This window comes from Flavobacterium sp., assembly GCF_024642105.1.
Lineage (GTDB): Bacteria > Bacteroidota > Bacteroidia > Flavobacteriales > Flavobacteriaceae > Flavobacterium.
In genome coordinates this window covers 1-57,671 of record NZ_JAHEBT010000005.1, presented here as the reverse complement: position 1 = coordinate 57,671, position 57,671 = coordinate 1, and the positions used below count along the sequence as shown (strand labels likewise).

Here is a 57,671-nt window from a genome sequence, read left to right as displayed (position 1 = left end):
TCAGTGGTGTTGACCAACGGTACTTTTTTGAATGGATTAATTCATATTGGAGAAAAACAATTTGGTGGCGGTAGAGCAGGAGAGAGTGCAGCGTACGGAATTACAGAAGATTTAGTTAATGCGGGTTTTCAAGCGGGAAGAATGAAAACAGGAACGCCTCCACGAGTGGACGGACGCTCATTGGATTATTCTAAAATGAACGAAGAAAAAGGGGATGCTAAACCCGATAAGTTTTCATATTCTGATGTAACGTCTTCATTGATTCATCAAAGATCGTGTCATATGACTTATACTTCATTAGAAGTTCACGATATTTTAAGAGAAGGTTTTGATCGTTCTCCAATGTTTAATGGCCGAATTAAAAGTTTGGGGCCAAGATATTGCCCTTCAATTGAAGATAAAATCAATCGTTTTGCGGATAAAGAAAGACATCAATTATTTGTGGAGCCTGAAGGTTGGAAAACTTGTGAAGTGTATGTAAATGGCTTCTCTACTTCTTTGCCAGAAGACATTCAATTTAAAGCATTGAGTTCGGTAGCGGGATTTGAAAAAGTGAAATTTTTGCGACCTGGATATGCTATTGAATACGATTATTTTCCGCCTACACAATTGAAACATACCTTAGAAACCAAGTTGGTTGAAGGCTTGTATTTTGCGGGTCAAATTAACGGAACAACAGGATATGAAGAAGCTGCTTCTCAAGGATTAATGGCGGGAATTAATGCCCACTTAAAAGTACATGAAAAAGCGCCGTTAATTTTAAAAAGAGACGAAGCCTATATAGGTGTTTTAATTGATGATTTGATTACCAAAGGAACGGAAGAGCCGTACCGAATGTTTACTTCTCGTGCTGAATATAGAACCTTGTTGCGTCAAGATAATGCCGATTTTAGATTGACGCCTATGTCGTATGAAATTGGTTTGGCTTCTGAAGCACGTTTGCGCCGAATGGAATTTAAGTTAAACGAATCAGAGAAAATGGTGAATTTTTTCAAAGAAACAAGCGTTTCTGTGGCAGAAACGAACCCGATTTTAGAAGCAAAAGAAACAGCACCAATTTCGCAAGGCGATAAGATGTTTAAAATATTTTCGCGTCCTCAAATTGATTTAGAAGACATGTTGCAATTTGAAAAAGTTAAGACGTATATTGAAGAAAACAATCTAGATCAAGAGATTTTGGAACAAGCCGAAATTCAAGTAAAGTATTCGGGTTATATTGAAAAGGAAAGAAACAACGCAGATAAATTAACGCGTTTGGAAGAGGTTAAAATTCCGGAGGATTTTGATTATAACAAAATCAAATCAATGTCAATTGAGGCGAAACAAAAGTTAAGTAAAATTAAACCGGCTACAATAGCACAAGCTTCTAGAATAAGCGGTGTGTCACCGAGCGATGTTTCGGTTTTACTGATTTATATGGGAAGATAAATTGTTCCACGTGAAACTACGTCGTGAAGGCTTGTTTTTAAAAGGATTTAAATAAAAGAATATAATTTACAATGAATATTTCAAACAAAAAACATTTTCTTACTGTTACTGATTATTCTGTTTCCAAAGAAGTTTTTGACCTATATCAAGACGAAGAGTTGGACATGTTGATTACGCATCCACAACCTAGTTTAGATGTGCTTGGAAAGTATTATGAAAGTGCCGATTATATTTCGCACACAGACAGCAAACGTTCCTTGTTTGAAAAAGCCTATCATTTTGTAAAATCGATTGCTTTAAAAAATAAACTGAATTTAATCAATTCGTTGCAACCCAATAAAGGACGAATTCTTGATATTGGAGCAGGTACAGGAGAGTTTCTTTCGGTAGCTCAACAAGATGGTTGGCAAACCACCGGTGTAGAACCTAGCGACAAAGCAAAACAAATTGCCATTAACAAAGGCGTTTCTTTTGTAGAAGCGATTGCTCAATTAGAAGATCGTTCGTTTGATGTGATTACAATGTGGCACGTATTAGAACACGTTCCCGATTTGGATCACCAAATAAAAGAATTGAAGCGATTGTTAAAACCAACTGGCTCTTTAATTATTGCAGTTCCTAATTTCAAATCTTTCGATGCACAACATTATGGAAAATTTTGGGCGGCTTATGATGTGCCGATTCACTTTTGGCATTTTTCTAAAATAGCGATCCAAAAATTATTTCAGAAAGAGCAAATGGAATTAGTCAAAATTCTTCCGATGAAGTTCGATTCGTTTTATGTGAGCTTATTATCCGAAAAATACAAAACAGGAAGAATGAATTTTATAAAAGCATTTTTCATCGGATTATGGTCTAACATCAAAGCACACTCTGATTTGGAGTATTCCTCACACATTTATGTGCTTAAAAACTGGTAAAATCTATTTAAAGCGCTTTTAAGGCGCTTTTTTTATTAAAAAGAGGTTTGCATTATCTTTTTTAAGAACGTTTTTTAAAACGATTAATACGAATCCAATTTTAATAGCTTTGACTTATGACAAGAATGATTGGTATAATAAAAATTGATGTACCAAATAATACAGCATTTTTCTAAGTTTTTGTTGAGGCTATCTATTTTTTTATATTTTTGTCTGATACACTTAAAATTTACAAATTCACAAAATGAAAAAAGTATTAGTAATTATTGCACTTTCAATTTCAGTTATTGCTTGTGACAAAAAAGCAGAAGTTAAAGAAGTTAAAACCGCTTATGTTGACACTTCAGAATTAATGAAAGAATACACCGAGGCAAAAGACCTTGAAGCAAAATACAAAGCACAAGCAGAGGAAAAAGGAAGATTGTTAGAAGCTGAAATAAATCGTTTCAAACAAGAAGCTGGAAACTTTCAAGCGCAAGCACAAGCTAACGGTCAGGCTTGGGCACAACAAAAAGGGGCTGAATTACAAAAAAGAGAGCAACAATTGGGTTATGCACAACAACAATTGTCTCAACAATTGCAACAAGAAAGCGGAAAAGAAATGGATTCTTTGGTTTCTGGTGTGAAAAAATTCATCAAAGCCTACGGAAAAGAAAAAGGATACTCATATATCTTTGGAACGGGTGATGTAGCATCTGTTTTATATGCCGAAGATCAATATGATATCACTAAAGATTTAATCAAAGCATTAAACGAAAAATACAAAGCAGGTGGAGCTAAAGAAGAAAAAGCGCCAGCTAAAAAATAAATGCAATTTACTTCTCAAAAATGCCTTCATCTTGAATTAGATTGAAGGCATTTTTTTTTGCATCAAACTTCTCAGGCAATCTTTATTTTCAATATTTTAGCATTCTCAAATCTATCCGCCCTATGCAAACCATTTCCGAAGCCGCCGCTTACACCTTACGATTTATCAATCAGACGCAACGGTCTGTTTTTCTTACCGGTAAAGCCGGGACCGGAAAAACTACACTTCTTCGCGAAATTATTGAAACGACTCATAAAAACACGGTTGTAGTCGCGCCTACAGGAATTGCGGCTTTGAACGCAGGCGGAGTTACTATTCATTCCCTATTTCAACTGCCTTTCGGCGGATTTCTTCCGGATAATTCTGCACCTGATTTTTCAGAAAGCACCAAGTTTGAGACCAAAGCTACTTTACGTCGCCACTTTAAAATGAGCGGTTTGAAAAAATCGGTAATTCGAAATATGGAATTGTTGATTATTGACGAAGTAAGTATGTTGCGTGCTGACTTACTAGATGCTATGGATTTTATGATGCAAACGGTACGCAAAAAAAACAGTCCGTTTGGTGGCGTTCAGGTTTTGTTTATTGGTGACTTATTGCAATTGCCTCCTGTAATTCGAGATGACGAATGGCGCACCTTGAAAAACTATTACAAAGGAAAATTCTTTTTTCATTCGCAGGTGGTGCAACAAAATCCGCCCTTATATATTGAGTTGGATAAAATCTTCCGCCAAACGGATGATGCGTTTATTTCGGTTTTGAATAACCTGCGCAACAATCAAATTTCGAAAGAAGATATTGCCACTTTAAATCAATATGTTCAGCCTAATTTTGATTTGAAGGCCAATAAAGGGTATATTACTTTGACGACTCACAATGCCAAAGCAGATACGATGAACACTGAAGCTTTGGAGGCTTTAGAGGGCAAAGAATGGTTGTATTCTCCAGAAATAACGGGTGATTTCCCAGACAAAATTTATCCGGTAGATGAAGTATTGCGTTTGAAAGAAGGGGCGCAAATTATGTTTGTTAAAAATGATTTGTCTTTCGACAAAAAATATTTCAACGGAAAAATGGGCGTGATTAAATCCCTTTCTACCAAAGAAATTCTAGTGCATTTTCCCGAAGAAAACAAAACGATTGAAGTTGAAAAATACGAATGGCAGAACATCCGCTACAAAGTAAACGATACGACCAAGGAAATCGAAGAAGAAGTCTTAGGCACGTTTGTGCATTACCCCATCAAACTAGCGTGGGCAATTACGGTCCATAAAAGTCAAGGACTAACGTTTGATAAAGCAGCACTCGATGTATCGCAAGTTTTTCTACCCGGACAAGCGTATGTGGCTTTATCGCGTTTGCGTTCGTTAAAAGGGCTTATTTTGCTTTCTCCACTGCAAATGAATGGCATTTCTAACGATCAGGACGTAATGGATTATTCGTTGAACAAAGCTTCGGAAACGCATTTAGAAAACGCATTGCACTTTGAAACGAAGAATTTTATCCATCAGTATTTGGTTCAAACCTTTGAATGGGCTGATTTAGCTCAAGAATGGCGCAACCATCAATATAGTTATAACGATAAATCGGAGGTGTCTTCTAAGGCCAAATATTCCTATTGGGCCAAGGAACAAACCGAAAGAATAGACAAAGTGGTTGAGCCCGCTAAAAAATTCATTCAGCAATTGAATGTGCTTTTTAGACAAGAAACGGTTGATTTGAATCACATTTCGGAACGAATCCAGGCGGCCTATACCTATTTTATGGATCCTATGGATGAGTTGGTTTTTGAGATTTTGTGGAAACTAGAAGAAGTGAAGCGACTTAAAAAAGCCAAGGCGTATTTTGACGAATTGGTGCTTTTAGAAGAGCTTCAAACCAAAGCTGTTTTGAGATTAATGAAGGCCAAACTTTTGATAGAAACTGTTGTGTCGGGCGAAACTATTTCGAAAGAAAAGTTGACTTCGCCTGAAATAAAAATGTATGTCAGTCGAAAAGTAGCCGCCATTCAAGCTACCTTTAAAAAGGTAAATACCAACTTGATTGAAGACGACTTAGACGAAGAACGCTATCTTCCTAAAAAGAAAACAAAATCGTCCACCAAGAAAACCACGGTGGAAGAAACATTTGATTTGTGGAAACAAAATAATTCAATTGCTGAAATCGCCTCAATTAGAATGTTGACTAAACAAACGATTTACGGTCATTTCGTTCGTTTGATACAAACTGAGATGGTGGCCATTGAAGACCTTATTCCTTCGGATAAATTAGATCAACTTGCTGCTGCATTTGAAGGTTATAAAGAAGAATCCTTGAATGCCTTAATGGAAAAATACGGTGATACATTCAGTTGGGAAGAAGCCCGAATGTTCAAAGCTAGTTTGAATATATAATAAATAAAAAAACCGCCTTTTGAGGCGGTTTGTGTTTTTATAACGATTCAATTAAAATCCAAGCTTCAGGATTTTCTTTTGCTCTGATTTCATTTTTCAATTTTTCAGCTTCAGTATAAGTAGAAAAACTTCCGTAAAGTACGGGATATAAACCGTGTTTGTTACGCTCAATTCGTTTGGCTTTGTATCCTTTTTCACTTAAATCCTCAAAAATGCGTTGTGCATTGGCTTCGTCTCTAAACGCTCCCGCCATAATGTGATACGGCAACTTACCTTCTTTAACAGTAAGCGTTACGGCAGGAATAGGACTTTCGATAAAAAAAGTAGCCTCTTGTATTTTGTTTTGAACCTGTCTTTGAACGGCAGTTTCTACAATAATTTTTTGAGTTTCTATTTCATTTTGATAAATAGGGTAACCCACCGTAGCAGTTAAACCCAATCCTAGAACAAAAATCGCAGCATACTTCAAGAAAGTAGAGTTGTTTTTGTGTTCTGGAACCAATTGAATTGCTTCCGTTTCTTCTAATGCTTCTAATTGTTGTTCGAAAATTTCTCTTTTTACCAACGGAGAAACAAACGGACTTAAACCAAAAGAACTGCTTAAATAATTGGTTTGATCGTGCGGAGTGAAAATTAAATTTCTATCGGCATTCAGGCAAAAGTCACCTACGTTTTTGATAGAAAAAACCCCAGTTTCTTGCAAGGTTTTTTTCCAATTGAACACTTCGTATTGAATAGCGCTAACCGCATATTCATAAGAGGTTTTTTCAGTCTGTGCAATATGATTTGCCAATAACCCATCGTTATTTTTTAGATAGGCATTGAAAGAAATAAGTTTCTTTGGAGGAAAAAACGAGTGGGAACTTTCCACTAATTGAGCGGATTGGATTTCGGTTAAAAAGGCTCCAAAACCAGGCACTGTTACACATTGATAACGGTACAAAAGTTGCGCGATGTAATTTTCGATTTTCATAGTAACAAAGTTATGCAACGAAAATAGTTATCAAAATTTTATTCACAATTTTTATTAACAATCGGAATTATTTTTACAGCTATTTCTTTTTCAGGGAGTTAATTAATAACAGCTATTTTTAAAAAGAGCGTAAAACCAATTTCTTGTACTAATTTTTAGTAAAAAAGAAATGCTTTTCAGACTTTATAACTACATTTAGGCTCCAAATTGACCCCCAATGAATGACCAAGAATTATTTTATTTACTTGCCTTACAACGCGTAGAAGGCGTAGGCGATATTATCGCAAAAAAATTGCTCACGCATTTTGGCTCTGCCGAAGCGGTATTCAAAGCCAAATCGTCGCAATTAGCTTCCATTGACGGAATAGGAACTATTCTGTTGAAGAATTTCAAAGATCAATCTGTTTTTGCGAAAGCAGAACGTGAATTACATTTCATCGCTTCTAATCAAATAAACGTAACTACTTTTCAAGATATCGATTATCCAGAACGGTTGAAACATTGTTTTGACAGTCCGCTCGTGTTGTTTAGTTCCGGCAATATCGACTTGAAAAATAATAAAACGATTAGCATTGTGGGTACGCGTCAAATTACTTCGTATGGTTTAGAGTTTTGTCGCAAATTTATCGAAGAGCTAGTACCTTTGAATCCCGTTATTGTTAGTGGATTTGCTTATGGAGTGGATATTGTGGCACATCAATTAGCTATGGAAAATAACCTTCAAACAGTTGGAGTAGTAGCGCATGGGTTGAACCAAATTTATCCCAAAGCCCATAAAAAATATGTAGCCAAAATGGAAGAAAATGGGGGTTTTATGACCGAGTTTTGGAGTTCGTCCAATCCAGATAAAGAGAATTTTGTGAGAAGAAACCGGATTGTGGCAGGAATGACCGAAGCAACGATTGTCATCGAATCGGCAGAGCGTGGCGGTTCTTTGATTACGGCTAATATGGCGAATGAGTACAACCGAGATGTATTTGCTGTTCCGGGGCGAGTGACTGATAAGTACAGTCAGGGATGCAATACGTTGATTAAAACTCAAAAAGCCAATGTCCTTACCAGTGCTGCTGACTTGATTTATATGCTGAATTGGGACTTAGAAAAAGACGTTAAATCGGTTCAAAAACAACTCTTTGTAGCTTTGGACGAAGACGAACAAAAAATCTATGATTATCTTTTAAAAACAGGCAAAGAATTGCTTGATGTTATTGCGCTGCACTGTGATTTCCCTATTTATAAAATATCGGGAATCTTGTTAAATATGGAGTTGAAAGGCGTGATTAGGCCTTTGCCAGGTAAGCTTTTTGAAGCAATTTAATTTACGATTTACGATATTGGATTTACGAGGTGGAACACAGATATGAAAAATTCGGGAAATCAAGAAATTTAACCACATAGAAACATAGATTGAAAATGCAACTAAAAAGAAGGGATAGAAATAACTCTATTTTTCACAAAGCTATGTAAAAGTAAAACGTCTATCTCATTACTTTAATAAGTATCCTTTCTATGTATCTAAATGGTGAAAAAGATTTAACCTTCGTCGGGATGATAACGGATTAATCAACTTAATTTCTTAATGGTTCAAATAATTTAGCGCCCTAGTGTCTTCGTGGCAAAAATTAATTTTCGAAGCCCAGTTTCTCTCTCACTTTTGCTAAAACGCCATTGGCTACATTACTCGCTTTTTGAGCGCCTTTTCGAAGTAATTCATCGACCTCAGTTAAGTTGCTCATGTAGTAATTGTATTGCGATCTTTCGTTTTTGAATTTTTCCATAATTAGATCAAACAAAGCTTGTTTGGCGTGACCGTAACCATAATTTCCGCCTAAATAATTGGCTTTCATAGTTTCGATTTCACTTTCAGAAGCTAGAAGTTTGTAAATAGCAAATGCATTGCAACTGTCTGGATTTTTTGGATCTTCTAATGGTGTACTATCCGTTTCTATGCTCATAATTTGCTTGCGCAACGCTTTGTCGTCTAAGAAAATATTGATAACATTATTAGCGGATTTACTCATTTTTCCACCATTGGTACCCGGAATAAGCATACTATCTTCTTGTATTTTGGCTTCAGGAATAACAAAGGTTTCGCCCATTTGGTGGTTGAAACGAGAGGCTACATCGCGAGTAATTTCAAGGTGTTGCAATTGGTCTTTTCCCACAGGAACAAACTCAGCGTTATACAACAAAATATCCGCTGCCATCAACATAGGATAGGAAAATAATCCTGCATTCACATCGTCTAAACGATCCGATTTATCTTTGAAAGAGTGTGCCAAAGTCAATCGTTGGAACGGGAAAAAACAACTCAAATACCAAGACAATTCAGCGGTTTGAGGCACATCCGATTGTCTATAAAACACTACTTTTTCTACATTTAATCCACAGGCTAACCATGCTGCTGCCGTGCTGTACGTATTAGCGCGTAAGGTTTCGCCGTTTTTTATTTGGGTAACCGAATGCAAATCAGCAATGAAAAGAAACGATTCGTTTGCTGGATTGTTGGACAATTCAATTGCAGGGATGATTGCACCTAATAAGTTTCCTAAATGGGGAGTTCCTGTACTTTGAACCCCTGTAAGTATTTTTGCCATTGTTGTTTTTTCTTGCGCGCAAAGTTCGCAAAGTTTGCTTCATTTTCGCAAGCTTTCGACGGATTTTTTAAACCTACACCAATTTTGGTTACTGAAAAGTAGTCTGAAGCACTTTTAGCATGGTAGGAGTGGACCAAGTTCCCGCTATAGTTTTTCTTCGAACGGTGAATTCAGGATGCGTTTTGTCTTTTGCTGAAGAAAGGATAAAAGCGAGTTTGAAATGTTCGGCTCTGAGTTTTGAAATGGCATTTTGGTTCCATAATCCAAAAGGGTATGAAAAATAATCAACGGGTTGACCAATCAGGTTTTCCAGTTGTTTTCGAGGACGAATTAATTGAGTATTCCAGTCATTTTCGGTATAATGAGTGACTGCCGTGTGGTCCCAAGTATGTAAGCCAATAGTGTGTCCTGTTTGAGATAAAATTTTGATTTGATTTTTAGTCATATAGCCCGGTTTTCCTATTGAAACGGTCATAATAAAAAACACGCCTTTGAAGTGGTATTTGTTCATTTCGGCTACAGCCAAGGTAAATTGTTCGGCACGAGTATCGTCAAAAGTAATGAGAATGGGTTTTGGTGGCAATGGTACGTTGTGAATTAAATAGCGGTACAATTCGTCAGGAGAAATGGTTTGGTAGCCGTTTTGGTATAGGGCTTTCATTTGTTCTGCAAATCGTTTGGGAGTAGTGGTGTAGGCTTTGACATCGGGACTTGCCTTGGCACTAAAATTTTTAATATTGTGGTAGCACAAAATGGGTACTTCTTTTTTGTTATTGGGTTTTGTGTAGCAAGACCAGCTAATGGTCAAAAAGGAAAAAATAACACCTAAAATAAGACTCTTTTTCATAATTATTGGTATTGAATGTAAATGGGTTTAGGCTTGAATCGGAGCAGTTCTTCGGGAGAGTACAAACCAGCGCTATTCCCTTTAGTGTCGTTTTTATAGAATAATTTGAAACCTGTAAATTGAACGGGTTCTTTAAAAATATAATCGTGGTAGGTTGATTTTTTTAAGGTTTTGTTGCCAAAACCATCCATATTCATCACGACCTGAACTTCGGGAAGTGGTTTGATTTTTTTATAATCAGTGACCATTTTTTGGGTAAACCGATGTACAATTAGCACTTTTGGAGGCAGTTTATTTTCACGGACAATTTGAGCTAAAAACCGAATGGCATAATTGATATCTTCTGCCGAGTAGGTTCCGATTTTGGTTCCTGGAGGAGCTTCATTTTTCATTGAAAATTCAGGGTCAATGCCCAAATGAACAAACGGTAGTTGTAGGTATTTGACCAAGGTGGGTAATTCATCTTGCAAGGTACTATGCCCCACTTGTACATCTAAAAAAACAAGTCCGTTAATTTCGTTTGCCCAAGATAGTACAATATCAATTTGGTGGTGCGGCATTCGCAATCGATGGGTGTTGCTTTTTCCGGGGGCGTTTTGTGCGGTAATAGCGATGTAATGTAGTGCAGGAATGGTGGTTACAGAAGGATCGGCTTTGTGCCATCGGTTGACTTCGTAATTTAGTTTTTGGAGCATTTGTTGTTTCGGTAATTCGCCTAAAACGCCCATTCGTTTGGAATACAAATTGCCGTAAAATGCCACGATGCGATGGTAAGGCAAAATAGCCCCAGCTAAGGGACAAGCCGTTTTTACTGGCCATCGTCCTGAAGCGTCTTGGTTGCTCAAAGCCCAAAGCCGTTGGTTGTAATCAACAGTGTCAATTGTGGTAGTAATAGACTCTTTTACAATCGAATCCTTTACAATTGTTGTGGTTTTTTTTCCTTTTGAAATGATCGCAGGTGCCGTGCGTCCTTTTTCGCAACTGATTACTACTAGTAAAACAGCCAAAAACAACAGCAAAAGCAGCACCTGTTTCATTAGTTTAATTTCCTTTTGATTAAAGATACTATGAGTTTTTAATTGCTAAATTTATTTAAGACCAACAGCTTTTTTTCTCGTTTAAATGCATAAAAAAAAGACCTAAATACTTAGGCCTTTTTTTATTGATGTTACGTTTTTTGACTGATGTATCTAATTCTTGTTCTCGATTAATTTGTGGTAGTAAATATAAGAAACAGCTAAAACCCCTAGAACTACCAACGGGAAAAAGGTTTGTCCATTGATACCATCAACAGCACCGTGACTGATTGATGCAAATAGAAAGTCAAAAGCAAAACCCGCATACGCCCATTCTTTTACTCGTTGAGGAACTTGAGGGATAATTAAAGTAAGCACTCCTAAAACTTTAAAAACGACCAAGGCATTTCCAAAATACTCAGGATAACCTAAATGCCTAATTCCTTCTTTTGCTAGTTCTGTTTGTGAGGTCAAGGCAGGTAGTAGCCCTTCAAATAAAGCAATTAGAGTGGTTGCTGTCCAAAAAATAATTTTTTCTTTTTTCATTTTACTGGATATTATTTCGCTAAATAACTATTGTTTTCCAATTTCACATCCGCCATTAAACCGCTTGGGTCAAGGGTGATTTTTTTGATGCTTGCTTTGGGTTTCGCAATGCTAAATTCAAAAGTAGGATAGGCCCAAGCCCAGTCGTTTAAAACCGTTCTTTTAATGGCAGGAGTTGGGTTTTCTTTTTCAAAACTCATCAAACGCAACGGGATATAGAAACTTTCTGAAGTACCATCTGCATATTCTACTAGTACATCGATAGGCATTGGCATTCTTCCTATTCGCTCTAGCGTTACCGTAGTGTTTGCAGCATTGTCTTTTACCTCTTTAATGCCGTAATCAATAGTGTTAGTCGTTTCTGTCCAGTCTAATAAGTACCAATCCAAATTAGCGCCTGTAACACGTTCTGCAGAACGTTTGATATCGTTGGGTGCAGGGTGTTTGAATTTAAAATCAGTATAGTATCGGTGCAATGTTTCTTTTAATTCTTCTTCTCCAATCAAGTAACCCAATTGCGATAAAAAGATACTTCCTTTTACATAAGACGAAATGCTGTACGAGCGGTTTTCATCGTAGCGATCGCCATGGGTGCTTTGCGGTTGTTCTTTGCCAGATTCCACTAATTTGGCGTAGGCCATATAACTTCCTTTGAACGGATTGGCAACTTTCTTTTCGGAAAATTCGTTAAGTGCTAAATCTTCAATAAACGAAGTAAAACCTTCGTCCATCCAAGGGTGTTTGGACTCGTTAGAAGCTAGAATATGTTGGAACCAAGAATGTGCTAACTCGTGTGCCGCTGTTCCCGAAATACCCTCAAAACTTCCGTTTCCTAGCATCAAGGTACACATGGCATATTCCATTCCGCCATCGCCTCCTTGGATAAAAGAATATTGTTTGTATGGGTAGTTCCCTACGGTGGTATTGTAAAAGCCCATCACTTTAACCATTAGTGGTTGTAGTTTCTTCCAATTTTCAATAATCGCAGGATTGTTTTTGTACAAAAAGTGAATCGCCACACCGTTTGGTCCTTGAACTACATCGTGAAGGTAGTTTTTATCAGCTGCCCAAGTAAAATCATGAACCATTGGCGCTACAAAATGCCAAGTTAGGGTTTTTGTTTTCTTGGTTTGCGCTACGGTAATTCCTGCATCTTGGTAACCATAGCCAATTTCGTTCTTGTTTTGTAAATACCCAGAACCACCTAAAATATAATTAGAATCAATAGTAATATTCACATCAAAATTTCCCCAAACACCATGAAATTCTCTGGCGATATAAGGATCGGCGTGCCAACCTTCAAAATCGAATTCGGCTAATTTTGGGTACCATTGTGCCATAGATAACTCCACACCTTCGGCATTATTTCTTCCCGAACGACGAATTTGAACCGGCACTTGGCCATCAAAATCCAAACTGAAAGTAGTTTTTGAATGAGGGAGTATTGGTTTTGCCAAAGTCACTTCTAAGATAGTTCCCACTTCTTTTGCCACAGCAGTTTGTCCGTCTTGTTTGAAATTAGCAACGTGCAAATATCCAATTTCATTGGGTTGCAACGTTTTGATTCGGCTTTCTTTAATTTCGGTTTCGCCCACTTTTATTTTGCGAACCATTCTGGCGTCTGGATCTTTGATGCTTTGGATTCTGGCGTCCATTTCGCTTCCCGGTTGAAAAGCATTGTTGTACAAATGGTAATACACTTTTCGCAAAGTATCTGGTGAATTATTGGTGTACACCAATTCTTGTTTTCCTTTGTATTGATAGGTTTTTACATCCATTTTCACGTCCATTTTATAATCGACATGTTGTTGCCAATAGGATGTGTTTTGTGCTATTCCGGTTATTCCAAAAGAAAAAGCAGCGATTAGAAGGAGGTTCTTCATGGTATAAAATAAAAAGAAGGTGTCTAAAAAGTCTAATTCCTGTCAAACTGAACTTGATTGCTTCGCCTGTTCGCTAGCGCTCGGGTCAGTTTCTTTAAATTATAGATTCCGAAATAAATTCGGAATGACAAAATTCATCTTTTTCAGACACCCTCGAGTTAATGTTAATTTTGAATTATTTTTTTGACATTTTTGCAGCCATTTGCAAAGCGTTGTAGGCATTTACAATTTTTCCTGATTTAGAAAGTGCCGAAAACGGACGTGTATCTGCTGGTTTTCCACCTACAATTACATCGCTTTCAATTGCTACTCCAGAATCCATCAAAATATGTTTCACTTGTTTAGCCGATAATTTTGGGTAGTACGAACGAATCAAAGCGGCTACTCCAGCTACGTTTGGCGATGCCATTGAGGTTCCTTGTAAAAAGCTGTATGTGTTTTTTGGAGTAGTTGCATAAATTTTTACACCAGGCGCAAAAACGTCTACATTTATTTTTCCAATGTTAGAAAAACGAGCCACTACTTTGTTTCCGTATTCGTAGTTTAAGGCTCCAACCGTGATTACATTGTCAGCAAACTCAGTTACTTTATCATCAGAATCATTAGGAAAATTGTCGTTGTAATCAATGTCTTTAGCATCATTTCCAGCGGCGTGAACTATTAAAACGTCTTTCTTTTCAGCATATTTAATAGCGTCGTACACCCATTGTTTTTGGGGAGAAAATGGTTTTCCAAAACTTCCGTTGATTACTTTAGCTCCGTTATCTACTGCATAGCGAATCCCTAATGCAATGTCTTTGTCGTATTCGTCTCCATCAGGCACGGCACGCACCGTTAAAATCTGAACGTTATTAGCAATTCCGTCTCCTCCAAGATTGTTGTTTCTTCCTTGAGCTACAATTCCAGCCACGTGGGTTCCGTGACGCGCTTCTTCTTTATCTGGGCCAATAACATTATTGTTTCCGTATTTAGTATTGGTGATGTCGTTAGGATTGTCTCCCAACACTTTACGGTAATCGGTTTTAAGATTATCTCCATTTAGCAAAGTAACGAATCCGTCTAATTGTTTCTGAATGGCTTCTTTCAATTCAGCAATTGGCATTCCAAAAGACAACATTTTTTGCATATCAGCTTTGCTTTTTTGGATTGCCGGTACTTCAGAGTTAATTGCGTTTACTTCCTCAGTAGTGTAGGTGGTTTTTCCTAAATGTTTGCTCAAGGCAGCATCGCCTTCGGTAAGAGTTACCAACATTTGTTCCAAACGCGCCTTCCCTTGAGTGGCTTCGGCTACTTTTTTATCGTTCATCGCTTTAGCAGCCAAATAGGTTTTTTCGTCAACCAATGATTTGTCTTTGATGATGCGCTCGTATTCTACATTTTCTTTAGTGATGTCGCCCAAAAAGTTCCATCCGTGAATATCATCGATGTATCCGTTTTTATCATCGTCAATTCCGTTTCCAGGAATCTCTTTTTTATTGGTCCAAACTACTGATTTTAAATCTTCGTGCTCAATATCCACACCCGAATCTACAATCCCCACAACAACAGGAACGCCTTTTTTGCCTTTTAATAATTCCGCATACGCCTTATCTACGCTCATTCCCGGAATCGTGTCTTTGGCTAAATCCAAATGACTCCATCGGTTCAATTCAGTTTCTGTTAGTTTCGCTTTTTTAGTAACAGTTTGCGCAGTTGCCGAAAACGACAAACCAGCCATCACAACAAGTGATAAAAGGGATAAGTTTATTTTTTTCATCGGGTTGGTTTTTAATGATTATTCAAAAATACTTTTATTTCTGTAAATTAATCGCAACGATTAACTTTATTTTAATATTTCGTCCGCAGAAAACACATCTTTTAGTCGAACACCTCTTTCTGTTTTTTCCACCGTAATAATTTCGTTATGTGCGTCGTGTTGCAAGAACAAATAGTACTTATTTTCGGCTGCGGCATTCATAAATTTTGTTTTTTCAGGCATAGTCAATAGCGGTCGTGTGTCATAACCCATCACATACGGAATAGGAATGTGTCCGGCTGTCGCCAATAAATCAGCACAAAAAACAATGGTTTTGTCTTGGTATTGCAAGTGCGGAATCATTTGCTTTTCGGTGTGACCGTCTACAAATAAAATTCCAAAACCCAATTCGGATTTCACTAAAAAATCTTCTTCAGGTCTTTGAATAAAACGCAATTGCCCGCTTTCTTGCATGGGTAAAATATTCTCTTTTAAGAAAGATGCTTTTTCTCTCACGTTGGGTTGGGTTGCCCATTGCCAATGGTTTTCATTGCTCCAAAAGATAGCATTTTTAAAAGCGGGTTCGTAGCCAGTTCGGTCTTTGTTCCATTGAATACTTCCGCCACAATGGTCAAAATGCAAATGCGTCATAAACACATCCGTAATATCATCGCGCTGAAAACCGTATTTTGCCAAGGATTTATCCAAAGAATGGCTTCCCCAAAGGGAATAATAGCCAAAAAATTTATCCGATTGTTTGTTGCCCATTCCGGTATCAATCAAAATCAACCGATTTCCGTCTTCAATCAGCAAACAACGCGCTGCAATATCAATCAAATTGTTGTCGTCTGCAGGATTGGTTTTGTTCCAAATGGTTTTTGGCACCACGCCAAACATAGCGCCACCATCGAGTTTAAAATTTCCAGTTTCTATAGGGTATAGTTTCATCACTTTTTCAATTAAAACTGTTGCAAATTACTAAATAGTTTCGTTCCAATTCTGGAAATCAATTTTTTCTATGCTAACATTAGTTATAAAAATCCTATTGCGTATGGCAATTCCTTTAAAAGGTATTATCTTTGTCCTTTATTTAGAAAAAATAAAAATAACAATATTCAGCACATGATAAAAGTTTCAGATACTGCCAGCAAAAGGATCATCGATATGATGCGAGAAGACGGTTTTGATGCTACCCAAGATTACGTTCGAGTGGGCGTGAAAAGTGGTGGTTGTTCGGGCTTGTCTTATGAATTGAAATTCGACAAAGAACTCACCGAAAACGACAAAGTTTTTGAAGATAATAACGTGAAAATTGCCGTAGAGAAAAAATCATTTTTGTATTTAGCAGGAACGGTTTTGGAATTTTCAGGAGGATTAAACGGAAAAGGATTTGTGTTCAACAATCCCAACGCAAGTAGAACTTGTGGGTGTGGGGAGTCTTTTTCTCTATAAGATTAAATAATTTAATTATTTGAACCATTAAGAGATTAAGATAAATTAAGACTTAATGAATCGTAATCTCTTAACGGTTTTAAAAAAAATACAATGTCAAAATATACTGAAGACGATTTAAAAATTGAACTCGAAAACAAGGAGTACGAGTACGGATTTTATACTGAACTTGATTCGGAGACCTTTCCTATTGGGTTAAATGAAGATATTGTACGCGCTATTTCTAAGAAAAAAGAAGAGCCGCAATGGATGACCGATTGGCGTATTGAGGCGTTTCGTGCTTGGGAACAAATGGAGGAACCAGAATGGGCCAATGTTCATTATGAAAAACCCGATTTTCAAGCTATTTCGTATTATTCGGCACCCAAAAAAGTCGATCCAAACAAAACGCTAGGCGATGTAGATCCGGAACTTTTAGCGATGTACAAAAAGTTAGGAATTTCTGTCGATGAGCAAAAAATGATGAATAATGTGGCGATGGATATTGTTGTGGATTCGGTTTCAGTAGCTACAACTTTCAAGAAAACATTGGCCGAAAAAGGCATTATTTTTATGAGTATTTCCGAAGCTATTCGCGAATATCCAGAGTTAGTTCAAAAATATTTGGGTACCATAGTGCCGCAAAAAGATAATTTTTATGCCGCTTTAAACTCGGCGGTATTTTCAGATGGTTCGTTCTGTTACATTCCAAAAGGAGTCAAATGCCCAATGGAATTATCGACTTATTTCCGAATCAATCAAGCAGGAACAGGACAATTTGAACGCACGCTTTTAATTGCTGACGAAGGTAGTTATGTGAGTTATTTGGAAGGTTGTACAGCACCAAGTCGTGACGAAAACCAATTGCACGCTGCGGTGGTAGAATTAATTGCGATGGAAGATGCCGAAATCAAATATTCTACGGTTCAAAACTGGTATCCTGGAAATAAGGAAGGAAAAGGTGGGGTTTTTAATTTTGTAACCAAAAGAGGTTTGTGCGAGAAAAACGCCAAAATTTCGTGGACACAAGTAGAAACGGGTTCGGCTGTAACTTGGAAATACCCTTCAGTAGTATTGAAAGGAGATAATGCAGTGGGCGAATTTTATTCGATTGCCGTAACCAATAATTTCCAACAAGCAGACACAGGAACGAAGATGATTCATTTGGGTAAAAACACCAAATCGACCATTATTTCCAAAGGAATTTCAGCAGGAAAATCACAAAACAGTTACCGCGGACTGGTTCAAATTAGTGCTAGAGCCGATAACGCTCGTAACTTTTCTCAATGCGATTCGTTGTTGATGGGAAATAGTTGTGGAGCCCATACGTTTCCGTATATCGAAAGCAAAAATCCAACAGCTAAAATAGAACACGAAGCCACAACGAGTAAAATTGGCGAAGACCAAGTATTTTATTGCAATCAGCGTGGTATTCCAACCGAGAAAGCCATTGCCTTAATCGTAAACGGATTTAGTAAAGACGTTTTGAACAAGTTGCCAATGGAATTTGCTGTTGAAGCACAAAAACTACTAGAAATTTCGCTTGAAGGAAGCGTCGGCTAATTTGAAAATGGAAGTTAAAGAAAACGTAATTATTAAACTAACTTTTCAGTTTGCATTAGATATAATAAAATATTCTGAAGGGCTACAGGAAGGTAAAAAGTTTGTAATTGCAAATCAACTTCTAAAATCAGGCACGTCGATTGGAGCCAATATTAGAGAAGCTCAAAATGCAGAAAGTAAAGCTGATTTTATACATAAATTTAAAATTGCAGCGAAAGAAATAGAAGAAACAATTTACTGGTTAGAACTCTGTAAATTTTCAAATAATTATCCCAATGTGGACGATTTAATAGAACAAGTTAATAATATATCAAGAATAGTAAATAAAATAATAATTACGTCTAAACAAAAGTAATTTAGGAATTTCCAAATTTCCAAATTAACTAATTTCCAAATTAATTATGTTACAAATAAAAAACTTACACGCTTCAATTGGCGATAAAGAAATATTAAAAGGAATCAATCTTGAAGTAAAAGCAGGAGAAGTACACGCTATCATGGGGCCAAACGGTGCCGGAAAAAGTACGTTGTCTTCGATTATTGCTGGAAACGAAAATTATGAAGTGACCGAAGGAGAAATCTTTTTGGATGGCGAAGACTTAGCAGACTTAGCTCCTGAAGAAAGAGCGCACAAAGGTGTGTTTTTGTCGTTTCAATATCCAGTGGAAATTCCGGGAGTTTCGGTGACTAATTTCATCAAAACGGCTATTAACGAAAAGCGTAAAGCCAACGCTCAAGAGGAAATGCCGGCGAATGAAATGTTGAAATTGATTCGTGAAAAATCCGAATTATTAGAAATGGACAGAAAGTTTTTGTCACGTTCTTTAAACGAAGGTTTTTCGGGAGGAGAAAAGAAACGTAACGAGATTTTTCAAATGGCAATGTTGGAACCTAAAATCGCTATTTTGGATGAAACCGACTCAGGTCTAGACATCGATGCGTTACGAATTGTAGCTAACGGTGTAAACAAATTGAAAAACGAAAACAATGCGGTTTTAGTAATTACGCACTACCAACGTCTGTTAGACTATATTGTTCCTGATTTTGTTCACGTTTTGATGGACGGAAAAATCGTAAAATCAGGTACCGCAGCATTGGCTTTGGAACTAGAAGAAAAAGGATACGACTGGATTAAGGAAGAGTTGGTTTAAAATGTTCTCAGTTTTCTGTTTTCCGTTTTTGTACGGACAACCAACAGCTGACAACCGATAACTTTAAAAAATGGAATTAAAAGAAAAATTATTATCGTCTTTTATGGCTTTTGAAGAGCGCGTGGATGTTCAAACTGAACTTCATGATGTGCGTACTTTGGCCATAAAAAACTTTGAAGATAAAGGCTTCCCGACCAAGAATGACGAAGCGTGGAAATACACTTCTTTGAATGCAATTCTAAAAAAGGATTTTAGCGTATTCCCAAAAAACGAAGTCACTATTGAGTTCAAGGACGTGAAAAAATACTTTTTGCACGAAATTGACACTTATAAAGTGGTGTTTATTGACGGTGTTTTTAGTTCGCATTTGTCTTCTACCACACACGACGGAATCGATGTTTGTTTGATGTCTTCGGCATTGACCAAACCAAAATACAAAATGGTGATTGACACATATTTCAACCAAATTGCAAGCAAAGACGAATCGTTGACTTCTTTGAATACGGCTTTTGCCAATGAAGGTGCGTACATCAACATTCCGAAAAGCAAAGTGGCTGATAAACCAATTGAAATCATGTATTTTTCTACCGGTTCAGAAGCAGCGCTTTTGGTACAGCCAAGAAACTTGGTCATTGTGGGTGAGAATTCACATGTGCAAATCATCGAAAGACACCAATGTTTGAATGAAAATGCGGTGTTGACTAATTCGGTTACCGAGATTTTTGCCCAAAAAAGAGCCATTGTGGATTACTATAAAATCCAAAATGACGAGTTGGAAGCCAACTTGATTGACAACACCTATGTGTCTCAAAAACAAGAAAGCCACGTTTCGGTACAAACTTTCTCTTTTGGAGGAAATTTGACGAGAAACAACTTGAATTTTTATCATTTTGGCGAACGTTTGACAAGTACTTTAAACGGAATCACTATTATTGGCGATAAGCAACACGTGGATCATTATACGTTGGTACATCATGCACAACCGAATTGCGAAAGTTTTCAAGATTACAAAGGCATCTTTTCAGACCGTTCAACAGGAGTGTTCAATGGGAAAGTGTATGTGGAAAAAGAAGCGCAAAAAACGAATGCTTTCCAAAAAAGCAATAATATTTTGTTGAGCGATAAAGCGACGATTAATGCGAAGCCACAATTGGAGATTTTTGCTGATGATGTGAAATGTTCTCACGGATGCACGGTAGGGCAATTAGACGAAACGGCTTTGTTTTACATGCAACAACGTGGTATTCCAAAGAAAGAAGCCAAAGCCTTATTGATGTATGCGTTTTCTAATGCTGTGATTGAAAACATTAAAATCCCCGAATTGAAAAACCGAATCACCGCTATTATTGCCAATAAATTAGGCGTAAAATTAGGGTTTGATTTATAGTCATTGCAAGGAATGACCCACCTCATAATTATGTAAAGACGGTATCTAAAAATGTATTCTTGTCAAACTGAACTTGTTTCAGTTTCTATAAAGTATTGATATACAAAATTTATAGATTCCGAAATAAATTCGGAATGACAAAACATTACTTTTTAGATACCGTATTTTGTTTACTTTTTTATACTTCGTACAATTCCGCCGAGTAGCCCATTAAAATTAAATTCGGGGTCTTCTTTCAATCCCATACGCACTACAACTAAGTCGTGACTTGGAAAAATGGCAACCATCTGTCCTTGAAAACCACTGGCAAAATACAAATCTTTAGGCGCATCAGGAAAACGCGCGCCTGCATTCAGCCAAAATTGTCCTCCATATTGCCCGTTTGAAGTGTTGGTAGGTGTGGCCACATATTTTGCCCAATTGGGTTTAAAAAGTTGTTCTCCGTTCCAATTTCCTTGATGCAAATACAACAATCCAAACTTCGCCCAATCACGCATGGTAGCCCATCCATAAGACGAACCCACATAATTGCCCATCATATCAGTTTCAACTATCATGGAGTGCATTCCTATTTTATCAATCAATGCCGAATACCAAAAATCGAGATATTCTTGATGGGTTCTAAACTGTTTTCTCAAAATCCCAGACAGCAAATTAGTAGTTCCTGAAGAATAGTACCAATGGGTATTGGGCTGGAAAGCCAATGGTTTTTCGAGTTGCGAACGTGTCATGTCTTCGGCTTGAAAAAGCATTTTAGTCACATCGGATATGACGCCGTAATTTTCTTCCCATTCTAAACCGGAGTTCATATGAAGCAAATCGTTGGTGGTAATTTTTTTGCGCGCATCGTTTGCCCATTCGGGGATAGGAGCGGGTTGGTAAATGTTGAATTTCCCTTGTTTTTCTAGAATTCCAAATAAGGTAGCAGTGATGCTTTTCGTCATGGACCATCCCAATAGTTTACTGTTTTTGTCAAAACCTGTGTCGTATTTCTCGGCAATAATCTTGTCTTTGTAAATCACAATTACAGAGCGGGTGCGTTTGTTTTTCTGTCCTTTTTTGTCAAAGGCGTTTTCCACCGTTCGGTTCAATTGGTCGTAATCAATGTTGGAGAACACTGTGTCTTGTTGCTCCGCATCTCCATACGGATAAACTAAATGAGCCTTTGACGAAGTTCTTTTGGGAACCAAATACGGTTTTGTAGTATCAAAGTTATCGTTGATTAGGGTGGCGCCCAAACCTTCGCGATAAATCGCTTTGCGTTCTTTTACGCCATTGACCGAAGCGGTAGCAAATAAACCTTTTTCGTCAATTGTATTTTGTGCCAAATCGATGAGGTTGATATCGTTGTCGCCTTGTTCAATTAGTTCTTGCGAACGATGGTCGATAAAATGCCCCGAGGCAATGCTTTTAGCCGAAAAACCAGAGATTAAATCGAGTTTTGGATAGGTGGTAAACCCAAAATATAATAGTCCAATAACAGCCGATATACCAATAAGTTGAAGAATTTTTTTCATTGGGAGTGATTTGAAATTGATGCAATTTAGTAAATAATAAATACAGATTTCTCAAATTGACTCAAATTCAAAATCTCATCTGTTATAAATTGTGGAATTTATGTTGAACAAAACTTTAATTTTATTAACAACTGTTTGGTAAAAATCCACTTCAATTTTATTACTTTTGTATTTAGAAAAATTCTAAATAAATGTTTGACATTCAAAAAATAAGAGCCGAGTTTCCGATACTTTCTAGACAAGTAAATGGAAAACCTTTGGTGTATTTTGACAACGGGGCGACCTCGCAAAAACCACAAGTGGTGATTGATGCAATTGCGACCTATTATAGCGAAATCAACGCCAATATTCATCGTGGTGTGCATACGTTGAGCCAGTTAGCTACTGATGCCTATGAAGCGTCTCGAACCAAAATCCAAAACCATATCAATGCCCAATTTGCTCATGAGGTGCTTTTTACTTCGGGGACTACGCATAGTGTGAATTTGGTTGCCAATGGATTTGCCTCGATTTTGAAAGCAGGCGATGAGGTCGTTGTTTCGGCCTTGGAACACCACAGTAATATTGTGCCTTGGCAAATGCTTTGCGAGAAAACAGGTGCCGTTTTGAAAGTCATTCCAATGAATGAAAAAGGAGAATTGGTGATGGCGAAGTTCGACCAATTGCTTTCAGATAAAACAAAAATCGTGACGGTAAATCATATTTCCAATGCGTTGGGAACGATTAATCCGGTTAAATATATCATTGACCAAGCGCATCAATTTGGTGCGGCTGTTTTTATTGATGGTGCGCAAGCGGTACCACATTTGAAACCCAATGTGCAGGAATTGGATTGTGATTTTTATTCTTTTTCAGGACATAAAATGTGCGGCCCAACCGGAACTGGAATTTTATACGGAAAAGAAGTATGGTTGAATAAATTGCCTCCCTATCAAGGTGGTGGCGAAATGATTAAAGAAGTCACTTTTGAGAAAACGACCTATGCTGATTTGCCTCATAAATTTGAAGCAGGAACGCCTAATATTGCTGGCGGAATTGTGTTAGGAACTGCGGTAGATTATCTAAATTCGATTGGTTTTGAGAACATCCAAAAACAAGAATTGGAATTATTGGCCTACGCCACCGAGCAATTATCAGCCATTGAAGGGTTAAAAATATACGGAACTGCCGAGGCCAAAACTTCGGTGATTTCATTCAATATTGACGGCATTCATCCGTATGATATTGGAACGATTGTGGATAAATTAGGAATTGCGGTTCGAACAGGACACCACTGTGCGCAACCGATTATGAATTTCTTTGAAATTCCGGGAACCATTCGTGCTTCGTTTGCTTTTTACAATACCAAAGAAGAAATTGACATCATGGTGGAAGCCGTTAAAAAAGCCAAAATGATGCTGTCTTAAAACGACTGAAAAATGAAAAAGGCTATCGTCTTGTTGTTCACTATTTTGTTTTTTGCTGGATGCGCTGGGCAAAAAAAAGTAGTTGATAGTTCGATAAAAGTCGAATATAAAGCCTATTCAAGAGGATTCTATCAAACGATTAGGGTGGAAAACCAAATGGTTTTTATATCTAAAAGCAGAGAAGAAAAACCAGTTGTTGCTAAACTTTCAACTGCTGATTGGAAAAGCGTAATTTTGGCAGTCCAAGAATTAGATTTAGAAATGCTTTCGCAATTGAAGGCACCTACCGAAAAACGATTGTTTGACGGTGCAGCGATAGCTTCTTTGAAAATAACAAAACAAGGGAAATTATACGAATCCCAAAATTTTGATCACGGTTATCCGCCAGCGGAAACAGAAAAAATAGTGAATAAAATGCTTTCTTTTGTAAAGTAAAATAGTAAAGTTTAATTATGACAATTAAAGAAATACAAGACGAGATAGTAGACGAATTTTCGATGTTTGACGACTGGATGCAGCGTTACGAATACATCATTGAGCTAGGTAAAAATTTGCCGTTAATCAAAGAAGAATTCAAAACAGACGAGAACATTATTAAAGGCTGTCAGTCTAAAGTGTGGCTGCAAGGGGAGCAACAAGGGGATACGGTTGCTTTTACAGCAGATAGCGATGCGATACTAACTAAAGGAATTATCGCTATTTTGATTCGGGTTTTTTCCAATCAAAAACCAGCCGATATCTTGGAAGCTGATATGGATTTTATAGATGCCATTGGATTAAAAGAACATCTGTCGCCAACTCGCGCTAACGGACTCGTTTCGATGATTAAAAACATAAAAATGTATGCCTTGGCATTCAACTCAAAAAAATAAAAAATTATGACACAAGAAATAGACACTAACGAACTAGGAGAAGCGATTGTAAAAAAATTAAAAACGATTTATGATCCTGAAATTCCTGTTGATATTTACGAATTAGGCTTGATTTACGATGTAATGGTAAATACGGATTACGAAGTAAAAATCTTAATGACTTTAACGTCTCCTAACTGCCCTGTTGCAGAAAGTTTGCCAAGAGAAGTAGAAGAAAAAGTAAAATCAATTGAGTATGTAAAAGATGCTGATGTAGAGATTACATTTGACCCACCTTGGAGCAAAGATTTAATGAGCGAAGAAGCAAAATTAGAGTTGGGAATGCTATAAAATGGAAGAGGAAATTATCAATAAAGTAGCCCAAAGTTCCTTGATGGTATTCGATTTAGAAGATTACTATCCGGATGATTATGTGGTTGATTTAGATGTTTCGCAGTGGTTAACCGAAGGGTTTATCTTGAGAGAAGCCGATTTTAGATCACAATTAAAAGCGGTGGATTGGGCTCAATTTGAAGACAAATACGTGGCTTTATATTGTTCCACCGACGCTATATTACCCGCTTGGACGTTCGCTTTGGTGACAGTTCATTTAGCCCCTTTTGCTTTAAAAATAATTCACGGAACAAAAGAAATGGCTATTATCGAATGGTATCAAGATATCTTAAACAAACTCGATTATACTAATTATTTTGAAAATCCCGTTATTTTGAAAGGGTGTTCCAAAAAAGCCGTTCCGAATCAAGTCTATACCTTGGCAATTCAAAAATTGATTAAGGTTTCAAAAAGCGTGATGTTCGGTGAGGCCTGTTCGGCGGTTCCGTTGTTTAAGGCTAAAAAATAAATTGATTACAATAGCTATTTAAAAACAATAACCCTTTTGAAAATTCAAGAGGGCTTTGTTTTTTATTCTTCTTTTTCGATAGCGTCTTTGTAATCGGGATATAAGAATTTATTATAAGGGAAACGCGTAATGTGTATTTGTCGTACCGCTTCGTACACCCGTTCTCTAAATTCTTCAAAGTTCTCTTTTTGAGTAGCCGAAATAAACAAAGCGTTTTGCTCTCCTACACGATTCATCCAAGTCGATTTCCATTCGTTTAGCGTATAATGACGGGTTGTTTTCTCGGTCATTAAATCGTCTTCGTCGATTGTCAAATGTTGATAGGAATCAATTTTGTTGAACACCATAATCACCGGTTTGTCATTGGCTTTGATGTCTTGTAAAATTTGGTTTACAGCTTCAATATGATCTTCAAAATCGGGATGAGAAATATCCACAACGTGCAATAATAAATCAGCTTCGCGTACCTCATCTAACGTACTTTTGAAGGAATCCACTAATTGCGTAGGCAGTTTTCGAATGAATCCCACCGTGTCTGAAAGCAAAAAGGGCAGGTTTTTAATCACCACTTTACGAACAGTAGTGTCCAAAGTGGCAAACAATTTATTTTCTACAAACACTTCGCTTTTCCCTACGGCGTTCATCAAGGTTGATTTCCCCACATTGGTATAGCCAACTAAAGCCACACGCACCATAGCACCACGGTTACTGCGCTGAATGCCCATTTGTTTGTCAATGGTTTTGATTTTGTCTTTCAAAAGGGAAATACGGTCACGAACAATACGACGGTCGGTTTCAATTTCAGTTTCTCCTGGACCACGCATCCCGATACCTCCTTTTTGACGTTCCAAGTGCGTCCAGAGTCCCGACAAACGAGGCAATAAATAGATACATTGCGCCAGTTCTACTTGAGTTCTAGCATAAGAAGTTTCGGCTCTTTGAGCAAAAATATCCAAGATTAAATTGGTTCGGTCTAGAATTTTACAATCAATAATTCTAGAGATATTTTTTTGTTGTGAAGGCGTTAGTTCGTCGTCAAAAATAACCGTTGAAATCTCATTTTCTTTGACATATAGATTGATTTCGTCTATTTTTCCCGTACCCAAAAACGTTTTAGGATTCGGCTTGTCCATTTTTTGCCAAAAGCGTTTTACCACCTGTCCACCAGCGGTAAAGGTTAAAAACTCCAATTCGTCCAAATATTCAGTTAACTTTTCCTCGGATTGACTCTGAGTAACGATACCTACGATGGCGGTTTTTTCGAAATTTAATACTTCTTTTTCTAGCATAACATTGAATAAGCCACAAATTTAATCATTTGCTTTTACTTTTCTCCATAAATCTGAACATCATCAATTTGAAAAGCGCCGTCTAAGGTTAAGGTTTTTCCAGAACCCGTGTACCGAAAAGCAATGTTAACCTTCCCTTTGTAGGAAGACAAATCAATACCGCCCGAACCTACAAATAGGTACCAAGGAGTAGCTTGAGTAGGCAAATTAGCTTTCAATTGAACCCAAGTAGCCGACGCAACATTTAAGCCGTCAAAATTATTCGAAATAAAGACGTCTAAAGCATTCAAAGGCGAATCAATATCCAAATGATGCTGAGCGGAACGAAACGTCAAAATTTCGCCCGAATGCGCGTCCAAATCGATTTCAGGTGAGATTAACCAACCCACATTCGAGGCTACTTTGGTTCCGCTAATAGCATATTCGGCACAACCGTTGCCAGAATAGACAGAACCTTTCCAATACAAACTCCCTTTTTGAACGATATTGGTCCAACCTGCCAAGTTGATATTGGTATTGGCTACTACACTTTCAAAATTTTCCGCAAAAAAAGGCGCATTGCGTTTACCAATTAAATTAATGTCCTTTTCAGAACGCGCCACCAGCTGATAATCGGTCCCGAATTTCGTCAAAATGCCTTTCACTTTTCCGCTACCCACAGGAACCTCTTTGGTCGAAAAATCAGCAAAACTACTGGTTCTAAAAAATACTTTATTGCCCAGTTTGTCTTCCAAATACCAATTGGTGCCTCCACCCACATCGTTACTACTTTCGTAGTAATGCCTTCCAATAGCCTCTGCCGAAAATTGAATATCCGATAGTTCCACCAAAGTGTTGAGGTAGGCATCGTTCAGCAATTCACTAAGAGCAACCGACTTCGTTAAGGCAGATTCGTCAAGTGTAGTACAAGAGGCGTGGAGTACTTTTTGGTATTCATTTTGCGAAAGCCGTCCAACACCCCCTTCGTTAAACGAATTGACGTAAATGTTCCCAATACGCAGGCCACCATAAAAAATATCGGTGTACTGATCCTTGAGTTGGATATAGACTTTGTTGCCCAATCGATAATCAATATAGCTGTTGCTCACGTCAACGGGAATGCTAAAACCAATGGCAGGTTGTGTGGCGGTAGCCAAAGTTTGAAACGAAATGGTTTTGAAAAAGTTGCCATGTTCGTCAGACGAAACCACATAGGCTTCGATGATATCGTCGTATTTATATTGTGCCACAATGGCATCGGCGGTCTTGCGCACTTCTTCCACGCTTCGGTTAACCGTAAAATTCGGTTGTGTGCATTCTAGCGAAGGGATAGCGACCTCGTCTTTGACACAATTGGTTGTTAATACAGCGAGTACAAAACAAAAAATACGATTTGGGATACGAAATTTCATAGTAATTGGGGATTTAGAAGTTAATAGAAAGGCTTACAAAATAGGTTCTTCCGTAGCCGTAGAAATATTTGTTACCAAAGTTGGGTGTTCCGCTAGTTACGTCTTGATCGCGCTGCCTAAAGTTGGCATTTCGGGCTTGTTCGTAACCACCCGTTTTAAACGAAGTGTCCAACAAATTGTTGATGCTACAAAACAAATTCAGGTTCTTTTTGAAAATGCGCCACGACTTTCCACCGACTAGGTTCAACAATAGTATGGGTGCCAATTCTTCTTGTTTTAGGAGTTCTCTGCCGCGTTCTTCGGTAGCTTCTGGGAAGGGAAATCCGCTAGCGGGATTGATAAAAAACACCGAAGTGCGGGCAATCGGTGATATGTCGATGTAGTTTTTTGTCAAATAATTCATATTGGCACTCAGCCACCAATATTTTGGATTTCGGTATTCCAATTCCAACGAATACGCCTGTTGTGGCGTTCCTGCTTGATGGTAGTTTTTGAGCGCAGCGGTGCCAAAATTAAAAACGGGATTCGTATTTTCAATAGAGGCTTTGGCGTCATTAGTAATGATTACATTAGGGTTGCTGGCATAAATATATTCGCCAAAACCCGCTGCTAAAGTGGTTTTCAAAGTAGGATTTATTTGGTATTCAAAACTCAGTTCTGTTCCCCAATTCTTTTTGTCTAAATGGGTCAGAGTTTGGCTCACAAAAGCATTGGTACTGTTGTTGCCCGCTCCGTTGTCAAAAATTCCTTCGGCATAAAAAAAGGAGGTTTCGGTGGCGTTTTTAATTTGGTTAAAATACCCTGTGAAACGCATTTTTAGTTTGGGCGAACGATAGACATAACTCGCATCCAAACTGCTGTTGGTTTCACTTTCTATTTCGTCCACCACTGCGTTGTTAAGTCGGGAATTAGGAAAAACGGCTTTCAAATTAGGCGCTTTAGATGCGTGTGAACCATTGAAAAGCAGCAATTGTTTGCCGGATAATTTCCAAGTCAGTCCGCCTTTGAAACCAAAATTTTCAAAATGAAGAATTGGGCTTTCTCCAAAGGAATTGGTGGGGTAAATCCCGTTTTTGTATAACCCTTCGCGTTGATAGGTGGAGCTTGAAAACTCTTGTGCCAAGTAAAAATCAACTTTTTTGTGCCGAAATTGGAATTGGGTAAATCCTTCTAATTTGGCGGACATTAAATTAAAATTGTATCCGTATGCATCACCCACTTTCACTTGTCGGTTGGGGTTATTCAAATCGGATTGCGCTTGATTGCCTTTGTAAAACACATCAATATCTTCAAAATACAATCCGCCCAGTAAATCCAATACATTTTGATAATTATGAGAATGTAATTTATTGAAGGAAGCGCCAGCATTGAGTCGGATATTCTCTGTCAGTTCTGTATTGAAAAGCGCATTGAACCCCAAGGTTTTGTCGTCTGTTCGGTCTTCATAAAGAATGTATTTGCTTTGGGCGGGTTCAAATCCTGTGATTTTCCCATTGGTATCTACAATTGGGTTTTGATTGGCTTGATACATCGCTTCCCAATTGATTTGTGGTTGGGATAAAAACAACGTTTTATTGAGTTCGGCATTCGCCAAATCAGGAGTAAAAGCACCCGAAAATTCCCCCTCATCTTTGGCGTATAGCGAACTAAAGTAACTGGGCATTTTTCGATAATAAGAGGGATCGGGGCTATTGGCGTGTTGGTAATCAATGTTGCTGTTGCTAATTTTTCCAAACTGGTAAAACGCACCCCAATTTAGCTGGGTGGTAGCATTAATTTTGAAATAATCGTTTAGTATAAAGACTGGCTCTTCGATAGTTTTGATGCGGGAATTGCGTTGCTGTCCGTTTTGAAAACCCCAATACGAATTGTATTTTGTTGTCGTTAAAGCGGTAACTTCATCCGTATTAGGTGAATTTTTTCCTCTAGAATTTGGGGTGAAAAAAGACGTAAAGTTGAGCGAGTTTCGGTTAGTAAGTTTCTTTTCGATACTTGTAAAAACCGAATTGGCATTATAGCTTGTGCCTTCAAAATAACCTTCGTTAGCATAGCGTTTTCCTGCAGAAACGACAAACGCCCAACCTTTCTCATTCATTCCCGAGGCATAGGTAACCATCGCGCGTCCTCGGTAATTGGTATTCGTTCCAGAGAAGGATATCCGAGTTCCCTTTTTGTAGGTTGAAGCTTGTGTACTAATTTGTTGTGTGCCCAAAATGCCTCCAAAAGCATAGTCGGAAGGGCTGCTGCCAATGGCAATTTCTTGGTTGCGCAACACGTCGTTGATGCCGCCCCAATCGCCCCATTGCGGTCTGCCATCATACGCTTTGTTCATTGTTAATCCATTCATCAGGAGTTGGGCATATTGGCTGTCCAGGCCCCGAACCCGAAATCGAGCTTGTCCCCAATTGAAAGCTGCCGCTTGCTGAAAAGCATCTTTGGAAGCCTGCAACAAACCCGAAGTGCTTTCGGAACCGCCATTATTTTCCTCTAAATCATTGTCCAAAATGGAGATGACAGCTGCTTGTTGATTAATTTCATCGTCTTCTTCTAGTGGAATAGTGCCTAAGTCAATTAGTTTGTCTTGGAGAATTTGTACCGAAATTAACTTGTCTTTGTATCCTTTATTATGCAATAGTAGTAATTGGTTGCCTTGCAAATTGGTTTTGAATTGGAATTTTCCATCGACAGAAGTCAGTTGCATGGTGTTAGTATTCTGAATAGTAACCACCACAGAAATTAATGGAATCTGTGATTTTGCATCGATGATCTTTCCAGAAATGAGGGTCTCTTTTTGAGCAAATAGCAGACTTGCATAGAATAGAAAAAACAGCTTGGGGCAGAGGGTTTTCATACAATTTGGGATTAAAATGAAAATGGGATTTTTCAAAACAACAATGGGTGTATTGTTTTGAAAGCAAATACTAAAAAGGGTGTTTTTGGAAAAAGAATTGGCAGTGTGGTATTGTGTTCCAATTCTAAAGTTAAAAGTAGTAAAAAAAATTATCGATTGATTTTTTTTGTAAGTTTTTTTGCTTTTTTGCCACGAAGCCGCAAAGTTTTTGAACCATTAAGAGATTAAGCGAATTAAGATTTTTATAATTACTCAAATTTCTCCAATCTGTGTTCTTTTTTTGCCGCAGATTCTACGGATTCTACGGATTTTTTAAACCATTAAGGAATTAAGCGAATTAAGATTTTCCTGAATTCTTAAATTTTTCCAATCGGGTTCTTTTTTTGCCGCAAAGACACTAGTTCGCAAGGTTTTTGAACTATTAAGAGATTAAGCGAATTAAGATTTTCCTGATTTCTCTAATTTCTCCAATCGGTGTTCTTTTTTTGCCGCAAAGACACTAGGCCGCAAAGTTTTTAAACCATTGAGGAATTAAGATTCTTCTAATTTCTTGAATTTCTCCAATTGGCGTTCCACCTCGTATATCGTAAATAAACACACACCCCTAGCCCCTCTCGAGAGGGGAACGTGTAATCTTCATATCTCGTAAATCGTAAATCGTATATGGAAATTACTCCGCGGTTTTGATATTAGTCACCATAAACGAGATGAATACTCCAAAAATTCCAATGAAAGCAAAAGAAAATTGTAAGCCAAAAGCCTCCGCGATATAACCAATTATTGGTGGCCCCATTAAGAAACCTAAGAAACTAACGCTAGAAACAGCTGTTAACGCTTCGCCAGTAGGAATTTCAGGATGTTTCCCTGCAATGCTATAAAGCGTAGGAATAATAGTCGAAACACCCAGTCCTACAAACATAAAGGCAATGGTACACGGAATTAAATAGGGAAAAAAGACCGCTGTAAAAAGGCCACTCGAAATGACAACACCACTAATTTGCATCACTTTTTTTCGTCCAAATTTTTGAATGAAACGATCACCTAAAAAACGACCACTTGCCATCATAATCATAAACGAGGTATAACCTAAAATCACAAGTGGACCAGGCGCTTTTACTACATCTTTGAAATACACACCGCTCCAATCAAACATCACGCCTTCGCTTGCCATACAACAGAATCCGATGATACCCAACCACATTAACATCTTGTCGGGTTTTCTGAATCCTTTTTCCTTTTTCGGTTGTGGTTTTTCAACGGCTTTGATGAGGTATTTGATATTGAATGAAATTAAGGACAAAACGAGGATACCCACAATAGCAAAATGCTGAAAAGGAGTTAGTTCAAGGGCCAACATTCCCAATCCCACAAAAGCACCGGTGAAACCCGCCAAACTCCACATACCGTGGAAAGACGACATAATGGTTCTTTTGAAAAGACCTTCTGTATATACCCCTTGAGTGTTTACCGAAATGTTAGATAAATTCCCGAAAACGCCAAAAAAGAACAATCCCAAGGCCAATACCCAAGGATTGGTAGCCAGACCTAGATTGGCCAAACTTATCGTATACATGATTATGGCAAAAAGGAGGGTGCGGTGACTTCCAAAACGAGTTACTAATTTTCCTGAAAACGGCATCATTGCTAATTGACCTACAGGAACGGCAAACAAGATAGAACCTAAAGTAGCTTCGCTAAGATGAAGCGTTGTTTTAATATCAGGAATACGGCTAGCCCATGAAGCAAAACACAATCCCATTCCGAAGTAAAAAGAACCTACTCCTAATCGAATTCGGTTCAAATAAGATGCCTTGGCTTCGCGGTAGCTTTTTTTGTATTTTCCTTTGCCTTTGAATTGGCCTAAAAAGTTTAAATCTATCAAAATGAAGTCTTTAGGTTTTTGTTGTCGCAAAAATACAAAAACGAGGGATTTAAAAACTATAAATCTGAAATGATACTAAATTACAACGTTATTGTTTATAAAAAGCGGATTTTGAACACAGTTTTCTCTAATTTCTCAAATCTGCTTACCATCTCGTACTTCGGATATCGTACCTCGAAAATTGATAACCATATAAGTCATATAAGGAAATATAAGAAAGTCGCTTCGCTCAATAGAAGAACAGCTAAGTTATTTAAACCATTAAGAGATTAAGATAATTAAGGTTTCTTCAATCTGTGTTCCGCCTCGTAAATCGTATATCGTACCTCGTAAATTGATAACCATATAGGCCATATAAGGAAATATAAGAAAGTCGCTTCGCTCAATAGAAGAACAGCTAAGTTATTTAAACCATTAAGGAATTAAGTAAATTAAGATTTTTTTGATTTCTCGAATTTCTTAAATCAGCGTTCCATTTCGTAAATCGTCCCTCGTATATCGTAAATTTAACCTACTGTGATTACTCTTTGTTGCGCATTACTTTCAATAGCGGCTTCAATAATTTGCATTACGTTGGTGCCTTCTTGAGCTGTTACGGGTTCGGTTAGATTTTGAGTTATGGATTGATACACCCCGTCAAAATAATCGTAATAATTTCCTCGAAGTGTTGGGATTTTTTCACGAATTATAGTGCCGTTTTTTTCAGTATGCAACAATCCTTCTTTGTCTTTCGGTTCGGTTCCCCAAGTGGTTAAATTAGGTTTTTTTCCCAGTTTTAACTCGTCTTCCTGCACATCGCCACGGGGTTTTAAAAACGACCCTTTTTTGCCGTGTAGTACAAACGACGGATTGGCTTCGCGAACAAAAAAACCGGCTTTCAGGCGCACTCTTTTGTCTGAATACAACAACAGAATATCGATGTAATCATCTACGATAGAATGTTCGCGAGTGATTCGAATATCAGCAAAAACGCCTTTTGGTATTCCGAACAAACACAAGGCTTGGTCAATTAAATGAGGTCCTAAATCTTTTAGAATTCCAGCGCCTGCATTGGCCGTTTCTTTATGAATTTTTGGACTTAAAATAGGGTTGTAGCGGTCAAAATGAAATTCGGCTTCTACAATTTCGCCCAATAGATTATCATCAAGTATTTTTTGTAAGGTTTTAAAGTCACTGTCCCAGCGTCTGTTTTGGAAAACGGCCAATTTTAGTCCTTTGGCTTTAGCCAAATCAGTCAATTCTTGCGCTTCGGCAACGCTGGTAGTAAAGGCTTTTTCGACCACAGCGTGTTTGCCAGCTAGCAAGACTTTTTTGGCGTATTCAAAATGCGTTCCCACAGGGGTATTTACTATAATGAGTTCGGCATCCGACTCTAAAACAGCTTCCAAACTCGGATAACTCGTTACGCTTGGATACTCTTCTTGAATTAATTTTTTGGTTCTTTCCCAAGAGCCTAACAATTCAAATCCTGGGTGAAGGACTAAGAAAGGAGCATGAAATACCTTTCCAGACATGCCGTAAGAGAGTAAAGCTGTTTTTATTTTTTGCATAATTTTTCTATTTATGATGCGAACTATTGCAAAGTAACGGAGTTTTTTGCCGCGAAGACACAAAGGCTTTGATTTTTTTAAACCATTAAGAGATTAAGTTCATTAAGATTTATTCAATCTGTGTTCCACTTCGTAAATTGTATATCGTACCTCGTAAATTGATAACCATATAAGTCATATAAGGAAATATAAGAAAGTCGCTTCGTTCAATAGAAGAATAGCTAAGTTATTTAAACCATTAAGAGATTAAGATAATTAAGGTTTCTTCAATCAGCGTTCCACCTCGTAAATCGTATATCGTACCTCGTAAATTGATAACCATATAAGTCATAAAAGGAAATAGAATAAAGTCGCTTCGCTCAATAGAAGAATAGCTAAGTTATTTAAACCATTAAGAGATTAAGTTCATTAAGATTTCATCAATCTGTGTTCCACTTCGTATATCGTAAATCGTACCTCGTAAATTGATAACCATATAAGCCATATAAGGTAATATAAGAAAGTCGCTTCGCTCAATAGAAGAACATATAAGATTTCCCGAATTTCTTCAATCTGCGTTCCACCTCGTAAATCGTAAATCGTACCTCGTAAATTGATAACCATATAACTCATATAAGGAAATATAAGAAAATCGCTTCGCTCAATAGAAGGATAGCTAAGTTATTTAAACCATTAAGAGATTAAGTTCATTAAGATTTCATCAATCTGTGTTCCACTTCGTATATCGTAAATCGTACCTCGTAAATTGATAACCATATAAGCCATATAAGGTAATATAAGAAAGTCGCTTCGCTCAATAGAAGAACATAAAAGATTTCCCGAATTTCTCATATCAGCGTTCCACCTCGTAAATCGTATATCGTAAATCGTAAATCGAAAGTATTTGAAATAGAAAAGAAAACCCTATTTTTGTGCATCGAAATACGAATTAAAACAACAACATGGATATTGTTATCAAGCTTTCTCAATTTTTATTGAGCTTATCATTATTAATTATTTTGCACGAATTAGGGCATTTTATACCTGCCAAATTATTCAAAACCAGAGTAGAGAAATTCTATTTGTTTTTTGATGTAAAATATTCGCTTTTGAAGAAAAAAATTGGCGAAACGGAGTACGGAATTGGGTGGTTGCCTTTGGGCGGTTATGTAAAAATTTCGGGAATGATTGACGAGAGTATGGACAAGGAACAAATGGCTTTGCCTGCACAACCGTGGGAATTTCGTTCTAAACCAGCTTGGCAACGTTTGATCATTATGTTAGGTGGTGTAACGGTTAATTTTATTTTGGCATTTATCATTTACATTGGGATGGCATTTGCGTATGGTGATATGTTCGTAGCGACTGCCGACTTGAAAGACGGACTTTTAATTGAGAACCCAGTAATGCAAAAAGCAGGGTTTCAAACGGGAGATAAAATTCTAGCCATTGATGGTGAAGAAATCCTGAAATACGACAATCAAATGAATGCTCAGATTGTAATGGCAAAACAGGTTTTGATAGAAAGAAACGGAGAGAGACAAACCATCACCATGCCAGTTGATTTTGTAGACCAATTGTCAAAATTAGAAAAAGGTCCTTTGGCTACTATCCGAATGCCGTTTGTGGTAGGGTCTATTTCAGAAGGGTCTAAAAATACGGCCTTACAATCTAAAGATATTGTGTTGCGTTTGAACGAAGAACCTGCTAAATACCTTGATCAAGCAAAGGTCATCTTAGAAAAGAATAAAAACAAACTGATTGTTGCTGGAATTTTAAGAAATGACAAAGAAATGCAAGTGCCTGTTCAGGTAGATGCTGACGGAAAATTAGGCGTTCAGTTGGCGGGCTTGGATTTAGAATCGTTAGAAAAATTAGGCTACTACAAAGTTAGCAAACAAGAGTTTGGTTTCTTTGAATCGTTCCCGGTAGGGATTCAAAAAGGAGCCGATCAGTTAGTGGGTTATGGCAAGCAATTGAAAATGATTTTTAATCCAGAAACCAAAGCCTACAAACAAGTAGGTGGATTTGCTGCTATTTTTAATATTTTTCCAAGTACTTGGAGCTGGGAAGTGTTTTGGAACATTACTGCACTGTTATCTATTATGTTAGGGGTAATGAATTTATTGCCTATTCCGGCTTTGGACGGAGGACATGTAATATTCTTGTTGTACGAAATCATCAGTGGTAAGAAACCAAGTGATAAATTTTTAGAAAATGCACAAATGGTTGGTTTTGTTTTACTTATCAGTTTGTTGTTATTTGCTAATGGAAATGATATTTATAAAGCAATTGTAGGCAAGTAAAAAAAAATAAAAATTTACAGCTAATTATTTGCGAAAAACAAATTTAGCCCTATATTTGCACCGCTTTAAAAGTGAAATACACTTTCCTCCTTAGCTCAGTTGGTTAGAGCATCTGACTGTTAATCAGAGGGTCCTTGGTTCGAGCCCAAGAGGGGGAGCAGGTCAAAAGCCTCAGCTATTACTAGCCGGGGCTTTTCCTTTTTACAGATATTTTTTTATCCAACCATTTATCCAACATTCTTTATTTTAGTAGGTACAAAAACCTAAAAAAGTTGAAACTATTTCTAATTTTTCATACCCCGGTGGTCAAAAATGAAGCCGTTTCTCTTTTCGATAAGTATAGTAAAACCGGTATATAACATAAAGAGTTTGTATATTTAACATCTTTATTTTTAATGAGGGTTCTAATTATATCTTCGAAGTATGAAATTCATTGGCCGACACAACTTTTCAAATTTTGATTAATTATATCCACTTAAGGGAATACTTACATTAAATATATTCAAATAGGGAAAAAATGAAATTTCAAACACAATTCAAATTTATATTTATAAAATATTTTTTAAATCGATTTAATATCAGCTAGTTATTTTTAAATTATATATTTGAAATTAAAAATTGAATTTATTGAATATTCACAAAAAATGAAAAAAAATCAGTATTTAGTAATAGTTTTCATTATAACGATTGTATTAGTTTCATGTGAAAATTATTCAGATAAAAGTCCGAAGATTAAAATTGGATTCTCTCAAAGTATTGATAATGATATTTGGAGAAAATCAATGGACCATGCTATGGAAGTTGAAGCTTCACTTCATCCAGGAGTTTCATTAACAATTTATAATGCAAATCGTAAGGCTAAAAATCAGATTCGGGATATAGAAAATATGATTAAGCAAAATGTTGATGTAATTATTGTTGCACCCTATGAGTCTGACTCCATAGTTCCAGTTTTAGAAAAAGCTAACACACTTGGTGTTCCAGTAATTATAGTAGATAGGAAGGTAAAGACTTCTAACTATACCGCATTTATTGGGGCCGATAATGTAGAGGTAGGTAAAATAGCAGGAAAGCAAATAGTTTCATTATCTAAAGGTAAAGCAAATATAATCGAGATTAGAGGAGAATCAGTAACCTCACCAGGTATTGAAAGGAGTCTTGGATTTAAAAAAATAATTGATCAATATCCGAATATAAAAACATCCAGTGTTGATTATGACGATTTTAACTCCCCAAACAGTAAATATTTAAAATTGTTAACAAGTAATCCTAACATTGATTATGTTTTTTCTTTTAATGACATTATAGCATACAAAGCATGGGAAATAACTAAAAAAAGATTCCCAAATAATCGAATCAAATTTATTGGAGTTGACGGTCTTAATGGCCCAAATGGTGGTTTACAATTAGTGAAAGATGGAGTTTTAGCTGGAACCGTATTATATCCTACTGGTGGAAGTGAAGCTATAAAGCTGGCATTAAAAATTACAAATAAAGAAATTGTTCCAAAAAACAATAAACTAAATACAACGATGATTGACTCACTTAATGCTGATATGATGAGTAGTCAGTTTGATAAAATAACCATTCAGCAATCGAATATAGAACAGCAACAAAATATTATTAAAAATCAAGAGATAAATTACTCGACTCAAAATAATCTTTTGAAACTTTTATTTTTTTTATTTTTAATTGTTCTGGGTCTTGCGTTATATAGTGTTTATTCTAGAATCATAATTAGTCGTAAAAAACAAGAATTAGAAGCAAAAAACTTAAAAATTAAAAACCAACGAAATCAAATTAAAAGTTATTCGGAAGAATTAAAACTGAGTAATGAAGCAAGATTAAATTTTTTCACTGGTTTGTCTCATGAATTTAAAACACCTCTAACACTAATTTTAAGTTCAGTAGAATCTTTAGAAACGGAATTTAAAAATAAAGGAATTTCAGTAACTAAGGAAATTAATTTAATGTACAATAATTCAAGAAGATTATTGCGTCTTATTAATCAGCTATTAGATTACAGAAAAATGGAGGATCAGAAATTTACCTTAAGAGCATCCAAAACGAATATATTAGATTTTTCAAAGAGTATTATTTCTGATTTTGATAGGGAGGCAAAGAAAAAAAATATTGATTTTTCTTTAACAACAACAAATCCTGATTTAGAAGCGTATTTGGATCGTAATTTAATGGATAAAGTTTATTTTAACCTGTTATCTAATGCTTTTAAATTTACTCCTGAAAAAGGAAAAATTTCGATTACTATTAAAGAAGATAAAAATAACAATACCGTTAAAATTTATTTTAAGGATTCTGGAATTGGAATACCTGATCATGAATTAGGGGAAGTGTTTAACGCTTTCTATCAGGGTTCTAACAGCAATAGGAATGGATCTGGAATAGGACTTCATTTATCTAAAAGTTTTGTTGAACTGCACAAAGGGAATATCGAAATTCATTCAAAAAACGGTGCTGAATTTATAATTACATTACCTTTAGGCTCGACACATCTCAATGAAAAAGAAATTATAAAAGACCCAGTTTTAGATTACGTCCATCATTCGGATTATCTGGATTTAGAGGTAATTCAAAAATCAGAGTTTAAAAACGTTGAAGATAAATATTCTATTTTATATATTGAAGACAACAAAGACCTTTTAGATTTTGTTTCGGATAAATTTTCAACGGACTATACTTTTTTCTTATCGGATGGAACCGATGCGGTTGATAGAGCATTAGAGTTAATTCCAGATATTATTATATGTGATTTGAATTTACCAGAAATAAGTGGTTTGCAAATTTGTGAAATACTTAAGAAAGATTTAAGAACATCACATATTCCTATTATAATATTGACAGCTTCAGACGATCAAAATTCTTATCTAAAGGCATTGGAGAGTGGTGCAGATATATTTCTGACTAAACCGTTCAATCTAAAAGTTCTCGCACAATCTATAAAAGGGTTGCTTTTTAACAGAGAAAAACTAAGGTACTATTACTCCAATAATATTGTCAATATTGAGGAAGGTAGTTTTGGGATTTCTGAACAAGATTTTTTGAAAAAATTAAATGATTTAATTGGAAAAAACATAGAAAATTCGTCTTACACAGTTGAAGAGTTAGCAAGTGATTTAGCCATATCTCGTGTACAATTATATAGAAAAGTTAAAGCTATAATGGGAATTAGCATTAGTGATCACATCAATAATTTACGATTACACGAATCAAAAAAGTTGCTTAAAAAGTCAAATTTTTCAATTTCAGAAATTGCCTACGCTGTTGGTTTTACAACTCCTAATTATTTCTCTTCTTCATTTAAAAATAAGTTTGGAATGTCCCCTAAAGAGTTTAAAACCTTGTATCATGACCCAACACTTTAATCGCTAATTTTGGTTATAGAGATATATGGGTTAGAAAGTATCAATATTCATTTAAATTGGGATTAATAATTTCCATTGAGTAGAGTTTTTACTCTATCCCATTTATTTTATAGACAAAACGCTTCTATAAGAAAACTGGTATATCTATAAAATTTTGTTTTTAATACTAGATATTCTAATTCACAACACAAGTTTGTAATTAATAAACTAGATTCAATAGTTTAAGTAAATTAAGATATTATATCAATTTGAAATACAACAGGCTTGACCTGCTTTCTGATGTCAATTTTTATATTAACCTAATCGTGTTGTTTTAAAAGAATCCATACCACACGCAATGCTAACTATATTGTACTAATTGACCTCCTCAAATCCAATTTATACTATTAACAATAATTCCTCAACGAAAACACATTTTTTTCGTTACCAGTGTTGAAAAAAGATATATCAGAAAATTTGGGCCGTAAAAATTCTTTTCCTAGTACTATCTGATGTAACATCAATATAACTTGTGTAACATCATTGTAACTACAACGAAATAGTTATTGCAATTTATTTATATAATGTTCTGAAATATAGTGCTTTATATAAATATTATTTAAATTATATGTAATTGATACATATACAAATAACTAACATTCATTTTACAAATATTTTAGCATTCGAACTTTAATATTTTAATAATGAACAAAATTGTTGTTTGGTCTTTGATTGCCTCCTTAGCAGGATTTCTTTTTGGTTTTGATACAGTAGTTATTTCAGGAGCTGATAAAAAGTTACAAGAACTATGGAATTCATCCGATGCTTTCCATGGAACAGTTGTTATGGGAATGGCTTTATGGGGTACTGTATTTGGAGCTATATTTGGAGGAATACCAGCTAATAAAATAGGGAGAAAAAATACTTTAATCTGGATTGGAGTATTATTCTTCTTTTCAGCTATTGGATCTGCTTTAGCCAATGACCCAATAGTTTTTGCTATTTTCAGATTTGTTGGAGGACTTGGAGTTGGAGCTTCAACAATAGCGGCTCCTGCTTATATTTCCGAAATAGCTCCTGCAAAAGACCGTGGTAAATTAGTTGCTTTTTACCAGTTTAATATCGTTTTAGGAATTCTAATTGCTTTTCTTTCTAATTACTTATTAAGAAATACAGGGGAAAATTCATGGAGATGGATGATGGGAGTGCAAGCAATTCCTTCTTTAATTTACACCCTTTTTATTTTTACCATTCCAAAAAGTCCAAGATGGTTAATGTCTAAATCCAGATTTGCGGAAGCGAAAAAGGTTTTGGACTCAATGGGTCAATTGGCTGATTTTGAAGCAATAAAAAGAGAGATAGAACAGGACAATACTTCGGCTGTAACAAATGATACTATCTTTTCAAAAAAATACCGCTCCCCTTTACTTTTAGCATTTTTGATTGCTTTTTTTAATCAGTTATCAGGAATTAATGCTTTCTTATATTATTCGCCTAGAATTTTTCAAGAAGCTGGTTTGGGTGAAAGCACTGCTTTATTAAGCAGTATTGGTATAGGAGCGGTTAATCTAGTTTTTACTTTAATTGGTGTTTTCTTGATAGATAGATTAGGACGAAAAATTTTAATGTATATCGGATCTATCGGATACATTATTTCTCTTAGTTTAGTTGCAATAGCATTTTTCTTCCATTGGCAAGGGTTAGCAGTTCCTCTCTTTTTATTCTTGTTTATTGCTTCACATGCTATTGGACAAGGTGCCGTTATTTGGGTTTTCATTTCTGAGATTTTCCCGAATCATTTAAGAGCATCTGGTCAGGCATTTGGAAGCACTACTCATTGGATATTGGCAGCAATAATCCCTTCAATGATTCCTTTTCTGTTTGCTACAATTGGACCAGGAGTAGTTTTTTTAGTTTTTGCAATTATGATGGTTTTCCAACTTCTTTTTGTTTTTGTCTTAATGCCTGAAACCAAAGGAATTTCTTTAGAGGAGCTAAGTGAACAATTAACAAAAAGATAAATGATGATAAAAAAAATAAAAATTATTCTAATAGGATCGTTGATTTTTTCTTTGAATGTAAAAGGCCAGCAACAATTAGATAAAAAAATATTAATGGAAGAGGAAATATACAGACCAAATTTTCATTTCACACCCAAAAAAGGTTGGATGAACGACCCTAACGGGATGTTTTTTAAAGATGGATATTATCACTTGTATTTTCAGCATTATCCTGATGGAAATACTTGGGGGCCTATGCATTGGGGGCATGCGATAAGTACTGACATGATCATTTGGAAAGAGATGCCGATAGCTCTATATCCTGATGAAAAGGGATATATTTTTTCTGGAAGTTCGGTTGTAGATGTAAACAATAGTTCAGGGTTTTCTAAAAATGGCATTGAACCCATAGTTGCTATGTTTACTTATCATGATATGAAAGAAGAAAAAGCAGGCAAAACAGATTATCAATCGCAAGCTATAGCTTATTCTTTAGATGAAGGTAAAACGTTTATTAAATATTCTGGAAATCCTGTTATTAAAAATCCTGGCATAAAAGATTTTAGGGATCCCAAAATAGTTTGGGATCCAATACATAACCAATGGTTGATGGTTTTGGCGGCAGGCCAAAAAATTATGTTTTATAGTTCTTCGAATTTAAAAGATTGGAATTTAGAATCTGATTTTGGCGATGGAATTGGCGCTCACGGAGGTGTTTGGGAATGTCCTGATTTATTTCCAATGGCAGTTCAAGGAACAGACGAAATCAAGTGGGTTTTATTTGTAAGTATTAATCCAGGCGGACCCAATGGGGGTAGTGCCACACAATATTTTGTGGGAGATTTTGACGGAACGCAGTTTAAGTTAGACTCTTCGTTTGAGAAAGACTTAAGTAATTCTGAACATAAGTCAATTTGGATTGATTATGGAAGGGATAATTATGCTGGAGTAACTTGGGCTAATATTCCTGATACCAATGGGCGCAAATTATTTATGGGATGGATGTCAAATTGGGATTATTCGCAAAAAGTTCCAACGTTCAATTGGAGAAGTGCTATGACCGTAGCACGATCTGTTGAACTTCGAAAAATTGATAATAATTACAAATTAGTATTTCAGCCAGTTAAAGAATTATCCAATTACAGGAGTATAAAATATAAAAAAGAGGCTATTACGGTTAAAAAAACGGAGAAAATAATTGATTCTAAAGCGATCAACTTAGCTAGTACAGAAATCAATTTTAAAATTTCAGATTTAAAAAATAGTGGTTTCAACTTCAAACTTTCTAACAAGCAAGGCGATACTTTAATTTTTGGATACGACAACATAGACAATAATTTTTTTATTGACAGAAGAAAAACGGGTAAAGTAGAATTTTCTGAAAAGTTTGAAAGTCGAGTTTCATTAGCTAAAAGAACATCGTTGAGCCCAAATTTGGAGGCAAAAATCATTCTTGATAAAACGTCCATAGAGCTTTTTTTTGACAATGGAGAAACAGTAATGACAGAAATATTTTTTCCTAAATCGCCATTCAGCGAATTAATTATTGAGCCCAAATCAAAAGAAATTATTCTTGAAACAATTGAACTTCACCAACTAAATATTAACCAAACTAAATTAAAATGAAATTAAAAAAGCTTTTATTTCTGCCAGTATTTGCTCTATGTAGTATGCTGGCACAAGCTCAGATAAAAGGTACTGTTACCTCTAAAGGGGACGGCTTGCCTTTGCCTGGTGCTTCTGTAATTGTATCTGGTACAAAGCAAAGTACCACCACAGATTTTGACGGAAAATATGTTTTAAATGGCGTATCAAAGGACGCTACATTATTGATTAGCTACATTGGCTATAAGACATTTAAAATTCCGGTTAATGGTAAAACTACAATTAATGTTCAATTAGAAAACGAGATGGCTCAACTAAATGAAGTTGTGTTAACGGGTTATTCTAAAGAACGTAAAGTAGATGTAACTGGAGCTGTCAGCATTGTAGATATTGGCGCAATTGATGGACAGAGCAGAAGCTCTGGGAATCCTATGCAGGCCTTACAGGGTCGTGTAGCTGGGCTTTTTGTTGAAAAATCTGGAGACCCAACAGGGGCAGCTAGTAATATTTTAATTCGAGGGATTACCACATTGGGAGATAACAGTCCTCTTTACGTAATTGATGGAGTTCCTACGAAGAGACCTGAAGTTTTTGCAAGTTTAAATCCTGAATCGATAGAGTCTATTCAAGTATTAAAAGATGCCTCAGCATCATCGCTTTATGGTTCTAGAGCAGGAAATGGTGTTATTGTAGTTTCCACTAAAAGTGGAGGTAAAAAGGAACGTGTTACTGTAAGTTTCAACTCAAATGTTTCTGTCCAATCAGAAAAAAAACAACGCTATGCAATGATGAATTCTCTCCAAAGAGGTCAAGTTTTATATCAAGCGTCTATCAATGATGGAGTAGATCCAAATTCAGGTTACGGATCAATTTATAATTTTGATTGGAATGGGAATTTTAAAAATCCTGTTTTGAACAGTGTAACACCAAAGCCATTTGTTGGAGGCGATACTAATGTCCCGGTTGGCGATACGGATTGGCAAGACGTTATGTATGATACTGGTTTTGTTTATAACAATGAGGTAACTATTTCTGCAAATTCAGATAAATCATCACTTATGATGAACTTCGGCTATTTAAAAAATACAGGAATGTTAAAGTATACCAATTATGACAGGTATTCTGCAAAAATAAACGGTAGTACAAAGTTATTTAACGACAAAGTTAGAGTTGGTGTTAATACACAGTTTTTCACTTCTAATGAAAACTTAGTATCCCCAGATGTTGGGAGTGCACCAACTACTGGTTTAGCAATTACTTTAGCACCAACAATTCCAGTTTATGATAGTAAAGGGAATTTTGCAGGTCCAATTGGAGCAGGTTATTCAGATAGAAATAATCCGCTATTAATGCAATATTTAAACCGCTGGGATAATGCTCATAAAAATAGTTTTTTTGGTAATGTCTTTGCAGAAATTAGTCTTTTAAAGGGTTTAAAGTTTAAAACTAATGCCGGTTTAGATTTTAGCGATTTTAACAGAAAAGATATTGAACGAAAAGTAAATAATGGTTTTATTGTCAGAGGAACCAATCGTTTAATTATTGATACTAATAAGTTTTCAAGCTTTGTGTTTTCTAACACCTTGAACTATGATTTAGAATTAGGGAAAAACAATAGAATTTCAGCTTTATTAGGATATGAGTATATTAGAAACGACTTTGATACATTTGTAGCACAAGCCGATAACTTTCCATTTGAGACTGAAGACTTCTTTGTACTAAACGCAGCTACTGGAGCAAGAACTTCTAGAGGAGCCTCAACTGCTAACACAACAGTTTCACAATTTGGAAAAATTAATTATGCGTATTCAGATAGATATTTGGCATCGTTTACTTTACGTCGTGATGGTTCTTCCCGATTTGGTGAAAATAATCGATTTGGTATTTTTCCTTCAACAACCGTTGGTTGGAGAATAAGTAATGAGGACTTTTTTCACAAAAATGATATTGTATCTAGTTTAAAGTTGAGAGCTGGTTATGGTATAGTAGGTAATCAAGAAATTGGCGATGGTGCACGTTTTGGTTTATTCGAAACAAGATATGGACCTAACCAAAATGTATATTCACCTGACTTCTTTAATATCTATTACAATGTGGGAACAGCTTATGATATTAATGGTAATAATACCGGAACATTGCCATCGGGATTTGTAAGAATTCAATCAGAGAACAAAGATTTAAAGTGGGAAGAAACTGCTGAATATAATTATGGTATAGATTTTTCTTTATTTAAAAATAACATTACGGGTTCATTTGATTACTACACCAAAAGAACTAAAGATATTTTGCGTGCTCCTAGAACAATTGCAACTCAGGGTGAAGGAGCTAATACGGTATTAAACATTGCTAATACAGAGGGTCAAGGTTGGGAGTTAGCCCTTGCTTATGACAAATCTTTTGATAATGGTTTTAAATTAGGGATTTCAACCACTGTATCTCATTTTACAGATAAAATAACCCAGCTAAATAAAGGAGGCGAAACAGATTTTGGAGGCACTGTTGCTAATTCAATTATTGGACGCTCAATATTCTCCATTTTTGGTTATAGAACAGCTGGACTTTTTCAAAGCCAAGAAGATGTAAACAATAGCCCTACTCAAAGTATGGCTAGACCAGGTAGTATAAAATATGTAGATATTAATGGTGATGGGGTTATAAATTCAGATGATAGAGATTGGATAGGAACAACTCTTCCAAAATTTGAGTATGGAGTTACAATAAATTTAGCGTATAAGAATTTTGATTTATCGTTATTCGGATCGGGTGTAGCAGGCCGTATTGGTCAGGACCCGTATATATTTTATAACAATTTTGTTTCGGGTAGAGAAAATGGCGGTGTTGGGCTTTTAAATGCTTGGACTCCACAGAATAAAAATACGGATGTTCCTTCAGCAACTTTGGCATTTAACGATACAAGAACATCAGATTACACGTTTAGAAAAAATTCTTATTTCAAATTAAGAAATCTACAAATTGGATATTCTTTACCCAAAGATTTTATTACTAGAATTGGAGGGATGACCAGTGCCAGATTTTATCTACAAGGAGAGAATTTATTTTGGATAGCTCACAAAGATTATCAGGGTCCAGATCCAGAACGAACAGATGTGAATAGAATACCAGTGCCTACAGTCCTTTCTTTAGGATTTAACTTAAATTTTTAAAAAAATAGATCATGAGAAACAATAAAATATTTTTATTTGGGCTATTAGCAATGATTTTCCTATCATCTTGTAGCGCAGATATGCTAGAGTATAAACCAGAAGGATTATTATCAAAAAGTGATGTTAGCACCCCCGAGAATTTAGAAGGGTTAGTTATAGCAGCCTACGCAGGTATAGCCAATGATGAAATGGTAGGGCCAATTACGCATCAATGGGTTTATGGCAGTGTACGTGCTGATGACGCCTATAAAGGCGGAGGAGGAATAGGGGATGTAGATGTAATTCACCGTTATGAAATGTATAATTTAACTATCCCAGATTATGGAGATTGGATGACACCAAGAACATGGGTGAACTATTATAAAGCGATAAGCCGTGCTAATTTTGCTTTAGAATTGATAAACGAAACTTCTGAAGCAACTTTTCCTAACAAAAAAATCAGACAAGCTGAACTTCGTTTTCTGAGAGCTCACAGTCATTTTATGTTAAAGTTGTTGTTTAAAAAAGTGCCTTACATAGTCGAAACTATGTCAGCCGATGAAAAAGCAAAAGCATCTAACGATATGACTAATGATGAGTTGTGGAACAAGATTGCAGATGATTTCTTATTCGCTTTCAATACTTTGCCACAAACACAAGCTGAAGCCGGAAGAGCTGATAAAGGTGCAGCAGCAGCTTATTTAGCTAAGTTACGTTTATATCAAGCCTACGAGCAAAATGATACACATAAAGTAATTAATATTAACCCAACTAGATTACAAGAAGTTATTACTTATGCCGATCAGGTAACAGGTTCTTTAGAACCTGATTTTGGGAATAATTTTTTATTTGGATATGATAATGGACCAGAGTCTATTTGGGCTGCTCAATTTTCTAAAAATGATGGTACTTTGGTTAGCAGAGTAAGTTTTGTTACGGGGCTAAATTCTCCTCATGGCTCAGGGTTATATGGATGTTGTGGGTTTCACTTAGCAAGTCAAAATATGGTCAATGCCTTTAAAACTAATGCAAATGGGTTACCCCTTTTAGATAATTTTAATCAGGTTGATATTTTTAATGAAATTGATGGAAGTGGTAAAGCACCATTAGCCTCTGGTGTAACATTAGACCCAAGAATTGACCATACTGTTGGAATTCCGGGAAGACCATTCAAATACCGTAATAGAGTTAATAATCCAAATGACATGATATACAATTTTTCATGGGCAAGAGATCCAGGTGTTTATGGCTATTTCGGCAACATGAAAGAGCAACAAGCTCCAGATTGTTCTTGTTTTGTAAAAGAGGGTCCGTTTATTGGAACATCAAAAAACATCGATTTTATTAGATATGCAGATGTATTACTTTGGAAAGCAGAAGCTTTAATCCAATTAAATCAAGTTTCTCAAGGTATGGCAATTATAAATCAAATAAGAACTCGAGCAAATAATAGTAAAAATAGACCAATTAATGCTGGAGCTTCTGATGTATATAATATTGGAACTTATCCATTATCACTTTCCAAAGTAGAGGCGCTTAAAGCCTTAAAGTTTGAACGTCGATTAGAGTTTGCTATGGAAGGGTTTAGATTTTTTGATTTAGTGAGATGGGGTGAAGCTGCTGAGGTTTTAAATGGGTATATAGAAGTTGAGAAAACAAAAAGAAGCTTTTTGTCTAATGCTCATTTTACAGCTGGTAGGGACGAATATTATCCAATACCTCAAAGAGAAATTGATGTAACAGGAGGATTATACAAACAAAATCCAGGATATTAATCAATTGAAAACAATATAGTTTTTTGAGTTTTTTTAGTGATTCCAGAAGAAATTTAATTATTAATGGTTTCTTCTGGGCATTAAAAATTTAATCATCATTATAAAAAGTTATGCAATCTAAAAATAAAATAAAATTCTTTATACCGGTTCTTCTATTAAACCTTTTTATTGGGTCAAGCAGTTGCACATCAAATGACGATCTTAAAAAAACTACTGAAAACCCAGTTGTACCTAATCCAAATCCTGAACCACCGATCAAAAGTTTGCAATGTACACCGCAGATAGAGCAATCGGATTATTCAATTTATAAAACGGGATCAAATGGAAAGCGTATAGGTGACCTAATGCCTCTTTATGATGCTGCTTCCAATAAGTTTTATTTGTATTATTTGAAGGATATTTGGGATGATAATTCAAATCAAAGACATCCATGGAATGCACTTTCAACAGTTGATTTTTCATCCTATAATGAGATAAGTTCAGAAATAATAAGTTCAAGTTCTGAGGGATGTGAACAAGATTTTGCTATTGGCTCAGGATCGGTTTTTGTTAAAGACAATAAATATTATGGTTTTTATACAGGTCATAATCCCAATTTTCCATCAAACTGTGTAACCACAAAAGAAGGCATTATGTTGGCAACTTCAACTAATCCTGAAGCTGGTTTTACAAAAAACAAATCGTTTACAACTATTTATGCGCCAAAAGGCCTTCAGTTTGATGAGCAAGATAATTTTAGAGATCCTTATGTTTTTGAAGACGCTGGAACTTACTACATGCTAATTAGTGCTAGAGCTCGAGTTGGTGGTGTTTTCAAAGGGATCATAGTATATTATACATCAAAAGATTTATTGTCTTGGATGTATAATGGTATTTTTTACGACGGTGCTACGAAGTATTACACTTTTATGGAGACAGCTCAAGTTTTCAAAATGGGAAGTATGTACTATTTAATTTTTTCTGATATAGATTCACGTAGAGTTATATATAGGAAAAGTAGTTCAGCAACAGGCCCTTGGGATCTACCTAATGGTTCTGAATTTATAGATGGTAAAGATTTTTATGCTGCAAAAGCAGTAAGCAACGGAAAAGATGCCTTTGTAATGGGCTGGGCTCCAAAAACCGAAAACAATTTGGATTCTGGTGTTAAAACTTGGGGAGGCAATTTAGTGGTTCATAAATTAATGCAAAACTCTAATGCTGATTTAATGTTGACTATTCCGGATGCGGTTAATAGTGGTATCGCAACAAACCTTCCATTACAGTTAAATAGAAAAATTGGTGTTTTTGAAAAAACAGACGTTAACAAAGAATCCTATAAACTTACTAGTGCTACTCTTAATAATGTTTCAGCTATTTTTTATGAGCCTATTGACGCACCAAGGTATTTAATATCAACAACAGTATCCTATTCCAATTCAAATAGGGATTTTGGATTTTTTCTGGGTGCATGTGATGAAAATAACAATGTTATAAGCTTGCGTTTTGTGCCTAGTGAGAATAAGATTAAGTTAGATAAAATAACAAGATCTTCTTTGTCAGGATCAACAACTTCATACAATGAAACTGCATTCAAATTAGAGCCAAATGTAGAATATGATGTTAAGGTGGTTATTGAAAATTCCATAGTGGTAATTTATGTTAATAATCAAGTTGCTCTCACATCAAGAGTTTATAAAGCACCAAATACATCTTGGGGTGTATTTGCTGATAATAGTTCTGTTTTTTTTAAATCAATAACAGTTACGAAGCCTTAGGCTAATTTACTAGGGATAGATCAAAAAATAAATTAACAACTAAATAAGAAAAATTATGAATCAAATTATTAAAAGAATATCGGTGTTGTTTACATTCTACTTCTTATTAACGGTAACATCATCGTGTGAGAATTTCGAATTGGCAACAATAACGCCTACAATTGCTCAAAAAGTGAGTGGATTAAAGGTTGAATTAAAAGGTGACGATGCTGTTTTAACTTGGACAAATCCGTCAAATGTTAGTAGTATTGTTATACTTCATTCAGATGGGACTAGTTCAGTAGATGGACCCGCTACAACTTGGAGTTATGGTATAATAGACGTCAATAAAGATTATTTTTTCACCGTAAAAACTAAAGATGCAGCTGGCAATTTGTCTCTAGGTGAAACAGTTTACTTACGTAGAGAAGGACCTGAGGCAGTTCGAAATTTTAAGGCTATTCAAGAAGCTAAGGATTTGGTTTTAACTTGGGATTTGGCTCAGTCAGGTCTTAAAAAGATAGAATTATTGATTAATGGTAGTAAAGTTTCATTATCTGGGACTGCTACTTCTTACAGAATTCCAAATGTTAGTGCAGGGATATATGCTCTTAAAATTAATGTTTTTAATAGTTCGGATGTTATTTCTCCTTCAAGAAAATTAGACTTTTTAGTAAGTTTTCAGATTAGAAAAATTGCATTTTTAGGAGCCGCAGCCCAGAATACTCCACAAGCTTGGAATAATGGGAATGGGTCTGATTTTACATTAGATGATGACGAAACAGCCGCTCAATGGTTTCCAAGTTTAGCAAATGATTTAACGCAGGTTTATTATCATTCATTTACAGATGTAGCTAATGGCGCAGTAGATTTAAGTATTTATGATGCGATTTGGATTCAGTACGATGGTGGCTGGTGGGGAGATAGAGTTGCCCAATTTCCTAAAAATGGAGCCAACTGTATCATTGGTGAAGGCCCTGCAGACGGACCACCTTGTTCAGATTTAGCAGATAAATTAATCAATAAAGTTAAAACTTATTATCAAGCGGGTGGTAATATACTTGTAGGTAACTTTGCAGTTTTTATTTTAGATGATATTGGTGTAGTGGATGCTAATGGAGTACCTAATCAAGCTTGGGGAGGAATAGGATATGAGTCTTGGGCAACAGCCGATGCTTGGACAGGTACTTGGACTGCAAGTACTTCAAGCCCCTACTTTACAGGAGTAAGCACTAGTACAAGTAGTTGTGCAGGTACAAATTTTGAAACTTTGGCAGCCGGTACAAAAAAGAAGAATAGAGTAGCTCAATACAACATGGATTTTGGTCCATGGAAAGCAGGGACATTAGACCAAACAAGATCAAATTTTGAAACTATGGTTGGTGGTAAAATTCTTTGGGGTAACTGTGGTGGAAACGAAGTTTGGGGTGTAGAATGGGCTCCAAAAGGAAAATCTGGAACTGTAGTATGCGCCATAGGTGGTACTTGGGACTGGGAAGTTGGTGGTGTGCCAAACGGCAATAATATGAAGATTATCACTAAAAATATTTTAAGTCATTTAGCTGATTTAGGTCTTTCAAACTAATAACATATTTAACGGTAGTGTAATCAATTACACTACCGTTATAAAAATTTCATTAATTATAATTTATAATTGGAAAATCTCATACTCAATATAAATTTTAAATTTTTTGCAAAAAGCGAACATATTGAGGAGTATTATTTTGAGTTTTAAATGTTTAATAAATAGGTTTATTTTGAATTAAGTTAAGGGTAAGCTTTGGTTTACCCTTAATTTTTTTAATTTTTTAAAAATGGAAAAAAAATATGCATTAAGTGCGGTTAGTTATGGAGAAGTTTTGTTTGATTTATTTCCAACCCACAAAAAAATTGGAGGAGCTCCACTCAATGTGGCCCTAAGAATGAAATCTTTAGGGGTACAATCAAAAATAATTAGTAAAGTTGGATTAGATGAAGAGGGTCAAGATATAATTGATTATTTGCAATCCAAAGAAATGGATGTGTCCTATATACAAAAATCAAAGGAATACAGGACAGGGGTTGTCCACGTAATGATTAATGAAAAAGGAAATGCGTCGTATGATATTGCATATCCTTCAGCTTGGGATAAAATTGAACAAGACGAAGATTTACTTTCTTTAGTATCAAATTCAGATGTGTTTATTTTTGGGAGTTTAATTTGTAGAGATGAGGTATCAAGAAATTCGTTATTTACTATTATTCATAATTCAAATTATTCAGTGTTTGATGTTAATTTGAGACAACCATACTATACTAAAGAGAATCTAATTGACTTAATGAAAGCTTCTGATTTTATAAAATTAAATGACGAAGAGTTACTTGAATTGTCTCAAATGCTAGAGTCACCATTTAATTCATTTGAACAGAATATCCGCTTCATTGCTTCTCAAATGGGTTCGAGTCAAATTTGTGTTACGAAAGGTGCGTTTGGTGCTGTTTTGTTTTATAATGACAAGTTTTATTATAATAGTGGCTATTTTATAAAAGTAGCTGATACAGTAGGAGCGGGAGATTCATTTTTAGCTTCTTTAGTAACTAAACTTCTGCGTGGAGATTCACCTCAAAAATCACTAAATTTTGCATGTGCAATCGGAGCTTTAGTTGCTTCAAAAGAAGGAGCTAATCCTGAAATTTCTGAAAAAGAAATAAAAAAATTCATGATGTTGAAAGAATTTAAAAGTAGTATACAATAAATTATGATTACATTAGATTGAAACTTGTGTTTTTATAAATAGAATATCCAAACCCTGGTCCATTATTGACTAGGGTTTTTTATTTTGATAAATAGGGGGATTAATCATTAGACAATTTACCCTTAACTCAATAATATTCAGAAAATACAACAAATTAACTTAAATACAACTAAGGGTTTGATTTATATATACTTACATAATATAATTAATGTGAATTAGTTAGAGCTTATTTATGATAGTCAAGGATAATCTGATGTTTGAAGTGTTAAGAGTTTAAAGTTTTAAATTCAAGAGTAATTAAATCTACTAAGTCCAAGCCTTTGATTACATTTTTATTATTTTCAACGAAATCACTTACTTTTATTTTGAATCCCAATCTATTAAATTGCTTAGCCTTTTCGAGCCAATTTAAGTATTCTCCAGCATCTGGTATAGCAATAATACTAATGTCTTTGATTGGTTCTAAAAGAGTGTGATTAAAATTTCCATTAGACCCAGTTGCTAACCAAGTAAATCCAGGAATTAAAACACTCATAATAACTGCTGTTTTTTCTGATTCAACCAAGTGTATTGTTTTAGTTTCAGAATTCACTAAGTGAAGCCCAAACAAACATTGTTTAAGATTAAATTTTTCTTCTTTTATAATCTTATGGACCCAATTAATCATAGAACTGCCGGATTCCGTTTTTATTCTTTTGCCAGAAGTTGAATTATACGCCATAACCTTACCAGTATGGACGTGATTGTGATTGTCTATTTGCCAAAAAACAGTAGAGTTTTCAAAATACTTTGAAGTTCCAATTTTATATTTTTTTATTACTTCAGTAACTTTTTGTTCATCGAATATGCTTTTCAAATAGAGGGTGAAATTATTGTTATCATACTGAGTTAGTGTTTTATAAACCAACTGTGAATCTAAATAACTTGGAGCAGTTGTTTTGGTTTCATAAAACGAGCTATAAGATACTGACTTTCTATTTGAAGAAGGTAAATTAAAATACCCACATTCCTGTTCCCTATCACATCTCCCGTAATTATAATCTATGTATTCGGATGTCTCGCTATTAATAAAGCGTACGTATCTCAAACTATTACATTTTGGGCATTTGAATTTTTTACTGCTTTTATCTAATATATACTTGTATTGCATATTTAATGGTTTAAAGTTCATAGGTTTATCAGTTTAAAGCCCTATATATTATAGGGCTTAAACTTATGAAAAGAGATTATTTATTTGGATTTAGACTATAAGGTTTTCTTTCCCCATTTTGTAACAACCATTCGTTATCAACTGAGTGTTTGATAAATTTTTTTATTTGATTTATTCCACTATTTACTTCTTTCCCGTGTATTATTTCTAATTGCGATTTAATTCTATTTACAAGATCTCCGTGATTAAGTTCAGGTTTTGGTTTAAACACAGATTCATATAATCCTATAATCTCTTCATTATTTAAATCTTGTAAACTTCGTTTAGCAATATTTTTCGATTTTGTTTTATATTCAATATCAAGAATAGGAACGCCATCGTCATCAATATAAAAAGCAAAGGGTTCAAAGGGTTTGTTTCTACATAATTGAGGTGACACAACCGACGAGTTATTTTCATTAGTATTATCTACTTGCACCAAAAAAACAGTTTCAGCTTTATTCATTAGTTCAGTTCCCAAATGCCCCCTTGCTTTATCATTTGATGGATTTTGATGTAAAACTACAATTATATGAATGTCTTTTTCCTCTGACCATTTTAATAGCGATGTAGCCATCATTGAAGATTCAGTCTCATCATTTATTGATGTTACTAAATCTCTAACGCCATCAATAATAACATACCCTAAATTTTCGGTATTTTGAATCGCATAATCAATTACCTCAAATCGGTCTTTTGGGCTTTCTCCTCTTAAAGCGTATGCTAAAAAATCATCTGAAGATTCGTATCCAATTTCGTTAGAAATTCTTTTACAAATTTTTTGAAAATGATACTTCGATTGCTCTGTGTCAAAGTATAACACTTTCGATTTGTCGATTTGTTTTACACCTCTAATTTTTCTATTCCCACTTGATTGTTCATTCAGAATTTCAGATAGAATCATTGAAATGAAAAAGGTTTTTTTGCTTTTTGCTTTTCCAGTTATAACGCTAAAATTCCCCATTGTAGCTACTGTTGCAGACTCATCTTTATCCTCTTGGGTTATTTCAAATGCAATTGAAGGCTCCATAAGGTCTTCAACCAAACTAATTCTTAGTTTTTCTAATCTCTCTTTTAGTTTAGAGTGAGTGATAGAATGTTTTTCTCTAAAATCACTTACAATCGGTAGTTGTTCTATGCTGATCATAATTAGTTAACTTGAATTAGTGATTTAGTTACCTCATTTTTTAAAAAAAACACCTTGCCTCCAATACAGTATTTTTTTAGCCTACCACTCTTGCACCAATTTGTAATTGTAGAATCACATACGCTGAACATTTCTTTTACATCTTTTCTGGTAATGATGTTTTTATCAGAACTATTAGTAATAGAATCTCTTTGCAGTAGAGTTTTGAAACTAGATGTCACTGCATCGTTAATTTTTGTTTTTAGATCTTCTGGTGAAATCTGAATAAATTTAACTTCGGTCATAATTTATTTTTTTAAAGTTATGAGCCACTAAAAATAACCAAGGATAAATTTGTAAAATCAACAAAAAAATATAATTTTGCTTTGCTTTAAGGGTTTATATCTTCCAAAATCCAAACCATTTAAGCGTCTTTTTTCAATAAAATCCAAGAGTTGCTTTTAGTGACTCTTTATTTTTTACAAAGATCTCACCGGTTTTTCATATTTCAAACAAAAGGTTACTCACAAATTGAGGTATTTTTTAACAAAACAAAAAAATTTAACGTTTTAGATATATTATATTGTCTAAATTGAATTTTAAATACAGATTGTGTAATATCACATCTCTTCATGTTTCATTTTGGCAAAGTTTAATGCGGCTTTTTCACTTAATGTGAAATTATCTTTGTCAACATATTTATAAAAGTTTTTCTCTGTTGAATGACCCGTGATTTCCATTACCATTGGGGTATTCCAGCCCTCCATTCCATAAAAATTGGAAGCAAATGATCTCCTAAGCGTATGGTTTGATATAAGTTGATATTTAGGATAATGACCAATAATTCCATTTAATCTACCTCTAACAGTTTCATTTATTTCAGAGACTATGCAAACCTCTTTTATAAGATCAGAAAGCATGGCTGCGTTTGATCTTTCGTTATTTGAAAAACGAGGAGGAAAGTTTAAATCATATTTTTTTAAAATTTCTTCTACCTTGTAGTGCACAGGGACTTTTACTTTTTTATCAGTTTTATACTGCTTGAGGTAGATGTATGGGGTATTTTTCTCATAAACTATCATTGAGGAATCTAATCTAAATAAGTCTGATATTCTTTGAGCCGTGAAACATCCAATAATCATCCATTCTTTTGCAAGTTCTAGTCTTGGATTTGGCATAGGAGTTTTTATAACTTTCTTTATTTCATCTAGAGACAAGTACGTGACTATTGTTTCGTCCTCGAATCCCTTCATCAATCTATATCTAACATTTACTCTTTTTCCGTTCATTTCAGCATCAGAAACAAGGGTTTTTAACCTTTTTATAGTTCTACCAACTGTATTTTGCGATTGTTTTTTTTCGCTTTTTAAAAACACTATAAATGCGTTTCCTAAAGAATCGTCAACATCTATTACTTTGATTTTTTTTCCAAGTTTTATTTCAAAAGCAACTAGATCCTCTACAAAATACTTGTATTTCTCTATTGTATTTTCTTTGTATATAAAATTTTGTCCGTTTTTAAAGTAGGTTTTAGTTTGTAGGTTTCTCAAAAACTTATTTGCATAAACAATAAGAAAATCGTCATCTTCAATAGCTTCATTATTAAATTGGCTAATTATATTTTTTACCCACTTACTACTAACATCATCTATACTCTTAGTGTTATCAAAAAGTAACTTATCAATTTCTGAAGTAATAAAGCTTTCTAATTCGTAAAGCTTGGAGTGAAGTAGCTTATTATATTCGTTGTTTTTTTTAGGAAGTTTAGTAATCGGATTCCAATCACCTGCGTTTTTAATAGAAAATCCAGTTGAGAGTCTGAAGTCTTTACCTCTTTTTAAACTTAGTCGTATATATATTGTTGATTCGCCAGTTGGCTTAGATGGATAGAAAGTTATTGTTGCCATATTTTTTTATTGCAAATATAATTTTATCCAACCGTTTATCCAACAAAAGGTACATTTTATTATCTTTGCGTGTTTTTAATTGGCATATAAATAGATGTTTTACAAGGCTTTAATGTTATTTAATGCCATTTTGTACCAAATCAAAATAATATATGCACCCCAAGAGGGGGAGCGGATATAAAAAAAAAGGGTTATACTTGTATAAGTGTAACCCTTTTTTGATTTTATGAAAAAGTTTTTTGTTTTCCTTCTAATATTATTCTCTTTAAATTCGAATGGGCAATCAGTTCAAAATAGGAATTGGGAGTATTCAAAAGTTGTGTACACCCCATCCTCCAAAAAGAAAATAATAATTACAAATAGTTTACCTAAAGGAGGCGGAATCGTTTCCTATAAAGGAAAAGAGTACTATTATTTCATTTTTTGGACTAATGTACGTAATGAAGCAACATCGCCTCTGGATTTAAAAATTAAATTTCCGACAATCATTTCTTTTAAATCTGAAGAATCGTACGCTAAAGTTGCCTTTAC

The 57,671-nt window shown here is 35.4% G+C and carries 42 protein-coding genes and 1 tRNA gene (1 of these 43 running past the window's edge); 25 read left to right on the top strand and 18 right to left on the bottom strand.

From position 1 onward, the window contains the following. The 4 genes from mnmG to Q0L65_RS02505 all read left to right on the top strand — a co-directional run. Window positions 1–1,428: the 3' portion of a tRNA uridine-5-carboxymethylaminomethyl(34) synthesis enzyme MnmG gene (gene mnmG / locus Q0L65_RS02520; RefSeq protein WP_296683062.1), read on the top strand. The gene continues 444 nt to the left of window position 1, outside the view; 1,428 of the gene's 1,872 nt are visible here — the last part of the coding sequence; its start codon lies beyond the left edge, outside the window; its stop codon occupies window positions 1,426–1,428. A gap of 71 nt (window positions 1,429–1,499) precedes the next feature. Then, on the top strand, window positions 1,500–2,348 hold the full coding sequence (locus Q0L65_RS02515; protein WP_296683059.1) for a class I SAM-dependent methyltransferase: 849 nt from the start codon (window positions 1,500–1,502) through the stop codon (window positions 2,346–2,348). A gap of 244 nt (window positions 2,349–2,592) precedes the next feature. After that, window positions 2,593–3,156 carry an OmpH family outer membrane protein gene (locus Q0L65_RS02510; protein ID WP_296683056.1) on the top strand — a complete coding sequence of 188 codons (564 nt, stop codon included), beginning with the start codon at window positions 2,593–2,595 and terminating at the stop codon, window positions 3,154–3,156. A 122-nt stretch (window positions 3,157–3,278) separates the two neighbouring features. Then, the gene (locus Q0L65_RS02505) at window positions 3,279–5,549 is read left to right on the top strand and encodes a helix-turn-helix domain-containing protein (RefSeq protein WP_296683053.1); all 2,271 of its coding nucleotides are present in this window, start codon (window positions 3,279–3,281) and stop codon (window positions 5,547–5,549) included. A 37-nt stretch (window positions 5,550–5,586) separates the two neighbouring features. Here Q0L65_RS02505 and Q0L65_RS02500 read toward each other — a convergent pair whose 3' ends face one another. After that, window positions 5,587–6,522 (bottom strand): SPOR domain-containing protein, encoded by a 936-nt coding sequence (locus Q0L65_RS02500; protein WP_296683051.1) that lies wholly within the window; start codon window positions 6,520–6,522, stop codon window positions 5,587–5,589. A 217-nt stretch (window positions 6,523–6,739) separates the two neighbouring features. Between Q0L65_RS02500 and dprA the strand changes: the two genes are divergently transcribed. Next, entirely contained in the window at window positions 6,740–7,840 is a 1,101-nt protein-coding gene (dprA, locus tag Q0L65_RS02495) for a DNA-processing protein DprA (RefSeq protein ID WP_296683049.1), read from the top strand. A 304-nt stretch (window positions 7,841–8,144) separates the two neighbouring features. On the opposite strand, the gene trpS is transcribed toward dprA, so the two are convergent. The 7 genes from trpS to Q0L65_RS02460 all read right to left on the bottom strand — a co-directional run bounded on the left by trpS (window position 8,145) and on the right by Q0L65_RS02460 (window position 16,094). Next, window positions 8,145–9,119, bottom strand: coding sequence for a tryptophan--tRNA ligase (gene trpS, locus Q0L65_RS02490; RefSeq protein WP_296683045.1), 975 nt, complete (start codon window positions 9,117–9,119; stop codon window positions 8,145–8,147). Between the two features lie 88 nt (window positions 9,120–9,207). Continuing rightward, window positions 9,208–9,966 carry a polysaccharide deacetylase family protein gene (locus Q0L65_RS02485; protein WP_296683043.1) on the bottom strand — a complete coding sequence of 253 codons (759 nt, stop codon included), beginning with the start codon at window positions 9,964–9,966 and terminating at the stop codon, window positions 9,208–9,210. A gap of 2 nt (window positions 9,967–9,968) precedes the next feature. Continuing rightward, entirely contained in the window at window positions 9,969–11,003 is a 1,035-nt protein-coding gene (locus Q0L65_RS02480; protein ID WP_296683042.1) for a hypothetical protein, read from the bottom strand. 153 nt (window positions 11,004–11,156) lie between these two features. Further along, window positions 11,157–11,528 (bottom strand): DoxX family protein, encoded by a 372-nt coding sequence (locus tag Q0L65_RS02475; protein ID WP_296683040.1) that lies wholly within the window; start codon window positions 11,526–11,528, stop codon window positions 11,157–11,159. Window positions 11,529–11,539: 11 nt separating this feature from the next. Continuing rightward, window positions 11,540–13,411 (bottom strand): M1 family metallopeptidase, encoded by a 1,872-nt coding sequence (locus Q0L65_RS02470; protein ID WP_296683037.1) that lies wholly within the window; start codon window positions 13,409–13,411, stop codon window positions 11,540–11,542. A gap of 175 nt (window positions 13,412–13,586) precedes the next feature. Beyond that, entirely contained in the window at window positions 13,587–15,167 is a 1,581-nt protein-coding gene (locus tag Q0L65_RS02465; RefSeq protein WP_296683035.1) for a S8 family peptidase, read from the bottom strand. Window positions 15,168–15,233: 66 nt separating this feature from the next. Then, window positions 15,234–16,094 carry an MBL fold metallo-hydrolase gene (locus Q0L65_RS02460; protein WP_296683033.1) on the bottom strand — a complete coding sequence of 287 codons (861 nt, stop codon included), beginning with the start codon at window positions 16,092–16,094 and terminating at the stop codon, window positions 15,234–15,236. Window positions 16,095–16,268: 174 nt separating this feature from the next. Between Q0L65_RS02460 and Q0L65_RS02455 the strand changes: the two genes are divergently transcribed. The 5 genes from Q0L65_RS02455 (at window position 16,269) to sufD (ending at window position 20,678) form a co-directional block, all read left to right on the top strand. Beyond that, window positions 16,269–16,598, top strand: coding sequence for an iron-sulfur cluster assembly accessory protein (locus Q0L65_RS02455; RefSeq protein WP_296683032.1), 330 nt, complete (start codon window positions 16,269–16,271; stop codon window positions 16,596–16,598). Window positions 16,599–16,691: 93 nt separating this feature from the next. Then, window positions 16,692–18,140 (top strand): Fe-S cluster assembly protein SufB, encoded by a 1,449-nt coding sequence (gene sufB, locus Q0L65_RS02450; protein ID WP_296683029.1) that lies wholly within the window; start codon window positions 16,692–16,694, stop codon window positions 18,138–18,140. Between the two features lie 7 nt (window positions 18,141–18,147). Next, complete coding sequence (locus Q0L65_RS02445) at window positions 18,148–18,495, top strand: four helix bundle protein (protein ID WP_229331006.1); 348 nt, start codon at window positions 18,148–18,150, stop codon at window positions 18,493–18,495. 46 nt (window positions 18,496–18,541) lie between these two features. After that, window positions 18,542–19,291, top strand: coding sequence for a Fe-S cluster assembly ATPase SufC (gene sufC / locus Q0L65_RS02440; protein ID WP_296683024.1), 750 nt, complete (start codon window positions 18,542–18,544; stop codon window positions 19,289–19,291). A 70-nt stretch (window positions 19,292–19,361) separates the two neighbouring features. Next, a complete protein-coding gene (gene sufD, locus Q0L65_RS02435; RefSeq protein WP_296683021.1) occupies window positions 19,362–20,678 on the top strand; it encodes a Fe-S cluster assembly protein SufD in 1,317 nt (438 codons plus the stop codon). Between the two features lie 170 nt (window positions 20,679–20,848). Here sufD and Q0L65_RS02430 read toward each other — a convergent pair whose 3' ends face one another. After that, window positions 20,849–22,195, bottom strand: a complete 1,347-nt coding sequence (locus Q0L65_RS02430) for a serine hydrolase (protein WP_296683019.1) — start codon at window positions 22,193–22,195, stop codon at window positions 20,849–20,851. 191 nt (window positions 22,196–22,386) lie between these two features. Here Q0L65_RS02430 and Q0L65_RS02425 point away from each other — a divergent pair, with 191 nt between their 5' ends. Genes Q0L65_RS02425 through Q0L65_RS02405 form a run of 5 tightly spaced genes read left to right on the top strand, consistent with a single transcriptional unit; the run spans window position 22,387 to window position 25,314 of the window. After that, window positions 22,387–23,601 (top strand): cysteine desulfurase, encoded by a 1,215-nt coding sequence (locus tag Q0L65_RS02425; RefSeq protein WP_296683016.1) that lies wholly within the window; start codon window positions 22,387–22,389, stop codon window positions 23,599–23,601. A gap of 12 nt (window positions 23,602–23,613) precedes the next feature. Then, a complete protein-coding gene (locus tag Q0L65_RS02420) occupies window positions 23,614–24,036 on the top strand; it encodes a hypothetical protein (protein WP_296683015.1) in 423 nt (140 codons plus the stop codon). 17 nt (window positions 24,037–24,053) lie between these two features. After that, window positions 24,054–24,473 (top strand): SufE family protein, encoded by a 420-nt coding sequence (locus Q0L65_RS02415; RefSeq protein WP_296683012.1) that lies wholly within the window; start codon window positions 24,054–24,056, stop codon window positions 24,471–24,473. 6 nt (window positions 24,474–24,479) lie between these two features. Then, a complete protein-coding gene (locus Q0L65_RS02410; protein ID WP_296683010.1) occupies window positions 24,480–24,803 on the top strand; it encodes an SUF system Fe-S cluster assembly protein in 324 nt (107 codons plus the stop codon). 1 nt (window position 24,804) lies between these two features. Further along, the gene (locus Q0L65_RS02405; RefSeq protein ID WP_296683008.1) at window positions 24,805–25,314 is read left to right on the top strand and encodes a DUF2480 family protein; all 510 of its coding nucleotides are present in this window, start codon (window positions 24,805–24,807) and stop codon (window positions 25,312–25,314) included. Between the two features lie 62 nt (window positions 25,315–25,376). Here Q0L65_RS02405 and hflX read toward each other — a convergent pair whose 3' ends face one another. The 5 genes from hflX to Q0L65_RS02380 all read right to left on the bottom strand — a co-directional run bounded on the left by hflX (window position 25,377) and on the right by Q0L65_RS02380 (window position 34,277). After that, window positions 25,377–26,603 (bottom strand): GTPase HflX, encoded by a 1,227-nt coding sequence (gene hflX / locus Q0L65_RS02400; protein ID WP_296683007.1) that lies wholly within the window; start codon window positions 26,601–26,603, stop codon window positions 25,377–25,379. 35 nt (window positions 26,604–26,638) lie between these two features. After that, window positions 26,639–27,994 (bottom strand): DUF5689 domain-containing protein, encoded by a 1,356-nt coding sequence (locus Q0L65_RS02395; protein ID WP_296683004.1) that lies wholly within the window; start codon window positions 27,992–27,994, stop codon window positions 26,639–26,641. 13 nt (window positions 27,995–28,007) lie between these two features. Further along, window positions 28,008–30,845, bottom strand: coding sequence for a carboxypeptidase-like regulatory domain-containing protein (locus Q0L65_RS02390; RefSeq protein ID WP_296683002.1), 2,838 nt, complete (start codon window positions 30,843–30,845; stop codon window positions 28,008–28,010). A gap of 670 nt (window positions 30,846–31,515) precedes the next feature. Further along, window positions 31,516–32,727, bottom strand: coding sequence for an MFS transporter (locus tag Q0L65_RS02385; protein WP_296682999.1), 1,212 nt, complete (start codon window positions 32,725–32,727; stop codon window positions 31,516–31,518). Between the two features lie 506 nt (window positions 32,728–33,233). Beyond that, window positions 33,234–34,277, bottom strand: a complete 1,044-nt coding sequence (locus Q0L65_RS02380; protein ID WP_296682996.1) for a Gfo/Idh/MocA family oxidoreductase — start codon at window positions 34,275–34,277, stop codon at window positions 33,234–33,236. Window positions 34,278–35,218: 941 nt separating this feature from the next. On the opposite strand from Q0L65_RS02380, the gene rseP reads away from it, so the two are divergent. From rseP to Q0L65_RS02330, 10 genes are all read left to right on the top strand, one after another. Next, window positions 35,219–36,562, top strand: a complete 1,344-nt coding sequence (gene rseP, locus Q0L65_RS02375; protein WP_296682993.1) for an RIP metalloprotease RseP — start codon at window positions 35,219–35,221, stop codon at window positions 36,560–36,562. Window positions 36,563–36,646: 84 nt separating this feature from the next. Beyond that, window positions 36,647–36,720 (top strand) — tRNA-Asn (locus tag Q0L65_RS02370). 486 nt (window positions 36,721–37,206) lie between these two features. After that, a complete protein-coding gene (locus Q0L65_RS02365; RefSeq protein ID WP_296682990.1) occupies window positions 37,207–39,945 on the top strand; it encodes a substrate-binding domain-containing protein in 2,739 nt (912 codons plus the stop codon). A gap of 683 nt (window positions 39,946–40,628) precedes the next feature. Next, entirely contained in the window at window positions 40,629–41,945 is a 1,317-nt protein-coding gene (locus tag Q0L65_RS02360; protein WP_296682987.1) for a sugar porter family MFS transporter, read from the top strand. Between the two features lie 93 nt (window positions 41,946–42,038). Then, the gene (locus tag Q0L65_RS02355) at window positions 42,039–43,550 is read left to right on the top strand and encodes a glycoside hydrolase family 32 protein (RefSeq protein WP_296682985.1); all 1,512 of its coding nucleotides are present in this window, start codon (window positions 42,039–42,041) and stop codon (window positions 43,548–43,550) included. Further along, window positions 43,547–46,693 (top strand): TonB-dependent receptor, encoded by a 3,147-nt coding sequence (locus Q0L65_RS02350; protein ID WP_296682983.1) that lies wholly within the window; start codon window positions 43,547–43,549, stop codon window positions 46,691–46,693. The genes Q0L65_RS02355 and Q0L65_RS02350 overlap by 4 nt, the downstream gene beginning before the upstream one ends. An 11-nt stretch (window positions 46,694–46,704) precedes the next feature. Beyond that, a complete protein-coding gene (locus Q0L65_RS02345) occupies window positions 46,705–48,447 on the top strand; it encodes a RagB/SusD family nutrient uptake outer membrane protein (RefSeq protein ID WP_296682981.1) in 1,743 nt (580 codons plus the stop codon). A gap of 110 nt (window positions 48,448–48,557) precedes the next feature. Beyond that, window positions 48,558–50,204, top strand: a complete 1,647-nt coding sequence (locus Q0L65_RS02340; protein WP_296682979.1) for a glycoside hydrolase family 32 protein — start codon at window positions 48,558–48,560, stop codon at window positions 50,202–50,204. Between the two features lie 55 nt (window positions 50,205–50,259). Next, entirely contained in the window at window positions 50,260–51,768 is a 1,509-nt protein-coding gene (locus Q0L65_RS02335; protein WP_296682976.1) for a DUF4960 domain-containing protein, read from the top strand. Window positions 51,769–51,997: 229 nt separating this feature from the next. Next, the gene (locus Q0L65_RS02330) at window positions 51,998–52,918 is read left to right on the top strand and encodes a carbohydrate kinase (RefSeq protein WP_296682974.1); all 921 of its coding nucleotides are present in this window, start codon (window positions 51,998–52,000) and stop codon (window positions 52,916–52,918) included. A gap of 265 nt (window positions 52,919–53,183) precedes the next feature. On the opposite strand, the gene Q0L65_RS02325 is transcribed toward Q0L65_RS02330, so the two are convergent. The 4 genes from Q0L65_RS02325 to Q0L65_RS02310 all read right to left on the bottom strand — a co-directional run bounded on the left by Q0L65_RS02325 (window position 53,184) and on the right by Q0L65_RS02310 (window position 57,140). After that, window positions 53,184–54,089, bottom strand: a complete 906-nt coding sequence (locus Q0L65_RS02325; RefSeq protein WP_296682971.1) for a DUF6371 domain-containing protein — start codon at window positions 54,087–54,089, stop codon at window positions 53,184–53,186. Between the two features lie 55 nt (window positions 54,090–54,144). Continuing rightward, a complete protein-coding gene (locus Q0L65_RS02320; RefSeq protein WP_296682968.1) occupies window positions 54,145–55,254 on the bottom strand; it encodes an AAA family ATPase in 1,110 nt (369 codons plus the stop codon). 2 nt (window positions 55,255–55,256) lie between these two features. Continuing rightward, entirely contained in the window at window positions 55,257–55,538 is a 282-nt protein-coding gene (locus Q0L65_RS02315) for a helix-turn-helix domain-containing protein (RefSeq protein WP_296682966.1), read from the bottom strand. Window positions 55,539–55,853: 315 nt separating this feature from the next. Further along, window positions 55,854–57,140: a tyrosine-type recombinase/integrase gene (locus Q0L65_RS02310; protein WP_296682963.1), complete on the bottom strand. Its 1,287-nt coding sequence runs from the start codon at window positions 57,138–57,140 to the stop codon at window positions 55,854–55,856. Window positions 57,141–57,671: the final 531 nt, after the last annotated feature.

Excerpts from the sequence above, each read along its gene's own strand:
- Q0L65_RS02515 (WP_296683059.1), top strand. The coding sequence starts at position 1,500 with ATGAATATTTCAAACAAAAAACATTTTCTTACTGTTACTGATTATTCT.
- Q0L65_RS02510 (WP_296683056.1), top strand. The coding sequence starts at position 2,593 with ATGAAAAAAGTATTAGTAATTATTGCACTTTCAATTTCAGTTATTGCT.
- Q0L65_RS02505 (WP_296683053.1), top strand. The coding sequence starts at position 3,279 with ATGCAAACCATTTCCGAAGCCGCCGCTTACACCTTACGATTTATCAAT.
- Q0L65_RS02500 (WP_296683051.1), bottom strand. The coding sequence starts at position 6,522 with ATGAAAATCGAAAATTACATCGCGCAACTTTTGTACCGTTATCAATGT.
- dprA (WP_296683049.1), top strand. The coding sequence starts at position 6,740 with ATGAATGACCAAGAATTATTTTATTTACTTGCCTTACAACGCGTAGAA.
- trpS (WP_296683045.1), bottom strand. The coding sequence starts at position 9,119 with ATGGCAAAAATACTTACAGGGGTTCAAAGTACAGGAACTCCCCATTTA.
- Q0L65_RS02485 (WP_296683043.1), bottom strand. The coding sequence starts at position 9,966 with ATGAAAAAGAGTCTTATTTTAGGTGTTATTTTTTCCTTTTTGACCATT.
- Q0L65_RS02480 (WP_296683042.1), bottom strand. The coding sequence starts at position 11,003 with ATGAAACAGGTGCTGCTTTTGCTGTTGTTTTTGGCTGTTTTACTAGTA.
- Q0L65_RS02475 (WP_296683040.1), bottom strand. The coding sequence starts at position 11,528 with ATGAAAAAAGAAAAAATTATTTTTTGGACAGCAACCACTCTAATTGCT.
- Q0L65_RS02470 (WP_296683037.1), bottom strand. The coding sequence starts at position 13,411 with ATGAAGAACCTCCTTCTAATCGCTGCTTTTTCTTTTGGAATAACCGGA.
- Q0L65_RS02465 (WP_296683035.1), bottom strand. The coding sequence starts at position 15,167 with ATGAAAAAAATAAACTTATCCCTTTTATCACTTGTTGTGATGGCTGGT.
- Q0L65_RS02460 (WP_296683033.1), bottom strand. The coding sequence starts at position 16,094 with ATGAAACTATACCCTATAGAAACTGGAAATTTTAAACTCGATGGTGGC.
- Q0L65_RS02455 (WP_296683032.1), top strand. The coding sequence starts at position 16,269 with ATGATAAAAGTTTCAGATACTGCCAGCAAAAGGATCATCGATATGATG.
- sufB (WP_296683029.1), top strand. The coding sequence starts at position 16,692 with ATGTCAAAATATACTGAAGACGATTTAAAAATTGAACTCGAAAACAAG.
- Q0L65_RS02445 (WP_229331006.1), top strand. The coding sequence starts at position 18,148 with ATGGAAGTTAAAGAAAACGTAATTATTAAACTAACTTTTCAGTTTGCA.
- sufC (WP_296683024.1), top strand. The coding sequence starts at position 18,542 with ATGTTACAAATAAAAAACTTACACGCTTCAATTGGCGATAAAGAAATA.
- sufD (WP_296683021.1), top strand. The coding sequence starts at position 19,362 with ATGGAATTAAAAGAAAAATTATTATCGTCTTTTATGGCTTTTGAAGAG.
- Q0L65_RS02430 (WP_296683019.1), bottom strand. The coding sequence starts at position 22,195 with ATGAAAAAAATTCTTCAACTTATTGGTATATCGGCTGTTATTGGACTA.
- Q0L65_RS02425 (WP_296683016.1), top strand. The coding sequence starts at position 22,387 with ATGTTTGACATTCAAAAAATAAGAGCCGAGTTTCCGATACTTTCTAGA.
- Q0L65_RS02420 (WP_296683015.1), top strand. The coding sequence starts at position 23,614 with ATGAAAAAGGCTATCGTCTTGTTGTTCACTATTTTGTTTTTTGCTGGA.
- Q0L65_RS02415 (WP_296683012.1), top strand. The coding sequence starts at position 24,054 with ATGACAATTAAAGAAATACAAGACGAGATAGTAGACGAATTTTCGATG.
- Q0L65_RS02410 (WP_296683010.1), top strand. The coding sequence starts at position 24,480 with ATGACACAAGAAATAGACACTAACGAACTAGGAGAAGCGATTGTAAAA.
- Q0L65_RS02405 (WP_296683008.1), top strand. The coding sequence starts at position 24,805 with ATGGAAGAGGAAATTATCAATAAAGTAGCCCAAAGTTCCTTGATGGTA.
- hflX (WP_296683007.1), bottom strand. The coding sequence starts at position 26,603 with ATGCTAGAAAAAGAAGTATTAAATTTCGAAAAAACCGCCATCGTAGGT.
- Q0L65_RS02395 (WP_296683004.1), bottom strand. The coding sequence starts at position 27,994 with ATGAAATTTCGTATCCCAAATCGTATTTTTTGTTTTGTACTCGCTGTA.
- Q0L65_RS02390 (WP_296683002.1), bottom strand. The coding sequence starts at position 30,845 with ATGAAAACCCTCTGCCCCAAGCTGTTTTTTCTATTCTATGCAAGTCTG.
- Q0L65_RS02380 (WP_296682996.1), bottom strand. The coding sequence starts at position 34,277 with ATGCAAAAAATAAAAACAGCTTTACTCTCTTACGGCATGTCTGGAAAG.
- rseP (WP_296682993.1), top strand. The coding sequence starts at position 35,219 with ATGGATATTGTTATCAAGCTTTCTCAATTTTTATTGAGCTTATCATTA.
- Q0L65_RS02365 (WP_296682990.1), top strand. The coding sequence starts at position 37,207 with ATGAAAAAAAATCAGTATTTAGTAATAGTTTTCATTATAACGATTGTA.
- Q0L65_RS02360 (WP_296682987.1), top strand. The coding sequence starts at position 40,629 with ATGAACAAAATTGTTGTTTGGTCTTTGATTGCCTCCTTAGCAGGATTT.
- Q0L65_RS02355 (WP_296682985.1), top strand. The coding sequence starts at position 42,039 with ATGGAAGAGGAAATATACAGACCAAATTTTCATTTCACACCCAAAAAA.
- Q0L65_RS02350 (WP_296682983.1), top strand. The coding sequence starts at position 43,547 with ATGAAATTAAAAAAGCTTTTATTTCTGCCAGTATTTGCTCTATGTAGT.
- Q0L65_RS02345 (WP_296682981.1), top strand. The coding sequence starts at position 46,705 with ATGAGAAACAATAAAATATTTTTATTTGGGCTATTAGCAATGATTTTC.
- Q0L65_RS02340 (WP_296682979.1), top strand. The coding sequence starts at position 48,558 with ATGCAATCTAAAAATAAAATAAAATTCTTTATACCGGTTCTTCTATTA.
- Q0L65_RS02335 (WP_296682976.1), top strand. The coding sequence starts at position 50,260 with ATGAATCAAATTATTAAAAGAATATCGGTGTTGTTTACATTCTACTTC.
- Q0L65_RS02330 (WP_296682974.1), top strand. The coding sequence starts at position 51,998 with ATGGAAAAAAAATATGCATTAAGTGCGGTTAGTTATGGAGAAGTTTTG.
- Q0L65_RS02325 (WP_296682971.1), bottom strand. The coding sequence starts at position 54,089 with ATGAACTTTAAACCATTAAATATGCAATACAAGTATATATTAGATAAA.
- Q0L65_RS02320 (WP_296682968.1), bottom strand. The coding sequence starts at position 55,254 with ATGATCAGCATAGAACAACTACCGATTGTAAGTGATTTTAGAGAAAAA.
- Q0L65_RS02315 (WP_296682966.1), bottom strand. The coding sequence starts at position 55,538 with ATGACCGAAGTTAAATTTATTCAGATTTCACCAGAAGATCTAAAAACA.
- Q0L65_RS02310 (WP_296682963.1), bottom strand. The coding sequence starts at position 57,140 with ATGGCAACAATAACTTTCTATCCATCTAAGCCAACTGGCGAATCAACA.